Here is a 57,671-nt window from a genome sequence, read left to right as displayed (position 1 = left end):
GTTCGATACTGATATAAAGGGGGTGTAATAACAACCGACTCACAGGGCTATAAGGGCTGGCGGCCTTTGCGTCTTTGGTGTCGAGCAGGTGTAACGGGTTGAGCAGCAGATAATCTATCCCCTGCTCTGCGGCGGCAACAACTATGGCGGCTAAATCAGAAAAGTCGCCGATGCCGACACCGCGCTCGCTTGTCAGGGTGTACAGACCAAAGGACAAACCCAGCAGCTTTGGCGCCGCCACATTTGTGGACTTTGTAAAACAAGGAACCTGATAGCTGTGTGTAGGCACCCACCATAATTGGGTATCTGCAACTTGCTCGCCTATTGTCACCTGGGCATCATAAAACCCGGGTGCAAGCCAGTTTAACGGCAAGCTAAAGGCCAGTTGCACATAACTCTCATGGTCGAGGCAGTAGTCGCCGACAATCTCACCCTTGGCCAATGACCAATCCAGGTGTTTGTCGCTGTCACTTAACAGCAAATGCACACTCGCCTGGTTGTCTTGATACAAAGATTGAGGCACCCGCACCAAAAGGCGCGGCCGCTGCTCATGCACCAGGCTGGTGTTATCTACCAATTGCAGCCAAGGCGCGGCGTCCAGGCGAAAATTAAGCTGGGCCAGCGCCGCTAAATCCGCGCCGTCCACACCCATGGCCGTCAGGGCTTGGCTGCGCACCGCATCACTAAAGCGCAGCAACTCGCCTTCATAGCTATGGTATTCATAGCCAACACCCATGAGGTAACAGGCCTGCGCGAAGACATCCACGGCACTAACCTAAGTAAGTCGAAACAACGCTATTGTCAGTGCCAAAATCATTGGCAACATAGGCATCGGCCTGATGGTCGTTATCCCACTGCTCGTCGTTGATCAAATAGCGAAAGTGAAACTCGCTGTTTTTCGGTAAGCGCAGCTTGGTACGAAATAACTGATCCTTCTTCGAATATTGCATCGCCAGCGGTTGCCACTGATTAAACTCGGCGACTAAGGCCACAGCTTCGGCATCCGGATGCATATATTCAAAGGTGACTTCTGCTTCTTCTTTGGTTTTAAAAAAACGTTTTTTTAGCATAGCTGGGCTCCAAATAAGGTTGAATATTCGATCGCCACATCAATGTGCCATGGATACTGCTAAGCAAATCGGTGTGTTTTGCAAAGTTTGAATTAGGCTAGCAGCCTAATATGGACGCTTTATTACAGTGCAAGCCGAGCGCCAAAATAGTGCAATTTTGGTTGTTAACCCCGAATTTACTACGTCCTAGCAGATCCATCGCATAAACAATGCCAACTGTTAGCAAGCGCAGAACACCTTTGTTAGATAAATGTACACAAAATGTGTTTTAGCCCCGTAGATAGCATTTAAAAGCAAGGTGGGTAAAAAGCTAACTCTCTGTGCGTTAAGTGAAAATTCATTTATACTACAAATTCTCATCCTAAATCATGACCCTGTGCTAGGCTTAAAGGTGAATCAAAATGCGAGCACACCACATGGAAAGACCACTTTTGTCAAAACTTAATGCCTTGAAAGTGTTTGTATTATTTGCCGTATTAGGGACAACATTTGCAGTTCAGGCACAATCCACCATCTATCACTACTACAACCAACAAGGGATCGCGGTTTTCACCGATGCCAAGCCCAAGGTTAAAGGCTTTGAGGTTGTAGAATTAAAATGTGACCAGTGCGATCAGCAACTAGCAGCCTGGCACAGAACCCCACTGTATACAGATAAATATCATCAGCACCTAGTCGCCGCAGCGAAAGAGAACGGCATCGACCTGGCGCTGCTCAAGGCCATAGTACATGCCGAGTCTAACTTTAACCCCAAGGCCGAATCCAACAGGGGAGCCAAGGGCTTAATGCAGCTTATGCCCCTGCTGATAAAAGAGTTCAATATTAACGACCCTTTCGATCCGGCAGAAAATATTGCCGCTGGCAGCGCCTACTTTGCCCATTTGTTAAAACGTTTTAAGGGCAACGCCAAACTCGCGGCCGCAGCCTATAATGCTGGCCCCAGCAGAGTGGTGCACTATGGCGGCGTGCCGCCGTTTAAACAAACCCGCGCTTTTGTTCAGCGCATAGATATTTTGCGTAATCGCTACCGACAGTATTCTGAGGAGCAAGAGCTGCTGGCCTCGCAATTAATGGTGAAAAATGACACACTGGAGCAATCTGTTACTTCACCTTAAGTTCTCGTAAACCTATGCTAAAGATTATCCGTTGGTGCCGTAATTACCTGCGCTTATGTGTGTTTTTTATTGCCGCCTTGGTTGGCCTACAGGTGCCAGGATTTAAAGATGATTATGGACATGCGCTGCGCGCGGCAATGGTTGAAACCAACGCCGCCGTAGCGCCTTTTAAGGAAGATGCCGTACAATTTTTTGGCGGTTCCCTCTCCCAGTTGTTAGCGCATTATCAACAAAGCAACGACCCTGTGTATGCCAAAGGTGGCGATAATCTTGCCACACTGTTACAGCGTAGTAACACCTTGGAATTGGCCCTTGAAGAGTTTAGCCAACACCCCTACCTGCACCTGGTTCGCTCCCCGGTGCAAAGCATAGGAACTCAGGTCTGGCATAATTACACGCCGCAAATCCAGCTTAACCTTGAAGCCCTGGCCAGCGCGGTCATTTTTGCCCTAATAGTCAGTTGGACGATTGAGGCCTTGTTTGTGTTAATGGTGCTGGCACTTATGCGTATCGGCCGTATGCTCCGCCCTGCGCGGAGCCAATCCTAGGGTCTGTTGACCTTTGTTGTTTGTTTCTGCAGCAGTTTGTAGTGTATTTATACAAGGCGGCACATGTGTGGTGTAGTTATTCTACATAAACATGTAACAACACAGTAGAAATGCGCTACAAGCGCTGCCCTGCGGGTTCATCTAAACGCATCCTGCTCTGTGTTACTCGCTATGAACATAGGCGAGCAAGACCGAAGCAATGCTTCGCAGCTTAGCGAGGTGAGCGCATGGATGCGCGATGTAACCAAGCTTCACGGATGAATTAAACCACATAAATCAGTGATGACATTCATCAGAATGCGTTTAGATTGAACATAAAGTAAACCGCAAAGATAAACAGACCCTAGATAAAAAGGGCTTAGAGAGCGCCTAGAAAAGGAGTTCATGCCTTAAGCTAGTTTAAATGATCCACCAGCCAGGCATTTTCGGTGCGCCCAAACTCAGTTTCTTGTTGCAATTGCCGCAGCGCTAAACTCAATTCACCTTGCACCTGCTCACCAATTCGCTGCGCTTGCTTTTTCAAGATGCGGCAATTACCTATCTGAGGCAGTGCCGCCAATTTTTGGTCGAGACGCTCGGCGGCGGCGATGATCATCAAGCCCTGCTTACGTTGATATTCGGCCAGATGCGGATACCAGCGCGACCAAAGTTGCTTTACCGCTTCACTGTAGCTATCGAGCCTGGGTAAGGTGTATTCAATTTCCACCGTCGTTGTTAACTTCTCCACTTGGCACTGACGAGTCCGGCCATTAAATAAAAACTCCCAGCCAATCTGATGCTGGATATGACCATGCTCTACCTTACCATCACGCTTAACCGGGGACGCGGCATCCAAAGTATTCAGTAACTCACCAAGCACATCGGCGTAAACGGGATAATTTTGTGTACTCTGCCTGACATCAAGTTTGCCGTAGGCTGGCAGAGATAAAAACATAACTACAAGAATAAGACGCACACTACTTCCTAGGTCACGGCCACTGCATACGACCGCAACACCATTCTTTATGCTAAAAAATTAGGGAAGCTTATATCATTGTTACATAACAGAATAATGACAGTATTCAGTTAGTTGCTCTCTTTGGGCGGATATTCCTCATAACCCGGTAACAAGGCAATGTATTGCTGCCACCCTTGTTGGCGCGAAGTAAAAATATGGGCATTGGGCTGGGGCAGCTCACCATTGTCGACACTGCCGGCGGGCACCATCACCACTCCCCGCTCCTCCACAAGCAAAGGCAATGATGAACCACATACGCTGCAAAAACACTTTTCATGGCGGCTGTCGTCAACACGATAACGAGTCAATAAATGTTCGCCACGTAACCAATCAAGCTGGGCCGCATCCATAAAAACGATGGCACCATGAGCCGAGCCTGTGCTTTTTTGGCAGCGGTGACAATGGCAAAGATAAAAACCGCACACCTCACCGCTGACGCTGTAGCTGGCGCCACCACATAGGCAGCTTCCGTGTAATTCCATAAATATCTCCTGGTTAATTATTATTCACGTCCTAGCAAAGTGTAGCCCATGGTTTGCGGGTGTGAGAGGCTATGTAATAATGACGAAAAAGATAAGTAACATGTAGGGTTAGATGATTGCATCTAGAGTTACATGCAGAGCCCGTCGATAGCTCCTAGAGATAATAAACCTAAGTTTTTAGTGCCTAGGTTTTAGGTTCAATTTGCTGCTGGCGCTGAAATCATAATTAGCTTAATTCACAGTAACCTTAATTCTTGCTGCCTTTTGTTCAAAGATAAGGCTCTGATACAGGGCAAGGAATCTAGCCTGATCGAGTAAAGCCAATTGCTGAGCTATTTCTTCTCGAGCGGCAAAGCCACCGATAACTTCCTCATTCAGCACAGCTTGATGTTTATGCACATTAGCAAAGGGGGTTAACAGCGCGGTACGCACCGAGGCTCTCATCTTGTTGAAATCACCTTCATCCATGTTCTTTAGGCTCTCATGATAACCTGCCAAGAACACGGAAACTTCGCTGCAAAGCTGTTTAGAATCATAATTTGGTGACTGTACCTGGAAGGATAAAAACGGTCCTCCCCACCCTTTTATTAGTTCAGCAGAAACAAAGTAACCAAGCTGCTTTTTACTGCGCAGTTCGTTATAAAAATCTTTACGTATTATGGCGCTCAATAGGTACGCAAAGGCAGGATTATCCCGTAAATCAACGGTAAGGGCACAAACGCCATCATCATAACTGCTATTTAAACTATGACTTGTTTTTAGTTCGAGTTTTGGTGAAAGAGCTTTAAACTCCTTGGGCTCTAACGAGCTGGTATTGAAGTACCGAGCCAGGTGTTTCTGGTTAAAGTCACCAATTAGCACCGCTCTAAGTTTATAGTTTGCTGGCTGCAAATGATGCCACTGGGTGTAGTCGTCAAAAGTAACACGGCGCAAATAATCCAGCGAGCCGTTGGTAAGGGAAAACCGCGCTTTCACTACATCCTGTATGCGCCTTCTGACTCTGGACTCCAGGCTCCCTTGCAAAATACCGTCAACTGCAGCCAAGCTTGCTTCCCTGGCGCGGTTAAATTCAGGCTGTGACACTTCATTACTGTAGACTTGGTGCAAAATGGTGTTAATGATCTTTTCAAAATGCACTGAATTACCTGATACATCTATTTTGTAGCCTTGAGATGTTGCGCTGATCCTCACTTTATAGCCCGCGCTTTGGGCATGATAGAGAAAGTCGCTTAATTCAAACATGAGCGCTTTGGTCTTGATAACCCTGTTCAGGTAGGACGCCTCATCAGCTTCCAAATCTTCGCGAAATGCAAAAATACTCAAAGAAGAAATGACCTCAGCCTGATGTGAACCACTCTCAACCCATATATCTAAATCATGCCCCTGAAAGTAGCGTTTTTCAGATAACGTCGACTCGGGTCGAGCTGGGGTTTGACTGTACTCGGGATTAAGAAAGGGATTGGCCTGTGGCAGCGAATAAGCTGTTTTATTCTCAAGGTCGTTCTTTATAAGCTTTATATTTTTGAGCTTATATTGGAGTTTATAGATAGGCGATATCTTGTCTGTATTCGCCTCGGGAGATGTTTTAACAATCAAAGCATTCTCCGTGGATAAGAACCCCTTAAATTTATTGATGTCATCCGAGGTAACATACTGCGGTTTGTAGAGTTTTGACTCATCTATCCACGCATTTACGGGAAGATAGAACATCCTTTCGTTAATCAAAGACGCTCTGTCGCCCGGTTCAATATCCAATTCTTGGCGAGCACTCAGTTGTGCTTGATATTTCAATTCCAGAAAATACCGCAAAAGCTCTTCAGAGTGTTGTAGGTAAGCAATATAGGTAAATAGCTCGTTGACGATTAAATCAGTATTCTGTAAGCCTTTGTCAGTCAACTTTAAATACACATCAAGCAGACCGTAGTCAGCGTCACCCAATAAATTCACGTTAAGCGAAGTGATCAAGCCCTGATCATACAGGTGCTGATACAAAGAGCCTTGGGTTTCTGTTCCTAGATAGTTGAGGACTAACTGGTTAACTTTGTTTTTTTCATAAAAATACTTAGACGGGATTGGAAATAAAACATCTAAAGATTTCGATGTTCCTCTGGATTTCACATTAACTAAATTCAGTTTTGGGCGCTCCCAGACCAAGCCCTTATCTGATCTATTGTTTGCAAGCCCTTTTCTAATTATCGAAAGCTCCTCTAGCGCTACCCTCTCAAGCTCCGCTATTTGCTGGTTGGAATAAAGCACCACCTTTATATTGGTACCAACATAGTACGTTTGATGAAAGTTAACTAACTCTTGTTGTAGGTTGTCTGGGAATTTATCAAATATGCTTTTATTACCAACATCAAACTTAGCGGCAGTATGACCTTCTTTCATTCTTCCCTTGATGACTTCAAGGGTGCCACGCCACTCATCCATCGATTTCCCCGAAAACTCGTCATCCACAGCCTTTATTACCGTTGTCATGATGCTGTCATTGATAATCGGGTTTTCAATTGCATCGGCGAGTCTATTTACCGCCGACTCAAACTCGCTGTTATTAACTTGAAAGTGGTATCGGGTGTGATCCGTTCTTGTTGAACCGTTTGACCAACCATTGTGCTTTTTAAAGTAATGATTGAATGAACCTAGTTGAGGATATTCTTTGCTCCCTAAGAGTACGGCGTGCTCTAGCAAATGCGCAAGCCCAGCTAGATGTTCGGGATCATCACCCGAACCCGCTTGAACTATCAAAGATGCAGCCGAGACAGGCGCCACAGGATCTGAGATTAAATAGACTTCAACACCGTTAGCCAAAGTGAGTTGTTTATAACTTTCTTCGGCAAAAGCCGGCCCTGAAAGATATAGTGCGATAAGGAGGAAAACGACAAACAAACCTTTATTCGCTTTAACATTGTGTATCCCTGTCATCCTTGAAACTTCCTAAATCTCTTATTGTCACTTCGCTTGCTAAAGGCTTACCTGGCGCTATCCAGCTAACCGAGGGTAAGGCTCTAAGTTAACTAGAATTATTATATTGGGAATGGGTGCCTTACTTACTAGCCTAGCTGGTAATAATTGACATTTAACGTATTAAAATATTTGACTCTGTAATTGGTGTCACTATTACGCCATAGAAAGTTCCATTTTCCTCAAGAATTCTCAGTACACCGCCATGCGTATTGTTATTACATGAATCTGAAGATGAAAGTTCAGATAATGCGGTCTTTACTGACGACTTGTCTCTGGACTCGAACATAACACCGCAGATCATATCTGAGCATTGCATATCATTAATAAATATACCGTCAGCTTCGGTAGCGTAATTTACAATTTCTTGATTAAGATTTTCCATAACATCCACCGAACGAGCTTGGGTCATTGTGTTAGGCAAGCTAGATATAAACCAAGATAACTGCTCTCTATCCATTGAGTCGATGGGAGCCGAGTCCATGTAGAGTTTTCCATCCGCTTCAGTAATCAATTCATCAAAACTATCAAGACTAGGCTTAACTTGGTCTTTGGTTTGAATGTCGTTATCTTCTGGCTTTAGCTGGTGTTGTTCCTCGCTATTTACTTTTTGAAGCGTCGATAAACTGCCATCCTGAGTATCTTCGATTAAAAGCTCTGAGCTCCTGGCATTATCTTTATGAGTCGATTGCATATTTGAACTTAAATCCTGTTCAACAATATTCAAAGCAACCGGCGGCTGTTCATTGAACTCAAAAGCGATTAAAAACACTAATGCAACTAATAAAAGTGAAGCTAGAATAACGGCTGGTGTTTTACGGTTCATTAATACTTCCTTATATGAAATGAGAAAACATGATAATACAGCGTAACTTATCATGTATCTTTTTAAGAGCGGCTTATTCTATCTTGTCCGCTTCTTCAATAAGCATTCCTACTTTACGCCCAATGCGTCTGTGACATTTCCATCACCGTCCACACCACATGCATTCCGACACTTAAATGTTCCATTGCTTGTTGGTAGCAATAATGCCGACAGTTAATAAGATACTTTTATAATTTTCATCATTATCTACTTGATAATCAGCGTTTAACATTTCAACATATCAATTTATTGTCAATAGACATCATTGATAAAGTTAATACTTTGACGGTTTTTTATTGCGTTTAACTGTAATCCCACCAATCCAGAGTTGCTTCACTAATTTGTATGCGGCAGGCATATTATGAGTCGCTGATAATATCACTGCTTGCTAATCCCACCGCCAAGCACAACTCCACACTTTGTGACTATGACTTGCTATGTAATAATGACGGAAATCATAAGTAACATGCAGTTACGCGGTTACAGACAAGTTAGGCGAAAGGATCGACAATGGCGCATAACGACAACGACCAGCCCACAATCTACTGGCACGACTATGAGACTTGGGGGGCGAACCCGCAAAAAGACAGGCCGAGCCAGTTTGCCGGTATTCGTACCGATCTCGATCTGAATATTATCGGCGAGCCGCTGATTGAATACTGTCGTCCGGCGCCGGATTATTTGCCTCACCCAGAGGCCTGTTTAGTTACCGGCATTACCCCGCAACATGCGCTGCGCCACGGTCTAAGTGAGGCGGAATTTATCGCCAAGATCCACGAAGAATTCAGCCAGCCCAACACCTGTGTGGCCGGTTATAACAGTATTCGTTTCGATGATGAGGTCACTCGCTACACACTGTATCGTAACTTCTACGACCCCTATGCAAGAGAGTGGCAAAACGGCAATAGTCGCTGGGACATTATTGATTTGGTGCGCGCCTGCTATGCGCTGCGCCCTGAGGGTATTAACTGGCCGCGTAAGGAAGACGGCAGCGTCAGCTTTCGCCTAGAAGAACTCACCAAGGCCAACGGCATAGAGCACGCCGATGCCCACGATGCCTTAAGTGATGTTAAGGCCACCATTGCCCTGGCCAAGCTGGTTAAAGAGCGCCAGCCCAAGCTATACAACTTCTTTTTCGGCCTGCGCCATAAAAAAGCGCTGTTGCAGATGGTGGACGTATTCAATATGACGCCCCTGGTGCATACCTCGTCGCGTATTCCGGCAACGCAGGGCTGCACCACCTGGATTGCGCCCATGAGCTTTCATCCGAGCAACAAAAACGCCGTGGTCTGCTTTAACCTGACGCAAGATCCGCAGCCCTTGCTCGATTTATCCGTCGAACAGCTGCGCGAGTACCTTTATACCCGCCGTGACGAGCTGCCCGAAGGTCAGGCGCCCATCGGCTTAAAGCTGGTGCATGTAAACAAGTGCCCTATTCTCGCGCCGGCAAAAACCCTGTTGCCGGAAAAAGCCGAACGTCTGGGCATAGACAGAGAGCAATGCCTGGAGCATTTGAAGTTTTTAAAGGCGCATCCGGAGTTGCGTGACAAGGTGGCCGAAGTATTTAATGAAAGCCGTGAATTTGCCGCCACCACCAATGTGGATTATCAACTATACAGTGGCTTTATCAGCAATGGCGATAAGGCCAAGTTCGATGTGATCCGCAGCACCTCACCGCTGGAGCTGGGGAACATGGAGCTGGACTTTGAAGACCCGAAATTCGCCACCATGCTGTTTCGTTATCGCGCTCGTAACTGGCCGGAAAGCCTGACCCCAGCGGAGCTGGATTCATGGCGTAAATACTGCCAGAACAAACTAATGCACGGAGAAGACAGCCCGTCTATCAATGCTCAGGACTTTATGCTCAGCCTTGAAAATCTGGTGCATGAGAACGAGGGCAATGAGCGCAATATGGCGGTGCTCAAGGCCCTGTATCATTATGCCCAAAGCCTGTAAAAACGGCCTGGGCGTAAGAGCAAACCCAGCTTAGTCGCTAGGGTTTAGCTTTTCCAAGCGCGCCAACAGGCTGGAGGTGTCGTAACGATTACCGCCGATGGCCTGTACATCGCCATAATATTGGTCAACCAAGGCCGTCAGCGCCAGGGTCGCGCCATTATTACGCGCCTCATCCAAGGCGATGCCCAAGTCTTTGCGCATCCAGTCAACGGCAAAGCCAAACTCGTATTCACCCTGCAACATGGTCTTGTAGCGGTTTTCCATCTGCCAAGAGCCTGCCGCGCCTTTAGAAATGGTCTCCACTACTTTTTCACCGTCTAAGCCGGCTTTTTTGGCAAAGTGTAAACCTTCGGCCAGACCCTGAACTACACCGGCGATACAGATCTGATTGACCATTTTACATAGCTGGCCACTGCCGATGGGACCGAGCAATTCGCTAAAACGGCTAAACGGTGCCATCACCGGCTGCACCGCGGCAAACGCTTCAGGCTCGCCGCCACACATCACGGTCAATACACCGTTTTCGGCGCCCGCTTGACCACCGGAAACCGGTGCATCGATAAAGGCCACCTGCTTTTCTTGGGCCGCTTCACCTAGTTCACGGGCCAATAGCGCCGAAGTGGTAGTATGATCGATTAAATAGCTGCCCGGCGCCATGGTCGCAAGGGCACCATCATCACCGTAAATCACGCTACGCACATCATCGTCATTGCCCACACACACGAATACAAATTCGGCGTCGCTGGCTGCCTGTGCGGGTGTTGCCGCACTGCGTCCACCGTATTGCTCAACCCATTTTTGCGCTTTTTCGGCGCTGCGGTTATACACGCAAACATCGTATCCCGCTTGTTGTAAGTGACCCGCCATGGGATAGCCCATAACCCCTAGACCGATAAAGGTACATTTTTTTGACATATTTCTGACCTATTTGCCTGCTAGCCTCGAAAAAACGCACACAGTATATCAAAGGCAAAGGCTAAAAACGTCTGGTTTTAGCAAGGGAGCACTCAATGGATAGTATTTACCATTTCAACGCCACACTTATCGACGGCCAACCCTATTCATTCAAACAATTACAAGGACGTGTGGTGCTGATCGTCAACACCGCCAGCAGCTGTAACTTCACCCACCAGTACGGCGCACTGGAGCGCGTGTATCAAGACTATAAACATCAGGGGCTGGTTATTCTTGGCTTCCCCTGCAATCAATTTGGGCGTCATGAAATTGCCGATAACGTCACCATAAAACAATTTTGTGAAAACACCTTTAATGTGAGCTTTCCTCTGTTTAGCAAAGTGATGGTCAATGGTCCGGACGCCCACCCTCTGTTTAACTACCTTAAAGAGCATACCCGTGGTATAGCCCAAAATCGGGCAATAAAATGGAATTTCACTAAATTTCTCATAAACTCTCAAGGACAGCTGGTAAATCGTTACGCACCACGCACCAAGCCCGATACACTTAGATCGGTAATAGAGAGTCAACTCGATGAAATTAGCCCTATTCAGCTCGCAAAGGTATGAACAAACAGCATTTAATGAACTCTGCCCAACAGATGTCGATATCCAATATTTCGATGTCAGCCTTAATGCCCATACCTGCTCCCTCAGCAAAGGCTTTGATGCCGTTTGTGTATTCGTCAACGACACCCTAAGCGCTGAGGTCATAGCCAGGCTGGCCGATTATGGTGTCGGCCTAATTTTACTGCGCTGTGCCGGTTTTAATAATGTCGATTTGGCGGCGGCGAAAAAGCACAAGATTGCCGTAGCCCGGGTGCCCGCCTACAGCCCGGAGGCCGTGGCCGAGCATTCCATCGCGCTGATCTTAACCCTGTCGCGTAAAATTCATAAGGCCTATAACCGGGTGCGGGAGGAGAACTTTGACCTCAACGGCCTGCTTGGCTTTAACCTGCACAATAAAACCGTGGGTCTTATCGGCTGCGGTAAAATCGGCCAGGCCATGGTGAGGATTTTAAACGGCTTTGGCGCCAAGGTATTGGTATGCGACCCCGCCAGCCCTAAAGGTGCCTTTACCCTAGTGCAGCAAAGCGAACTGCTGGCCAACAGCGATATTATCAGCCTGCACTGCCCGCTCAACGAGCAAACCCATCATATAATCGATAAGTCCGCCCTGGCAGCAATGAAGCCCGGCGTCATGCTGATCAACACAGGACGCGGCGCCTTGCTCGATAGCAAGGCCTGTATCGGCGCCCTAAAAAGCGGAAAACTCGGTTATTTGGGTTTAGATGTGTATGAGCAGGAATCTGAATTGTTTTTTAAAGACAGATCGGAAGAAATTCTTCAAGACGATGTGTTTGCCCGCCTGCTCACCTTTAAGAATGTGTTGATCACTGGCCATCAGGGCTTTTTTACCCAGGAAGCACTGACACAGATAGTAGAAACCACTTACTTTAACCTCAGCCAATTCGCCAAGGGCGAGGCCCTGACCAATCAGGTACTCGATATGTAGGCCTTAAGCTTTTCAGCAGGCACAAAAAAAGGGATATGACAGCATATCCCTTTTTTCGTTCTAGTTGGCTTTGTAGGACTATTTCAGCGCTACATTAATAAACACGGCGGTCATCAAAATTGGGCACACCAAACGGATATACCACAACAGGGCTTTAATGCCCGGATGGTTCGACTCAGCCAGTTTATTGCCGCGGCTCCACACCCAGCCCAGGGTAAGGAAGTAGAACAAACCCATCAGTGGCAACTGGTACTGGGTAAAGACTTGGATCACCAAACCAAACAGCCAGTCAAAGTTCATAATGATGGTGCCTGACGCGATAGCTACCACTAAGGTCACCAAGGCAGTCGCGCGCTTGCGGTCCATATCATGATTTTCAACCAAAAAGGCCACCGGGATCTCGGTCGAAGAAATGGTTGAGGTTACAGACGCAATAGACATCAGCACGAAAAACGCTAAAGCTATCACTAGGCCCATGGCGCCCATGGCTTCAAACAGTTGCGGCAAGACCGCAAATATGAGCTGTCCTTCGCCGATCAGCTTACCGTTGGCAAAGACTTCAACGCCGTTATGGCTGGCCACAAAAATAGCTGGAACAATCAACAAACCGGCTAAAAATGCCACCGAGGTGTCGAGTGCGGCCACGCTTAAGGTTAATTTGCCAAGGTTAGCGCCGGGCTTAAGGTAGGAGCCGTAAATCATCATACAGCCCACACCTAGCGACAGGGAGAAAAACGCCTGTCCCATGGCGGCAATGATTAAGTCCGCATCCCAGACTTTATCAAAGTCGGGCTTAAGATAATGGGCAAAGCCTTCGGCCGCCCCATCAAGGGAGCCAATATAGAAGATCAGCCCCACCAAGAGCACCAGCAATAAGGGCATAAGGCGTCGCGACCAGGCCTCAATGCCGGACTTCACCCCTTGCAAAATAATGCTGGCGGTCAGCAGCAGCATCAAGGGTGTAAAGACCAGATTACGAGCCAGGGAGTCATTACTTAGAAATTCGGCGACCTTAGGCAGGTCCAGCATTTGCGCTATCGGTGCCAAGGCATGGGCCAGCATCCAACCGGCAACGATAGAATAGAAGCTCAGCATCACCACGGCGCCGCCAAGGCCAAGATAACCGGCTCCGGCACCTAGTTTTGGAGCCTTGGTATGCCAAGCACGTTTAAGCGCCTGCACCGGGTTGGCTTGCGCCGCATAGCCCAAATATAACTCGGTAAAGAGCGCCGGCAATGCCAGGGCAAAAATTACGATAAAGTAAACAAGTAAGAAGGCTCCGCCTCCGTGGTTTGCAGCTTGAGTTGGAAATCCCCATATATTTCCTAAACCCACTGCGGCGCCGGCAGCCGCCAGCACAAATCCTATGCGACTTTGAAAGCCGTCACGATTATTCGTCATTCTTATTGATATCTGTTATTGTTTTGCCGCTATTAAACCACACTTACCATTAACAAAGTAGTCGCCGCCAACCATATCGGACCATTCATCCCATGTTTAATGCAGCTTATCGCTTTCCCGCATTACCAAAGACCACGCCATCTGTGCCGATATCGGAAAAAGTCTTACTGAGCCTCAGTGCCGCCATTGAGCTCGATGAAGCCCATCTGCACCCAGGCGAACTCGAGGTGCTCAACAGGCGTAAACAACCCCAGGCCAAGCGCGAATACCTAAGTAGCCGCTATTTTATCAAGACCCTGGCACAGCGCCTGTTTCCTCAATACGCGCAGGCGCCACTGGCAAGTTGGCAGAGTGTTTTTAACGAACAGGAACGAGCCCTGCAGCTGTTTATCGACGGGCAGTTATTGGATATTAATGTGGTGATCAGTCACTCCCACGGCCATATTGCTGTTGCCATAACTCAGGGCCAGCAATCTTTATTGGGCGTGGATATCGAAAAGCGAGATGCAAACCGGCGCTTTGAAAAGCTGGCGGCGCATTTTTACCCTGAGGTGGAAGCCCGGGATATAGGCAATAACGTCGATACTTTTTTTCGAGTGTGGACGTTAAAAGAAGCCTATGCCAAGGCCGCTAAACAAAGTATCAGTACGCTGCTTAGCCAGCCTATACTACCCTTGCTTGAACGCTGCCCGGCACAGGTTTATTGTCAGCAATGGCGGCAATTTGATCTTAGTTTGATCACCGCCAAAACCGAGGTAGAAGTGATCAGGCTTGCTCCAGCAGCTGCTGGTGAATAGCCTGCACCACCTGATCCGATTGTCCTTGCTCTACCAAGAAGCACAGGTTGTGCTTTGAAGCGCCATGACAGATCAGGCGAATATCAAAGCCGCTCAGCACCCGCATTAGATTTAGCTCGCTTTGGCGCAGCTGAATCTCAGAGCCAATTAGGGCCACCAAGGCAAGATTGGTTTCCACGCTGACATGACAAAACTCACCTAAACGCTCCAGCGCTTCCTGATCAAGCTCGGGGCGACTGGCGTTCGGCGCATTATCCAGGGTAACAGCAACGCTGATCTCAGAAGTCGTGACCAGATCAACCGAAATTTTATATTCGCTGAGAATAGTAAACACCCGCGCCAAGAAACCACTGGCCAAGAGCATTTCCGGGCTTTTCAGCGTCAATAGCAGCTGGTTCTTGCGCTGAGTCACGGCCCGTACGCCGGCGATCAATTCACTACTGGGCACCTTCTCAATCCAGGTACCACCCCCTTGCGGGTCCTGGCTGGAGCCCACAAATACGCCAATACCGCTGCGCGCAGCCGGTAAAATAGTCGCCGGGTGTAATACCTTGGCGCCGAAGGTTGCCATTTCCGCGGCCTCGTCAAAGGTCAGATGGGCAATCGGCTTGGCCTTATTACACAAACGCGGATCTGTGCTGTATATACCTATTACATCGGTCCAAATATGAATATTACTGGCACCACAGGCCTCCGCCAACAGGGCCGCACTGTAGTCCGAGCCGCCACGGCCTAAGGTGGTGGTTTCACCGTATTCATCTGAGCCAATAAAGCCCTGAGTCACCACCACCTGCTCGCTAAGCAGTGGCACCAACTCAGCCTGAGCCCTAATTCGGGTTTGGGTGATATCCGGTTGCGCCTTACCAAACTGGCTGTCGGTTTTAAGTACCGAGCGCACGTCGAAGCGACTTGAGGCCACGCCTTTATCACGCAGCACCTGGGTAAATAAATACGAAGATAAACGCTCGCCGAAACTAAGCAACTCATCGCGCTGGACATTGGTTAGTGGCACGTTTTGCGTAGAGTGCGAGGCGCTGTGTTTAAAATCATTGAGGGTAGTATCGAAGCCATGGGCAAGATCCGCATCCAGACTCAGGCACTCAATAATATTGAGTTGGATGGCAATAACACCATCAATATGCGCTTGGCGCTCTTCATTGCTAAGCCCAGTTTGACACAAGGCCACCAGATGATTGGTAACCCCGGCGCTGGCACTAACAACCACGATGCGCACGTGTGAGTCGGCAGCAATAATATCGGCGCAACGGCTCATCGCTGCATGATCGGCTACTGAGGTGCCGCCGAATTTGGCGACGGTAAATTCCTGATTCATTTTCTCTCCGAGATGAAAAATAGCTTATTTTTCAAATACAATCAGGAGAACTTGGCAAGACTAAAAGAAAGGTATGTCCATTGCCAGAAGCCCTCCACCCAAACAGGTGACAGTTCCGAGGATTCAGCCTCAAGAACCGAAAGCCATTGTGACGAGCAATGTACTTCCTCGGCGATAGTCTCCCTCATAAACGGTCGTTGGCCTACGTCTGCCTCGCGTCTACTACCTAGCTATCGCACCTCTTCTGCTACAGATTTACGACATGAGCCGCAAACCCGAGCTAGGAATTTAACGTTTGGATGGCTGGATGTCAATCACCCTTAGGTCGAGCATGGGCACTTAATTTTTGCTTATACCAATTCTGTTAAGTATGTGATCAGAGATAGCGCTGGATAAATGATATGATCACAAGGCGGAATTTTTCTTATGTAGTTATTCTCGGCTTTGGCTCCTGCGCCGCTCTACCGCCTACATCCGTGTAGGCGTACATCGAAAAATTCCAACACAGTGAGCATGATATTTAGCCCGCTAGAATGATTAGCTATTTAAGTGAATTGGTATTCCTGGCCAGCAGCAAATCGCCAAGCTTAACAACACCGCCCCGCTCTAACTTTTCAATACAGGCAACAATGGCCGAATTTACGGGAGTGGCTACCCCGTGGCGCTGACCAAGTGCGACCACGGCGCCGTTGAGATAGGCGATTTCCGTTTTGCGTCCCGCCTGAATATCTTCCCACATGGACGAGCGCGCCTTGGGATCGATATCCAGCATGGCCGAAGCAAGGCGCCTAAATAACCAATTGGGTAAGCTCAACACTCGGGGCACTAAGGCAGGTTTAACCTTGGTAAATTGCGCCAGCTCAATGTTCATGGCCTTACATACCGCCAGCCATTCCTTCATGGCCGCCGCCAACACACGTCTTAGGGCTTTATTTTCCAGCTCCTGCTTGATTGGCATATCCGCCACCGCATTGAGGGCGTTATTGAGGTTTAACAGCAGCTTGCCGTAGATCACTGGCGTCATCTGCGCCTTTAATTCGCAGTTAAAGCCGTGCTCACGCAAAGTCTTGGGATATGCTCCATGCCTGGGGTTTTAGCAAATACAAATTCGCCCTCGGTGCCCTTATGAAAATGCGCGCCCTGTTGCAATACGTTAAACGGGGTAATGCCAAACACACAGGTGCGCTCCGCTAGCCTATCTTGAATTGCCTCAAAGCTACCTAGGCCATTTTGCATAAATACCAGCTCGGAAGACTTATGGGTTATAGCCAGCAGTTGGGGCAGTGCCTGGGGCAATTGATGGCACTTCAAAGTGACAAAAACCACATCAAACAGCTGCTCGCCAGGCTCTGTGATAAGCTCATCCGGCATCACAGTTTTATCCAGCCCCTGGTAGTCACTGATATGAATGCCGCCATTAGCAATAATGGCATCTTTAATCCGTGCCCGGCATATCAGGGATACATCAAGCTGTGCCGCGCTTAATAACGCGCCCAAATAGCACCCCGTTGAACCGGCACCAAAAACCGCAATACGCATACGTCACCTTTATTAATCTGGTCAATAAGTTACCTGATATGTTCATAGTGCTGTAAGTTTAAGTACGCGGCAATGCTAGGCACTGTTTTTATTGTACCAAGGTGTATTTATCAGCCCAAAAGCCTTCTTAAGCGCTCGGCAGAAACAAAAAGACCACCTGGGTTTAAGCCCAGATGGTCTTTAAAGAAAATGCGGATGCTGTCGCCGTTACACGAATGAACCCATGTAGAAAGCGCCGACATAACCCACAGAATAAGCTATCAAAAGATAGAAGCTATTACGCAGGTAGCTACCGAAGGTTAAATCGCGCACCTTGCTCATGGCGATAATACCCGCCGCCGAGCCTATTACTAACATGGAGCCACCAACACCGGTCGCATAGGTAAATGCCAGCCAGTTTTGCGTATCCATATGAATATCTGCTTTAAGCAGTGCCGCGGTTAAAGGTACGTTATCGACCGCTGCCGACAGTAGACCCATCAGGTAGTTGGCCTGACTTGGCGCTAACACCTCATACAGATGAGTAAACTGGGCCAGCACGCCCACTTCTTTTAGAGCGCCAACCAGTAACAATACACCCACGAAGAACAACAAGGTGTCGTACTCAATCTCACGGATATAGTCGATGATCTGCTTGTTTACGTCCTTTTTGCGCATCAAGAATTGCGCCGTTAGGAACATCAGCGATAGACCGAATAAAAACGTCAACAGGGGCGGAATTTGAAACAGCACACTCATGGTCAGGGTGCCGACGATTGTCGAAAGGAAAATAGCCGCTATGGTAATGTCGGTTTTTTCTATGGGTTTGCGCTCGCCTAGAGAAAAGGTCACCGTGCCGCGCATCTTCATAGATAACAAGGTCGCCAGCACCAGTACGCTAAAGGCTGCTGGAGCAATCAATAACAACAGATTGCCTATGGTCACCTTGTCGGCCAAGAAGATCATCAAGGTGGTTACGTCACCTGTGATCAGCGACACGCCGCCGGAGTTAACCGCAAAGATAATCAAGGTCGCGTATTTTACCAGCTTGCGGCCATCAAGTTTCAACGACATCACCACAGCCAGCGATACTAAGGTCGCGGTAATATTGTCGGAAATCGATGAGAATAAAAACGCAAAACCAGCAATAAGGAACATCAGCTTGCGCTCGCTAATCTTACTTGGCAGTACCCTTTGTACCAAATTTTGAATGAACCCTTTAGAGTTGAGATAGGCAACAAAGGTCATAGCCGCCATTAAAAACAGCCACAGGGTCGCTATTTCTAAAATGTTCTCATTAAGTTCATCTTTGATATGATCAAGGGAATGACCGTGAAGGGGCGAGATGAAGAGGATAATCCAGCACAAAGTGCCGAAAAAAAGCGTGGTTTTAGCCTTATTTACATGGATGACGTCTTCCACAACAATAAGCACAAACGCCACGGCAATGAGCGTCAAGATGAGCGCACTGACCATTTTGAGTATTATTCCTTGCGACAAGCGATTTAAAAAAGTACGGCTAAGTTTATTGGTGGTACAAATTACACCCAGATGTACAAATAACAAACTTAGCGATACCATGGGTTAATTGCAGACAATTACAGTCTGCAAGCGGCGCGAATTCTAACATTCATATGCCCAAGGAGCTATTACCAATTCGTTGTAAGTGACAATTTCTTTACATATTTTTTGTCAACCAAATACAACGCTTTTCGTAAAGATAATGTAACAGTGAAAAGCTATTTTCCCCTTTTGTACCTTTAGTTATAATCCCTGCCTATTGCCAAGCACAAAGAAACAACATAATGATAATAGCGAAACGCGTGCTCAATACGCTGACTGAGCTATGGCCGGTGCTTGAGACCCTGATGAAACGTTTCAAAATGGGCGACTTTAGCATCAAGGAAGTGCAAAGCATCATAAAGCAGCACTTTCCTCATTATTCCGGCGCTCAGATTTACAAAGAAACCAACCGCCTGCTTAGCCAAGACATTCTTGTTCCCTTAGCAAAATCATCGCAATTGGAAATCAACCGTGCGGTGAGTGATTTTGCCGCCTACTTATTGCAAGATGAAAGCTTGGGCGTGGCCGCTGAAATTCATGTTTTAGTGGACGACTTAGAGCGCTTAAGCGCTAAGCTCACCAAGGCGGTCGGTGATGATGATTACGGTGATATCAGTCGCTACACCCGGATTATGGATGAACGGGTACGTAAAATCGTCAAACTCTACCAGCACAATGAAAACGCCATTTACAATCTGGTTGAGCAAGCCAAGGCCAATGGTTCAAGCATGTCTCTGAGCAAGCGTTATAAGGCGGTGATTGAAGCCTTTGACGAATACATAGAACCCATGCTGGAAATGCTCGATATCAGCGGTGCCTTTCAAATTTGCTTCGACACCATTGAGCTGAGCCTTACCGAACACCTGTTGCACCTAAAACAAAGCGGCCGCGACGCCAATACCATTCGCATGTTGGAACAGCTGCGCACCCGCATCCTCGATATGCACCATATTGGCCGCGAAAGTCTGCGCCAAAGTGCCGACATGCTGATGCCACTGCGCGAAGAGTTAAGACAAAACACCCTAGTCACCCGCCAGGCCGCCAAGATACTGGGGCTTATTCGTAAGCGCGGTTTGGATAGCGTGATGAGCGCCCATCAGCCGTTTTTTGCCAGCGAGCCCATGCATCACCAACTCGGCAGTAATGCACAATTAGTGGCCTATATGGCCGGTTTAAGCGAATTTGAAGAGCATGACTTTGAAATGCCCGACGCCAGCGCTGCCGAGCCCTATCGCGCCCCAAATATTCCCAGCTTTAGAGATGTTCGCGCTCTGTTTATACCCGCCAAGGGCAACAGCAAAGCCCGTAAGCAGCAGCTTATTGATGTGCTCGATAGCCATTATCCTGAGCTGGAGTCCGACGAGCTGTTATACCTGTATCAAAAACTGATTAACGACCCCTCGCTGACCCTGAATCAAAGCGAACGGCTTGAAACTAAAACCATCGCCGGCAAGCGCTTTGCCTTGTATCCCTTTATCGATGCCAGTGATGCGACAACAACACAAAGTAGCGAAGAATTATGACCAACATAGACTTAACCCAGCTTACCCAGCTGCACTACATCAATAAGAAACTGGTCAGCGGCTATCATATCAGCGAGCAGGACAACCTTGCCTGGCAGGAGCTCGACCAACAACAAGAGCAATACGCCGCCCTCTTTAGTGCCCTAGGTCACACCCTGGTGCACGATGCCCGTGGTTTTTTCCATTTTGCCACAGATGAAGGCACCGCCAACATGGGTAAGATCTCCCGAGCCATTGCGCTCTTTATCTATACCCTGATTGAGCACTACGCCAACCAGGGCCAGGATCCCATGCGCGCCCTGTTCGACAAAGACGTCGACCTGGAGCTGTGTCAGGAGCTGGTGTTACACAACAAGGTGCTCTATGACCAGTTGGAGATCTTCTCCGGCACCGACTTACGCAAGGATGTGCTGATGCGCATGGTACGCCTGGGAATGGCCAAGGCCAAAGACAAGGAAAGCGTGTTTCGTTTACTCGCCCCCATTCACCGCTATCTCGATGCCCTGTTAGAAGTAAATGAAGACGCGCTTGAAAGCGCCGAGGAGCTATAAATGCAGCAATTACACGGTCTGAGTAAACTAGCCCTGTTAAATACCGCTGGCTATGCCAAATGCGTGATCCCGCTGGATAAAAGCAGCTCTATTTGCGCGCCAAACAACACGGGGAAAAGCTCGGTAATAAACGCCCTGCAGTTTCCCCTTATCAATGACTTGCGCCTGACCGAATGGGATGGCCATGATTTAGAAGAAACCCGCAAATTCTATTTTAATTCCGACCAGTCCTATATCTTGCTTGAGGCCGACCTGCCCCATGGCAAGGTGGTCATAGGTGTGGCGGGCCTTGGCAAAATAGCCGGCTTTGCCCATCAGTTCTTTTGTTATAACGGCGCGCTGAACCTCGATGACTTTACCGATAACAAGCGCATCGTCAAATACACCCGCTTGTTCAATCATCTTAAGGACAAGGGCTTTAGCCCCATCGAACTCAAGGCGCAGGAACTCAATGCCTTATTGATAGGCGGCGCAACGCCGTTCGATGGCGACATCAACCTGCGCATGATCCCGCTCAATAATGTCAGCGACGCCGCCACCTATAAAGAAATCTTCCGTCGCATGCTTAACCTGCACAAGCTCGGCGCCAGCGATGTAAAACGCTTTATGATGCGTGTGTTTGAGCGCCATATGTCCAACGCTAACGTCGACTTTTATGAGGTCTGGCAGCGGGCATTCGACAAGGTTAATCGCGCCCGTCGTGAGCTCAATGCCTTGGAAACCATGCAAGAGCCCATCGCCGCGCTGGAAAGTATGTTGGAGCACCAAAGTGCCCTTAAAGGCAAGCTAGGTGCCTATGCGCCAAAAATCGACTTGGCCCTGGCCGAGTTCGATACCTTTTATGAAGACCAGCACGCCACCTTGGCCGAGCAACTTGAAGAAATCTCTCAGGAGAAGGAAGAATTCGAGCAAAAGCAACGCCTCTACGTGCAACAATCACGGGATATCGAGCGCAAGCTCACCGAGCTTGCGGCTTGGTTTAACGATTTCGACGCCCTGCATACTGAGTTTGAGCTGACCAACAACGCCACCTTGCAAAGCGAGCTAAAAGCGCTTAAACAAGAGTATGAAGCCCTGTCCCACTCGCTTAAAAGCGCCGAGGGCCAGAGCCTGCATACCCTGGATTTTCGTATTAAAGAGACGCAAAAGCAGATCAAGAGCCTGAAACTTCAGCTGAAAAACCTGGAGTACAACCTCTTTACCCGTATGCGCGAGGACTTATCGCTCAAAGAAGTGGAAGAAATTTCGCGCATCCTCAATCCGGATCTGCTGTCTTTTGCCACCAGCAATGGCGGCGAGATCAATATTGACGATGAGGATGCGTTTGGCGCATTTTTATCCGAGCTAAGCCAGGCCGTGCGCGGCGGTGAGCTGGTGGTACCGGGCGCGACCATCTCCCTGAAGAAGCTGCCGGTAGTACAGATGCAAAGCGGCGCCGATAAGGCGCAACTAAGCGAGCAGCTGGCATCCCTTGAGCGCTCACTGAACGACCTTAAGGCCCAACGTGACGTTGCCGCCGATGTCGCCGGTAAACAGGCCGAGCGCGATGCTCTGTATGAGCAACTTATGGCCCAGGAAGCGGCGCTAAAACGCTTTGAGCAATACCAGGTGATGCAACGCTCCTGTGATGCCCAACAGGCCTTGCAGGAAAGCCTTAATGGTGAGCAGGAAGAAGTGGATGCCCATCTCAGTGAAGTGCAACAAAATGCCGCCGGCATTGCCGATCGCCGCGCCATTATTAACTCCAAAAAAGAGGCGTTGGAGCGTCAAAAAGCCCGCTTGCAGCAGGTTAAGAGCGAGCGCTTGGATCACACCCTGGACTTTATCAGCGGTAAGGTAACCCCCTACCTTATCGATATCACCTTTGATCTTGATGCCCTGGCCGACACCATTCACGGCTTTAACAAGGATTGTCAGGAGCTGCGCAACTTCGATATCAATGTGCGCAACACCTATTTGCATATCTACAACGCCGGGATCACCAAATTTGATAACGAAAGCGACGAGCTGAGCAAATACCAAAAGCTGATCAGCGCCTATCACAACCTGGACAACGAGCGCGAGGCGGTCAATCGCCAGGCTCGGGTGGCATTGACCGATGTGGCCGCCACCATTAAGGGGCTGCGCCAGGACTTAAACCGCTTAACATCGGAAATGCGCCTGTTTAATCAGGGGATCAGCGAGCACCAGATCTCAAACCTCAAAGGCTTTAAGATTGAGGTGGTGCCAAGAAAAATGCTGGTGCAAAGCATAGATACTATCCTTGCTACCTCAGATCTCTATGAGCAAGGGGATAGCCTGGATTTATTGGCGGAGCAGCATGTACACGAAAGTGAGGTGAATGAGGCCAAAGATCAATTGATTAAGCTCGCTTCCGACAAGGTGGGACTGACGCTGAGCGATCTTTTTGATATCCGCTTTGAGGTGGTTAACCGCGCTGGCGACACCGAGTATTTCGATAAAATCGACTCGGCCGGTTCAAACGGTACCCGTATTACCATCAAGCTGTTATGCGGCATGTTGTTTATTCGCCATCTGCTTTCGGATAAAGAGAAAAGCCAGTACCGAGTGCCCCTGTATATTGATGAGGCCGCCGATATCGACCCGCAAAACCAGCAGGCTATTATCGAAACCGCGTTAAGCTTTGGTTTTGTGCCCATCTTTGCCTCGGTTAAACCGCAGATCAGCTGTGACTATATAGTTCCTATTCGTACCTTGGGCGATGGCAAGCAAAACTGGGTAGATGAAAAAGACTGGATCCGCGTGGAAAACGAAGAGCTGGTTTCTTGATTTGATCACATAACAAAGGGGCGCCTGCCCCTTTGTTATTTTTAGCTCAATAGCATTCCATTACTCATCAAGCAAGGTATCAAAACCACCGTAAATCATCCGCTTACCATCAAACGGCATGGGGTTAAGCTGCTCCTGGCAACTGGGGTCCTGCATAAAGTCTGCCCAGCCCTGATCACGCACTTCTTTTGACGGCCAGTGGATCCAGGAAAACACCACGGTTTCATCGTCTTTGCATTGCACCGCCATGGGGAAAGACGTCAGTTTGCCATCGGGTACATCACTGCCCCAATTTTCCACCACACGATCGGCACCATACTTTTTAAAAAACATCGCAGCCTTTGCCGCATGTTCACGATACTCTTCGCGTTTTTCCGTAGGCACAGCACAGACAAAACCATCTACATAACTCATGTTTATTCTCCTTGGTGCAGCTCGCACCTTTACATTTTTATTAGGATTAACCTATAGCGGACAAAGCCGACTGTTTCTAGCGGCCTTTTCAAGCGACATCTCCAAGCGGACGCATAAATTTCTCCCTTCATAGTATGTATGATGCTCGGCAAAACGCCGGAAAAGTTTCCTCCCCGACCGTAAAACTGATAATTCTCTACAACAAATTCAACCCCTTGCATATACTCACTCTACGATTGTGCACTAAGCCACGAAGGAGAATTAAATGATTGCCTATACCATGATAGGAGTAAGCGATTTACCCATGGCGATAGATTTCTACAAGCCATTATTTGCGCAAATGGGCATGGAAATATGTTGGCAAGGCGATACCTGCGCCTCTTTTGGCATTGTCGATGATGAGTCGGTGCCACGCTTTTTTATCGGCTACCCATTCGATGGTGCTGCCGCCAGCGTCGGCAACGGCACCATGACGGCATTTAGGCTGCAATCACCGGAGCAGGTTGTGGCCCTGCACAAGATGGCCTTGGAAAATGGCGGCAGAGATGTTGGTAAGCCGGGTTATCGACCCCAATATGGCGAGGGCTTTTATGCCGCCTATGTGCGCGATAGCGATGGTAATAAACTCGCTTTTGTTGTCTATCCTTAGTCTTAAGCAACTTAACTAAGCGATCGGGGCTTTCCCTTCAGTGCTACAGCCACTTTTTTTCCTTACCTTTTTTATTGGCACCTTTATTGGCTTTCGTTTTGTCCTGGCTTATCTACGGGTGAAAGACGAAGTCAATAAAAGGGCCATTGCACTGACGATCAGTTTTTTAGCCATTCAACTCACCTGCGGCTGGGTGAGCAACCTGCTAAATTTTGTCGAGCCCACAACCCTTATCGCTTCGGTGATCCTCTTTGCCTTTATATTAAGAAAAGTACTGATCCTAAAGCTATGGCAAGTTATCGCCATCCCCATTGTGGTATCTATGATCTCCACCCTATTTATGGCCATTACCTTTATGCTGGCCATTCGCTTGTTTGGGCCCATCGGCGTCAATTGAAACCCAACGCCTAGGAAAATATGATCCAGATCCTCTTTGCGTAAAATTTACACACATTTACGCTAAATGCTGTCGAAATTGACACAAATCTCACCCATACTGGATTTTAGTTTCGCTCAACCTGAGAATTAAATATGGATAATAAACTCTCGACCCCCACCATAGTATTGCATTGGCTTACTGGCTTGTTGTTTATCGGCGTATTGGCATTTGGCTTGTATGTTGAGGAGCTGCCCAAGGGGGATGAAAAGCTAGAGATGCTGGCACTGCATAAATCCTTTGGCATTACCGTGCTTTGTTTTGCCTTTGCGCGCTTGCTCTGGCGCCTTAAAGAGGGTGAAATTACCCATGTTGCCGAGCTTAGCAAAGTCCAGGAGTTAACCGCTAAGAGCGTGCATATGGTGTTGCTTATAGGCACCTTGTTAATGCCCATCTCCGGATTAATGATGAGTATCGGCGGTGGCCATGGTGCGGCCTTATTTGGCTTCGAGCTCTATCCAAAGAGTGAAAAAATCGAATGGATGGGAAGCCTTGGGCACGATATTCATGGCCCGGCGGCCTGGTTGTTGCTTGTGACCCTGTTGGTGCATATCGCCGCGGCCATCAAACACCATTTTATCGATAAAGATAAAACCTTAAGTCGTATGCTGGGGCGTGGCAGCGACTAATTCAAAAAAAATGGGGAGCCTAGGCTCCCCTTTTTATACCTGCTTAAGGCTCAGCCAATTGCCTTTTGACCTCTTCGCTGTCCTTGTGCAGATAATTATCACTACTTAACCCCAGGCTTTGCGGCAAGGTGGCACTGATAAATACCGACGACCAGGTACCCACCAGGACACCAACAAACAAGGTGATGGCAAAGCCACGCAGCGGCGCCCCTGCCATCATCCAGATACTGATAATGGTGGTTAAGGTAGTTAACGAGGTGATCAGGGTTCGGCTCATGGAGGCAAAAATGGCCTCATTCACGCTTCTGGACACATTTTGCTCGGGTTTAGCGCGCACTATCTCGCGCACCTTATCGCCTATGACTATGGAGTCATTGAGGGAGTATCCGATGATCGCCAAAATAGCCGCCAGCACGGTTAAGGTAAATTCCACCTCAAACAAGGCTAACAGCGCCAGGGTGATAATCACATCATGGGCCAGCGCCAGGGTTGCCGCTACGCTTAAGCGCCATTCAAAACGGCCAAGGAGATAAAGCATCACCGCCAGGGTAGCGAATAACAAGGCCATCATTCCCTGCTCTATCAGTTCATCGCCGGCGGCGGCACCCAAGAAGCTGTTATCAAGCACGGTTGCACCGCTGTGCACCGACCAGCTCGCCAGCCAATCACCGCTGGCGCGTCCCGCTTCGGGGGTTTGAAACACAGACCATTGCCCCGGACCACGCTCGGTTAAGCGAAATGGTCCATCAATATAGTTGCCGAGCTCTTGCTGTAACGTCTCTTGGGCGACCGACTGAGGCAGAGCAAATTCACTGACATAACCGCCGGTAAAATCCTGCCCCAAGGGCACGCCCTTAAGGGTGATGATCAACAGGCTCACTACCATAAGCACAACACTCAACCACAGGCCAAATTGGCGCACGGCTTTAAAATTACTCACCATGATGGAACTCCTTGGTCGGGTGCTTAGCCGTCTCTTTCGCCCAGTTAAACAACAAATAAGAAAGGTATTTGGATACCAGTACACCACTAAATACGCTGGTGGCAATGCCCAGGGCCAGGGTGATGGCAAAGCCTTTGACCGGACCATAACCTACCCCCACCAGCACCAAGGCGCTGATAAAGGTGGTGAGATTGGCATCGATAATACTGCTCATGGCGTGTTGATAACCTCGCTGCAGTGCCTGCAAACGAGTGCGCCCCAGGCGTAGCTCCTCCTTGATGCGCTCAAAGATGATGACATTGGTATCCACCGCCATACCTATGGTTAGGACCAAGCCGGCGATCCCCGGCAGCGTTAACACCACCCCGGGCAACAGCGACATCAGCCCAAGTAAACTGACGACATTAACCATCAACGCCAGGTTCGCCACCACTCCTAAGCGGCGATACCAAAACAGCATAAAGCCCAGGGTCAACGCAAAGCCAAGCAATAAGGCATTAAGGCCATTACTGATATTTTGCTCGCCTAGGCTCGGACTCATGGTTTGTTCCTTGATGATGCGTATCGGCGCTTCCAAAGAACCGGCACGCAGCACCAGGGCAAGATCCTGCGCCCGCTGCCAGGAATCCAGACCGGTAATGCTAAAACGCGTTCCCAAGGCTTCATTGATGGTGGCAATTGAGATCACCTCCTCACGTTTATGCACATTTTCATCGACGCCTTGCACATACTCGCTGTACAAGGTGGCCATGGGCTCGCCGATATGGGCGCGCGAGAAACGATTAATTTTATCGCCGCCGTGGGATGAGAGCTGCAACTGCACCATGGGTTTGCCCCATTCATCGCGCCCGGCCTGCGCTCCGGTAATATCATTGCCGGTAAATATGGCCTTGGCATCGATGGCCACTCGGTCTCCCTCTTGGGTTAACACCCGCTTGCCACCTTGCTGCTGCAAGCCGTGAAACGACAGCTGGGCGGTAGCACCTATGATACGTTTGGCCTCGGCCGGGTCTTGGACGCCGGGCAACTCAATGCGAATGCCCTGCTCGCCCTGACGCTGCACCACAGCCTCGGTGATCCCCAGCTCTTCAATGCGCTTGCGCAAGGTGGCCAGGGCCTGAGCCATGTCCTCACGGGCGAAAAGCTGCTGTTGGGCCGCAGGGTAATGCAATCTGTTATATACAAAATCCCCCTTTTGCTCACGCGTGACAAGCAGTTGTGGATACAGCTGCTGCAGCTGATTTTGTAATTGCTCACCCTGAGCCGCCGAACGCAGTGGGGAGCGCAGCACCAGAGCATGATCCCCAGTGTCTATGCTCACGCCTCGCAATCCAAAGGTGCGCCGGAGGGTAGTGGCATCCGCTGCAATGGATTTAATACGCTGCGCCATGGCTTGATCGGTATCGACTTGCAAGACAAAAAGCACGCCGCCACCTAAGTCCAAACCCAGTTTCATCGGCGCTAAGCCAAGACTTTGCATCCAGCTCGGTGTGGTCGCTCGTGTTTGCACCTTGACATTGGCGTCCGTTAATTGTTGTCGTAATACCCCGGCCGCCGCGGCGCTGTTATTCGGTCTTTCCAGGGTCAGCAATAACCTCTGTGCCTGGGGGTCAAAGTGGCCACCTTGTACAGGGAAACCTTGACTATCGAGCAAGCGCTCGATCTGAACCAAGGCCTGCGCTCCCTTGGGATTCTCGACAGCAATCACCTTGGTATTGGGGTATAAGTTGGGTAAGGCACTCAGTGCCAATATCACAATGAGGGCAAGGGTGGTAAATACGCCCATGCCACGCTTGGCTCGCCATAACGAACCGTTTTTATTATTCATAATCTCTACCTTACGCTTGCCAAAACAAGCGTAAAAAATTGCCATCCTTGTCAGCAGACGCGGCCTAAAACCGGTCTGTGGACAAGAAATAAAACCTTTGCTGGATACTTGAACCAGCCGCTAAATGGAGTGTTAAACGGGTCGTTAGCCGAGCCGCTAACCAGGCAGAGAGTCGTACAGCAGGCGGCTGCGATAGGTGAGATTGGCGGCCTTGCAGTTATCAAGCAAGCCACTGTTAGGCAGGCACGTATGCATATACCAGGGTAAGTCGGTCCTTGGCGTCAACCTGATCTTATCTAGGCGACTGGGCTCGTCTTGTTGCGCTAGGGTATAGGCGAGCAGATACAAGGGTTGCTGCTCGGGATGTAAAAAATAGCTTGGGTGCGAGCCCATGGCCCGCTGGGGCAGTTGTACCGGATGAGAGGTGGGCGCTTTATGCTGCTTGGCGTCCATATCCATTTCAAGCGTAAAGGTGAGACAGGGTGCTGTACTTTGCACTTGCTGCGTCGCACACAGTGCAGTTGGCACCGGCGCGGAACTCTGCTGCGAAAACTGCCCAGCACCGAGCGCACTTGCAAAAACAAGCGTGATGGCAGCCACCCAGATTATCAAAAATGCACGCACAATCAGCTCACCCACAAATCATCATCTTGCCCCGTTAAGTTGTTATTTCGACATCGGGCAATCTACTCTTATATATGGGCAAAAGACGATAAATCAAACCTCTATCTAAAAAATCGCTGTTTGGGAGATGCTATGCTAGGTCAGGTATTTAACGATGCGGTCGCGCGCTTAAAGCGCATTGGTGCACTCACCCAGTGCTCTAATCAGGTGATCAGTGCCCTCAGTCATGCCAATGCCATGTTGCACGTCAATGTTGAGGTGCGCATGGACAATGGTCATATTCACTACTTCCCCGGCTATCGCTGTCAACACAATAATGTGCTCGGCCCGACCAAGGGCGGGATACGTTTTCACCCTCAGGTCAACGCCGATGAAGTACAGGCTTTGGCGCTGTGGATGACGCTAAAATGCGCGGTGGTGGGTATTCCCTTTGGCGGCGCCAAGGGCGGCGTCTGTGTCGACCCAAAAACCCTCTCCCCCTTTGAACTGGAGCGCTTATCCCGCTCCTATGTGCGTGCCATGGCTGACTTTATTGGTCCGGAGCGCGATATTCCCGCCCCGGATGTCTATACCAATGCCCTGATCATGGGTTGGATGATGGATGAATACGAGAAAATTACCCGAGTAAAAAACCCCGCGGTGATCACCGGCAAGCCTATCGCCCTCGGCGGCAGTTTAGGACGAGACGATGCCACCGGCCGCGGCGCCTATTTGTGCATCAAGGAGTTGGAAAAACGCGACCAGCTTACGCCACAAGAAACCCGCGTTGCCGTCCAGGGCTTTGGCAGCGGCGGCTACCATGTGGCGCGCCTGCTCGCCAATGACGGCTATAAGGTGGTGGCGGTCAGTGACTCGCAAGGGGCTATCTATCGTCAGGAAGGTTTGAATATCGACAGTGTTTATCGGCAAAAGCAACAGCATAAGGAGCTCAAAGCCGTGTATTGCGAAGGCTCGGTGTGTGAGGCCCTAGAGCACCAACGCCTCAGTAATGCCGAACTATTGGTCAGTGACGTCGATATCCTGATCCCCGCCGCTCTCGATGGGGTGATCACGGCTGCAAACGCCGCAGCCATTCAAGCCCGTTACATAGTGGAGATTGCCAATGGCCCGGTGACCAGCGACGCCGATGCCATTTTGAAAAATAAAGGGGTGATAGTTATTCCGGATATTCTTGCCAACGCTGGTGGTGTAACCGTCAGCTATTTTGAATGGACGCAAAATCGCTGTGGTCAGCGCTGGGAAAGAGAAAAGGTCAGCGAAGAGCTGAGCCAGGTAATGCAACGCGCCTTTAAGCGCGCCAATGATCTGGTGGAAAAACACGGCATGGACTTTCGCGACGCCGTCTATGCCGTGGCTCTAGAACGCCTCAGTGAAGGCATAGAAGCACACGGCACGCCGGATTATTTCAACGGCGGTTGAACAAACATCTTGCTGCTAAGTTCGACCAGGGCGTCGAGCTTAGCTTTATCGACCGGAGGTTTCCAGGCTATCAACTGCTCCCAAAATGCCAGCTCTTTGAGGCCACCAAAAAACACCACGGCGGCGATCTCCGGAGCAATATCCTTAAGCGCGCCCTTGCTGTGGGCTTCTTCGAACCATTCATTGATACCCTGCTCGCAATGCTTAAAGCGCTCATCGAGCATGGCGGCGCGCTTTTTCGAGCGCAATGATTCGATCAAAATAATACGGGATAAGGTCAAGTAGTCCTTATCCTGAGTCAGCCTCAGTGCAACATCGGCTAACTTTTGCAGCTGCTCTTTAATCGGCGTTTGCATGCAGAAAGGGTTGTCTTGTAGAGGGCGAATACGCTCAATCAACAAATCGACAACGCCGTCAAAAAGTTGTTCCTTGTTGCTGTAGTATTTGTACAGCGTGCGCTTTGATACCTTGGCCTTAGTGGCCACCGCTTCCATGGTCGTGCCTGCCAGCCCGCGTTGGGCAAACAAGGCAATGGCTGCGCCGATCACTGCTTGTTGTTTTGTACTACTCATGTGCCGCCCCTTATGTCAACGCTCGGCAGTATAACTAAACTGCACTAAGAAGATAGTTGGTAAACGAAAAAGTATACCTAAATTAAAAAAAAGTATACACTTTCGTTTACTTGGTGACCATTGGGTTACAATAATTACATTTAGCAAAGTGAATTCATTCTTTGGGGAATTGACGCTACGCTTTCTTTAAAGTGGCTTTTTTGCCATGCGATAACAGCCTGAAGATGCCAAGTATTCCGCCTCGGCGGCACCTAAATACCATATAACTTGCACAGGGAAACGCTTATCTTATGCGCACTAACCTAGTTAATTCTTTCGCCCGCTCCGCGTCTTTGGCGCTCACCGCCAGCTTACTCTTAAGTGCCTGTGAGCAAGGCCCGCAGCAGCAACAACAGGCCATGCCTCCAGCTCAGGTCGAAGTACTGGCCGTCACCCCTATCGACGCGCCCTTTGTGATATCATTGCCAGCCACGGTATCGGGCTCTAAAGAAGTTGAAATTCGCGCCCGCGTCAGTGGCGTGCTTGAGTCTCGAAATTTCTCGGAAGGGCAAAAGGTCAGCGCCGGGCAGTCACTCTTTACCATTGACTTAGCACCCTATCAGCTCGCCTATGAACAGGCCCATGCCGCCGTAGTCGCCGCCAAGGCACGGTTAGAGCAGGCACAAAGAGAAAGTAAGCGACTGGCAAAGCTGCGCGAAGATAAATCGGTTTCCCAGCGCGATTATGATAACGCCCGTTCCAGCGTCGATATCGCCGAGGCGGATCTCAATGCCAGCGAAGTGCAACTGCGCGAAGCCAAGCTCAACCTCGACTATGCCCAAGTGAAGGCCCCGGTTAACGGCATCATGGGTCGTGAGCAGGTGTCCGAAGGCACCTATGTGTCCGGCCCAGAAGTGCTGCTGACGCAGATCACCGCACTCGACCCGGTGCGAGTGCGTTTTGGCTTGTCCGAGCGCGAACAGCTGATGATGCGCCAGGCACAAAAGCGTGGCGAGCTGACGCTGCCCGCCGATGGCCAGTGGCAAACCCAATTGAAACTACAAGACGGCAGCCTGTATGAGCATATGGGCACGGTAAACTTTACCGATGTGCGCATTAACGCCAATACCGGCACCTCTGAATTTCAGGCCATAGTCGCCAACCCGGACTTTAGTCTTCGCCCGGGCCAGTTTGTGCAGGTCGAGTTGCTCGGCGCTGAACACAAGGGCACCTTTGCCGTTCCGCAAAAGGCCGTGCTTGATAATGGCACCGGCAAATTCGTTTACCTTGCTGCCACCAATGAGCAAGGCGCCACCATAGCCCGCCCCGCTCCCGTTGAGGTCGGCGAATGGTATCGCCAACAAAAAGGTGAGCAAATTGAAAACCTGTGGATTATCCGTAGCGGCCTGAGCGCCGGCGATAAGGTGATCGTCGAGGGCATGGCTCGTATCTTCTTCCCGGGCATGCCGGTTAGCGTCATCAACGAGCAAGGATAAGGGCATTATGTTTTCTCGATATTTTATCGATAGGCCGATCTTCGCCTTTGTGATCTCCATCGTCATCGTTCTCGCGGGTCTGGCTGCCATGCGTGCCCTGCCCGTGGCCCAATACCCGGAAATCGCCCCACCTGTGGTGCAGGTGACCGCCAGTTACCCAGGTGCCGCCGCCGAGGTGCTGGAGCAAACCGTGGCTGCTCCCATAGAAAACGCCATCACCGGCGTTGAGGGCATGATGTATATGGCATCGACGTCCACCAGTGCCGGCACCACCACCATAGAAGTGACCTTTGAAATCGGCACCGATGCCGATCAGGCCGCGGTGGACGTAAACAACCGCGTTAAGCAAGTGGAAGCGCGTTTACCCGAGGAAACCCGTCGCCAGGGCGTGGTGGTACAAAAAGGTTCATCCAGCTTTTTGCAGGTGCATGCTTTTTATTCCCCGGACGACAGTCGTTCGGCGCTGTGGACCTCTAACTATGTGACCTTGAATATACTGGATCGCATCAAGCGCATCCCAGGCACCACCAATGTGCAAATATTCGGTGCCAAGGACTATGCCATGCGCATCTGGTTGCGACCGGACTTAATGAGCCAACTTGGCGTGACGGTGAACGAAATCACCACCGCAATTCGTGAGCAAAACTCTCAATATGCCGCCGGTAACATAGGTGCCACGCCAACCCATGTGGCGCCGCAATCTTTGGTCTACAGCGTCACCGCTCGTGGCCGTATGTCGGAGCCAAAAGAATTTGAAAACATTATCTTGCGTGCCAATGCCGATGGCAGCTCGCTGCGTTTAAAAGACGTAGCCCGGGTTGAGCTCGGCGCCAAGGACTATAACTTTGAAGGCAGCTTTAACGGCAAAGAAGCCGTGCTGATGGGTATTTTCCTGCAGCCCGGTGCCAATGCCCTGGAAGTCGCCGAAGAAGTCGGCGCCGTGATGGCCGAATTTAAGCCTCAGTTCCCGGTGGGCCTTGAGCATGTGGTCTCCTACGACACCACTCGCTTTGTTGAAGTGTCCATCCGCGAGGTGTTAAAAACCCTGATAGAAGCCATGATCTTGGTGTTCCTAGTGGTCTATCTGTTCTTACAGAACTGGCGCGCCACCCTTATTCCGACGCTGGCGGTACCGGTTTCCTTGCTTGGCACCTTCGCCGGCATGTATATGTTGGGTTACTCAATCAATACCTTGACCCTGTTCGGCATGGTGCTTTCTATCGGTATCGTCGTCGATGATGCCATCGTGGTGCTGGAAAACGTCGAGCGTATTATGCACGAAGAGCATGTCAGTGCCCGCGACGCGGCGATTAGGGCCATGGGCGAGGTCTCCGGTCCCGTAGTGGCCATAGTCCTGGTGTTATGTTCGGTGTTTGTACCCATCGCCTTCCTCGGCGGTTTGACGGGTGAGCTGTTCCGCCAGTTTGCCATTACCATTTCTATCGCCGTGAGCCTCTCTGGTGTGGTCGCCTTGACCATGACGCCGGCGCTGTGCGTGCTTATTCTTAAACACGAACACAAGCAAACCGCAGGCTTCTTCGTCTGGTTTAATAAGTTCTTTAGTGCGATTACCCATAAATACGTGGGCGCCGTTGGCTTTATGGTGCGCCGTGGTCTGCTGGGTTTAGTGCTTATGGTAGCCATGGTCACTGCCACCATAGGTCTCTGGCAAAAAACGCCCAGTTCACTGGTTCCCGATGAAGATCAGGGTTTCTACATCGTAGCGGTATTCCTACCGGATGGTGCCTCGTTAGAGCGCACCTCCGCGGTGGTGGATGAGGTGATAGCCGCGGTGCAATCAAACCCGGCGAACGAAAATATTGCCTCCTTTACTGGCTTTGACTTTATCGGCGGCGGTTTTAAAAACAATGCCGCGACCATGTTCGTCACCCAAACCCATTGGGATGACCGCGAGGTAGATACCAAGGCCCTGGTCGGCGAGCTGTTTGGCAAAACCGCCCATATCAATGAGGCTCTTGTTCTGGCGTTTAACCCGCCGGCTATTTTCGGCTTAGGAAGCACGGGCGGCTTTGAGTTTTATATTCAAAATAAAGGGGCCGGAGGCCCGGAGAAACTGCAGCAGGCCATGCAACTGGTGATGAGTGAGGCGCAAAAGAGCCCCATAGTCGGCGGCGTGCAGACCCTGTGGCGCCCGGACGCACCGCAATTGAAGGTGGATATTGACCGCGAGCAGGCCCGTGCCATGGGCGTCAATATTAACGAGGCCTTTAATACCTTGGCCGGTACGCTGGGAACCTACTATGTGAATGACTTCAACAAGTTTGGGCGCGCCTGGCAGGTATTAATGTCGGCAGAGGCACAATATCGCATGCAGCCTCAGGACATTGGCCGTATTTATGTTAAAAGCAGCTCAGGTGAGATGGTGCCCATGTCGGCCTTTACCACCATGGAGTTTAGCCGCGGCCCTGATAGCCTCAGCCGCTACAACAACCTGCCGGCGGTCAAACTGCTGGGCGAGGCGGCACCGGGTTACAGCTCGGGTCAGGCCATCGCCGAAATCGAGCGTATTGCCGCCCAGGTTTTGCCTGCGGATATGAGCTATGACTGGACCGGCACCGCCTTCCAGGAAAAGCGCAGCTCGGGTACGACCGGGTTGGCGCTGGGCCTGGCGGTGATCATGGTGTTTTTGATCCTCGCGGCGCTCTATGAGCGTTGGTCTTTGCCCTTGTCCGTGATGCTGGCCCTGCCCTTTGGTACCTTTGGCGCGCTTATTTCCATTTGGATAGCGGGCCTGACCAATGATGTCTACTTCCAAATTGGTCTGGTTACCTTGCTCGGTCTGGCCGGTAAGAATGCCATTTTGATCGTCGAATATGCCTTGCTTAAGCATCAACAGGGCTGGAGTGCCGCTGCAGCAGCACTTGAGGCTGCCCGACTGCGTTTTCGCCCCATTATCATGACCTCCATGGCCTTTATCCTTGGCGTTGTGCCCTTGGTGCTGAGCTCGGGAGCTGGTGCCGGTGCCCGCCACAGTGTCGGTACCGGGGTCATGGGCGGCATGATGGCGGCCACCTTCCTGGCCGTATTCTTTGTGCCCCTGTTCTTCTACTGGCTAACTCAACGTCGCCTCGGTGAGCGCCGCTCACGCCAGGAGCTCGCGGATGAAATTGCCAGTCAGCATAAAAAGGAACATGTGGATACCAAGGAAGGCTTGGTTTAAAACAACTATAAAAGGCGGCAAAAATTGCCGCCAATCCGCCTTCAACGCGGGATATTTAGCTGACATTCAAGCTATTAATGCTAAACTAGCGGCTTGTTTTTCAGTGATTGACAGCAATGACCTTTAGATTACTTCCCGAGTGGCATCCACAGGATGCGGTAATGCTCACCTGGCCCCATCAAGACACCGACTGGGCGGCCAACCTATCTGCCGTTGAGCAGGTTTATCTTGAATTAAGCAAGCACATCAGCGCACGCCAACGCCTGCTGATCGTAGCCGACAATGCCGAACTAAAAGCGCAGATCCGCAGCAAGCTGGTTGAGCAAGGTGTCGACCTGACTCAGGTATGCTTTGTTGATGCGCCCTGTAACGACACTTGGGCAAGGGATCATGGCCCGCTGACTCTCAGCGACGGGCAAGAGCTTAAGGCCATAGATTGCCAATTCACCGCCTGGGGCGGTAAATATCAGGCCGACAAAGACAATGCCATTAATGGCCAACTGTTTGCGCAAGCGCTCAATCAAGGCGTGCGCACCCAGCAGAGCGATTTTATCCTCGAAGGCGGCGCCATTGAAATTAACGAGCACGGCGTACTGCTAAGCACCCGCGCCTGCGTACACAATAAAAACCGCAATGCCAGCATGAGCGCAGAGCAAATCGATGCGGCATTGGCCGAGTTGCTTGGCGCCAACAAGATTCTTTGGCTCGAGCATGGTTACCTGGCCGGGGATGATACCGACTCTCATATCGATACTCTGGTACGTTTTGCGCCTAACAACACCCTGGTATATGTGCGCTGCGATGACCCGCAGGATGAGCACTATGACGAGCTTGGCAAAATGGCCGAAGAGCTGGTGGCTCTGCGCGGTCTTAATGACGAGGCCTATGAGCTAATCGCACTGCCTTGGCCTAAGGCCGTGTACAACAGCGAAGGCGATCGTCTCCCTGCCACCTACGCCAACTACCTTATTATTAACGATGCTGTCTTGGTGCCGACCTACAATGACAGTCATGATCAGGTGGCGCTGGCACAAATAGCCAAGGCCTATCCGGGACGTGAAGTAATTGGCGTAGACTGCTGCGCCCTGATTGAACAATTTGGCAGCCTGCACTGTATTACCATGCAGTTGCCCCATGGTTTTTTGGAGAATAAATAATGTCCTCTTCGAATTTAGCCGTTGCACTCGTACAGCAGCAAAACACCGCAGACCGCGACTTTAACCTTAACAATTCCATCGCCGGGATCCGCGAGGCCGCCGCCAATGGCGCCAAGTTGGTAGTGCTGCAGGAGCTGCATACCGGCCTGTACTTTTGCCAAAGCGAAGACGTAAACCAGTTTGACCTGGCCGAAACCATTCCTGGTCCAAGTACGGATACCCTGGGTGCACTGGCCAAAGAACTGAATATAGTGATCGTTGCCTCCTTGTTCGAGCGCCGCGCCGCAGGTCTTTACCACAATACTGCTGTGGTACTTGAATGCGATGGCAGCATCGCAGGTAAATACCGCAAGATGCATATTCCGGACGACCCAGGCTTCTACGAGAAGTTTTACTTTACTCCGGGCGATCTTGGTTTCGAGCCCATTAAAACCTCGGTGGGCACCTTGGGCGTACTCGTGTGCTGGGATCAGTGGTTCCCTGAAGCGGCACGTCTAATGGCCACGAAAGGTGCAGAAATTCTGATTTACCCAACCGCTATCGGCTGGGATCCTAACGACGATGCCGCAGAGCAAAAGCGTCAGCAAGACGCCTGGGTCATTTCGCAACGTGCCCACGCGGTCGCCAACGGTGTGTATGTGATCAGTGCCAACCGCACAGGTTTTGAAGCGGATCCCACGGGCCACAGTGCCGGTATCCAATTCTGGGGTCACTCTTTTATCGCCGGACCTCAGGGTGAGTTTTTGGCCACCGCCAGTGATGACAAGGCCGAAGTATTAAGCGCCGACTTAGATCTGGCCCGTGGCGAGAATGTACGCCGTATCTGGCCTTATCTACGTGACCGCCGTATCGATCATTATGGCGACCTAACCAAACTTTATCGCGACTAAAACGGAGATTTCCATGCAGTTAGCGCAGTTCATCGAATTGCCTTGGGTAAAAACGCAACAAGATAAAATCAAATGGGGTCAGTTAAGCGGCAGCGCTCTGACCCTGAGTGTCGGCGAAGCGGTGAAGCAACACCCGCAATTGGTGGTGTTAGTCACCCCGGATACGCCCACGGCATTGAAACTTGAGCACGAACTTCATGCGCTACTGCCTCGCGAACAGGTCATGGTGTTTCCCGACTGGGAAACCCTACCCTATGATCACTTTTCGCCGCATCAGGATATCGTCTCCACCCGCCTAAGCACCTTGAGCCGCTTGCGCGACTCGCATCAGGGTGTGTTGATAGTGCCGGTATCGACCCTGATGCTGCGCGCATCGCCCAAACAATTTATCTATGGCAATGCCATCGTCTATCGCGTCGGTGACACCCTGAATATCGACAAGCTGCGCAAACAGCTGGACGACGCCGGCTATATACACACCCAACAGGTGATGGCGCATGGTGAATACGCGGTGCGCGGCTCTGTTGTCGACCTTTTCGCCATGGGCCAAAATGCGCCGGTGCGTTTTGATCTATTCGATGACGAAATCGACAGCATGAGTCATTTCGATGTCGATACCCAGCGCTCCAGCGAGCAAATCAAGGCCATCAACCTGCTCCCCGCCCATGAGTTTGGTACCACGGATACGGACATAGAACGTTTTCGTATCCAATACCGTGAAGCCTTTGGCGCCAGTGCCGAGCAAGACTCTGTGTATATGCAGGTCTCCAAGGGCGCATTGCCACCTGGGATAGAATATTATTTGCCGCTGTTTTTTGAGCAGTTGGACACTTTATTCGATTACCTGCCCGAGCAGGCCGTGTTTATGCATATGGGCGATATTCAGCACGGTGCCGAGCGTTTCTTAGCGGATGTCTACAGCCGTTATACCAGTCGCAAGGTTGACCCGCTGCGCCCCTTGTTGGAGCCGCAACGTCTCTATCTGCCCATTGAAGAGCTTAACAGCCGCTTTAAACAGTATCCGCGTATCGAGCTCTCCCAAGCCAGTCTGCCGCTGCGCGCCGGGCATTTTAACCTGGGCACAGAGCCCTTGCCCGAGGTGCGCATCGACCATGCCAAACAGCCCCCCTTTGGTGCATTTTTGGACTATGTCCTGGCGGAAAAACAGAACAAGGGCCGCATCGTTTTAAGTGTGGAATCCGATGGCCGCCGCGAAGCACTCTTGACCCTGCTAAAACCGAGCGGGTTAAAAATTACACCTTGTGAAAACCTCGATACGGCGCTCGCCAGCGATGCGGATATCACCCTGATCGTCGCGCCCTTTGAGCAAAGCGTGGTGCTCAATCAAAACGGCCGTGTCAGCCTGATCACAGAGCAGGAATTACTGGGTATTCGCGTCTCCCAACGACGTCGCCGTAAACACAAGCATCAGGTCAGCAGTGACGCCCTTATTCGTAACCTGGCTGAACTCAAAGAAGGCCAGCCCATAGTGCACCTCGACCATGGTGTCGGCCGCTACATCGGCCTGGAAACCCTGGACGCTGCAGGCGTGGCCACCGAGTTTGTGACCATAATGTATGCCAACGACGCCAAGCTTTACGTCCCTGTGGCCGCCTTGCATATGCTTAGTCGCTACTCTGGCGGTGAAGAAGCCAGCGCCCCGTTACATAAACTGGGTTCAGATGCCTGGGAAAAAGCCAAAAAACGCGCCGCCGAAAAGGTCCGCGATGTGGCCGCCGAATTACTTGATATTTATGCCAAGCGGCAGGCCAAGCCCGGCTACAAATTTGCTCTCGATGAAGCAGGCTATCGCCAGTTCAGTGACAACTTTGTCTTTGAAGAAACCGAAGATCAGCAAAATGCCATCACCGCCGTGCTTGAAGATATGCGCAGCAAAAACGCCATGGACCGCCTGGTGTGTGGTGATGTAGGTTTTGGTAAAACCGAAGTCGCCATGCGCGCCGCCTATGTTGCCGTGGCCGATGGTAAGCAGGTGGCGGTATTGGTACCGACCACCTTGTTGGCGCAGCAGCACTTTGAAAACTTCCGCGACCGCTTTGCCGACTTCCCGGTAACGGTAGATATCCTATCGCGCTTTAAATCCACCAAGGAGCAAAATGCGACCCTGGCCAAGATTAAAGAAGGTCAGGTGGATATAGTGATAGGTACTCATAAACTGCTGCAGGAAAACATCGACTTTGCCGATTTAGGACTGTTGGTGGTGGACGAAGAGCACCGTTTTGGCGTACGTCAGAAAGAAAAAATCAAGGCGCTGCGTGCCGATGTCGATATTCTCACCCTGACCGCTACGCCAATTCCAAGAACGCTGAACATGGCCATGAGTGGCATGCGCGATCTCTCCATTATCGCCACCCCGCCGGCAAAACGCCTGGCGGTAAAAACCTTTGTTCGTCAGCGCGATGATGAAATGATCCGTGAAGCCATTTTGCGGGAAATTAAGCGCGGGGGTCAGGTTTACTTCCTGCACAATAATGTTGAAACCATAGAGCGCACCGCCGAAGACATCCGCACTATCGTGCCAGAAGCAACGGTGGCCGTAGCCCACGGACAAATGCGTGAGCGCGAGCTGGAATCCCTGATGAGCGATTTCTATCATCAGCGCTTCAACGTGCTGGTCTGTACCACCATAATCGAAACCGGTATAGATATTCCCAGCGCCAATACCATTATTATGGACAGAGCCGATCGCCTTGGTCTGGCGCAACTGCATCAGCTAAGGGGCCGTGTTGGTCGCAGCCATCACCAGGCCTACGCCTATTTGTTAACGCCACCGCCCAAAGCCATGTCTAAAGATGCGCAAAAACGTCTCGAGGCCATCGCCTCGCTGGAAGACCTGGGCGCTGGCTTTACCCTGGCCACCCATGATTTGGAAATCCGTGGCGCCGGTGAACTGCTTGGCGATGAGCAAAGCGGGCAAATTCAAACTATCGGCTTTAGCATGTATATGGAAATGCTGGAGCAGGCCGTTGAAGCATTAAAAAATGGCCAGGAGCCCACCTTGGACAAGCTGCTTAAATCCCACACAGAAGTGGATTTAAAGCTGCCCGCCCTGCTGCCTAATGATTATATAGGCGATGTAAATCTGCGTTTAGGCCTTTATAAGCGCATCGCCAGTGCCGGTGATACGGAAACTCTGGACGAGCTTAAGGTAGAGCTTATTGACCGTTTTGGCCTGTTACCCGATGCCACACAGCACTTATTCGCCCTGCAGGAGTTGAAACAACGTGCCGGTGCAATAGGAATAACCAAGGTTGAAGCCAATCCTAAGGGCGGTTATTTTGAATTTAGCCAGCAAACCAAGGTCAGTCCGGGCTTTATTATTGGTTTAATTCAAGCGGATCCAAAACACTATAGAATGGAAGGCGCGAATCGGTTACGCTTTATGATCAGTGAAGCCAACGCCAAAGAGCGACTTAAATTAATTACGGCAATGATCACTGAATTTGAAGCCAAGGTAGGAAATTAATGATAAGAAAAATGTTAGTTATATTGGCGGCCATGCTCAGTGCCCCAAGTTACGCGGACGGTCGTTGGTTTGAAATCGAGATACTGGTTTTTGAACAAGGTCAGACTGGCAGTACGGAAACCTTGCGTAATGAAGAACTCGAGTTAGACAAGTATCAATACGATAACGACCTGCTGACCCCAGCTTATCTGCGCACTCTTAATAGTCAATGTGATAATGGCCAGATCAGCCCACCACAGCGTACTACAGACGCTTTTACAAATTCAGGGCAAACGCAAAGCGAGGGCTGTGATTACAATAACGCCGACCTGGTAAATCTGCAGCGCTTGCCCAAGATCCCCAATGCCGAGACCCAAAGCCATACCGCCAGCCCCTATGTGTTGGCGCCGGAGCAGCTGCAATTTAAAGAGCAGCGCCAAGCTCTCAGCCGTAAAGGTAAGCAACTTCTGTTGCACACAGGTTGGCGTTTCGCTGGGCAATCTAAGCGTGCAGCACCACGTTTTCGCCTTTTCGGCGGCGAGCAGGTTGCCACCTTGAGTGAGCTTCCCGAGCAGCTGACAGAAGATAGTCTATTATTATCGCCAAGCACCCATTATGAACCGCAGTGGCAACTGGACGGTTTTTTAAAGGTGCACCTGAATCATTATCTATACATCACCTCTAACCTAGTAACCCGTGCCATTGGCGACACAGATACCTCGGTCAGTGGTGAGTTTTCACAATTTCGCCGCGTGATTTCCGGCGAGATTCATTATTTCGATCACCCGCAAATTGGCATGCTGGTGCAAATTAGACGTTTTAATCACTAATGAGTGAAAAGGAAAATAACATGAAAAAATCACTACTTTTAGCCATCACTGCAGGTCTTACTTTAAGCGCTTGTTCTAAAGTAACCTTGGAAAATTATGAACAAATCAAGGTCGGCATGGACCGCGCAGAAGTAGAAGCGCTATTAGGCAGCCCATCGGCCTGTGAAGACAAAGCCCTACACACCAACTGCGTCTGGGGCTCAGAAAGTAAAAACATCCAGGTTACTCTGGTATCAGATAAAGTAACCCTTTATTCTGAAAAAGGCCTGTAATACAGGCTCGGTGGCGCTGCTACCCATTAGCTCTGCTGCACCTCACCTATAGGCTCTAAGGCCACTACGGCAGAGCGATTTACCGTGATCTTATAGCGCTGGGCATATTTTTCGCCAGCGCTAGTATGAGTGACCAATACCAGGTTAATTTGGTAGCGCCGCTCTACCGTATGTTTGCGGATCCCCTTGCCAGTATATTCATACAGTTTCCCTTCCCCTTTACGTAAATAACGCACCATGGGTGCCAGACTAATACTAGTTGTTTGATTTAAGGCATCATAGCCAGGCAGGAACTCATTCACCAAAATTTCATTTTCAAACTGCATATATAACCACTTAGCCGCCTGTTTATTTTGCTGACGACGCTTTGAAAATATAGCAGCCACATCTTTTGGTATACGCTTAGGTCGAATATATTCAAGCCAGACTTTTTGTTTACCTATCCGCGTACGTGTGGTGTTGTTGTAGAATATGTTCAGCCACTTAGCACGGCCACGAATAATACGGCGCCAAATAAAATAGGTGAGATCTTCCTTAAAAATTTCCCGCAAACCATAAATAGCACCCAATAAAGCCACCAGGCCTACCGTGACCTGAGTGAAATTGGTACGCGTATTGAGCACCAGCACCATCACAAAGGCCATAATCACTGCGGTAACCGAGCCCTTCACCATACGTTTAAGTACGGCATCGAGATTTTTTGCCTCCCTTTTCAACACCACTCCATGCTCAATTAAGCGCTGTAGTAGCAACATCTTGTTGGCAAGGCGGTTGGGATCTTCCAAAGTCGGGGAAGAATTATAGCGGGCATTTTCGCGGTGCTCGTTTTCATCTTGGCAATATTGTAGTAATTGCGAGCGCTCCAGGCCAAAGTCGGTGGTTTTTGGTGCCTTATCGAGCAGCTTTAATAGTCCTTGCTCTATATACCAACTAAGAAAATTATCGGCATTGTGATAAAAGGATAATAGCTTTCTATCTTGTGGTTTATAGCGACGTAAACGCTTTAAAAGCCGTTGAGTTTCATGCATTAATGCCAGAGAACGTATATAAAACTCATCAGCCTCACTAATACTCAGCGCCTCGGCAATATCAGCATCTACAGCCAGGCGTACCTGGTAGCAATATAAGTTCAGATTTTGCCGGTATTCTTGATCATCCCCCCGCACCTTACTCACATAACGACTACGAACCAAGGGTAAATGTATACCACTGGCGTTATAGGCCAGATGACTTTTTATATGGTTATAGTAAAAGCTCTCTTCACTCAGGGTATTGGGGTTAATGCCCATTTCGTTGGGGATACAAAAAAACAATTCGATACGGGTGTGGGATTTAGGGTGCAATGACTGCCCCAACGCCAAACGCAAGCCTTCATCAAGTTTGAGCGTAGCAATTTCGTGCAATGATTAACCCCCATATTTTATTGATAATAAAAGTATAACCTATTTTTCAGGGATAAAAAAAATGCCCATCAGCACGCTGACAGGCATTTTAATGCTAAGGCACTAAGGCCAATTAGAACTTAACGTTCACACTCGCAAAGAAGCGACGACCTAGTACATCATAAGTGTACGGGTCAGTGTTAGAATCGTTATTACCTGTGTAGTAAGGTGCTTGCTTATCAAATAGGTTGTTTACACCACCAGAAAGCGACACAGTGTCGTTGAAGATGTAAGAACCGCTGATGTCGTGGTAAACCACTGTGCCAACGCTTGGTACTAGACACTTGCTGCTTTCTTTTTGACAAGAGTAATCATCAAGACCGTCGATCATGCGTGCTTGATACTGAGCATCCCAGTTATCACCGGCAACATTTAGGGTGAAGTTGGTCTTGTACTCAGCATAGCTGCCCAGACCTGAAGTTATCAAACCAGCGTAATCAACGCTGTCTACACCTGTAGACTCAACAATGTACTCGTCAAGGATAGTGATATCCAGGCCAGTACGCCAAGCTAGATCAAGAGCGTCAAACGCATACTTGAAGTTTACGTCATAACCCTTAGTTTGCTCGGTACCAATGTTTTTCAACTGGTTGTTGAAGCTGATACGGCCGGTGTTTTGGTTAAAATTAACGCCTGCAAACTGACATAGGGCAAGATCGTTATTGATATTAGCGCCTGTTGTCGAATCAAGGCAGGTGTCTACGATATATTGTTCGTTTTCACTGGCAATGGCGTTTTCAATTTCAATGTCGAAGTAATCAACCGTCATTGAGAAACCATCTAACCATGAAGGCGCGTATACGAAACCTGCGGTTAGCGTATCAGCTTCTTCCGGAGTCAATTGATCGTTACCACCTACAGTCACTTCAGCCTGGTCTTGAGCATTTTCAACGTCAAAATCAACCTGTTCAAATGATGGACCTTGACCAGCATATAGCTCGTTTACAGTCGGGGCACGGAACGCCGTTGAACGTACCGCACGAACCATAAACTCATCATTTACACGATAAGTTAGACCTAGCTTCCAGGTCTCGTCTGAGCCAAATGTGCTGTAGTCGAATGCACGTACGGCTGCACTTAGGTCGATGCTGTCAGCAAATGCCGTATCGGCAACTAGCGGTACAGCGAATTCAACATAGGCTTCGTTTACATCGAAACGACCGCCCGTTGGGTCAACGCGAGGGTCATTGGCAAGACCTTGTGAAGTTAGTGAATCTGGTACGTACCAAGCCTTTTCTTCACGACGCTCGATACCCGCTGCAAAACCTACATAACCGGCAGGAAGTTCAAAAATCTCACCGTTTAGGCCGGCTGACATGATCAATAACTGGCTACCGCCCGAGTTGTTTTCGGTGTAAACGTCGTCAGCTAGGTTAGCAGCAGTCCAATGACCTTGGTTTAGCGGGTTGAAGGTACCTGCAGCGATTTTGTCTTGAATTGAACCCATGTTCAGCAGGTTAGTAGCGCGGTCAACCGAGTCGTTACGACCGAATACTACCGATGTATCCCAGCCCCAACCGTTGTCGAACGCACCGTTTAGGCCAATTACGGCACGTACGGTATCAACAACCTGCTCGTAACCACGAGGACCAATGTCGGTCATACGACGACCGTAAGAGATGGCTTCACCATCTGCAACACCGTGTGATAGTAGTGAGTCACCCATGTTAGCTGCATCGTATTCAAAGTCGAACCATACCGGCTGAGGTGCCATTTGCTGATCTGACCAACGCTTAGAGTAAGTGAACTCTGTTACTAGAAGAGTGTCGTCTGTAAGCTCAAAGTTACCGATACCCGTCAGGTTAAGACGACGCATTGGTGTGTAAAGATAGCTTTCTTTTGAGAAATTATAGGCATCGTTCTCTGCGGCATAATCGTGCCAGCTGCCATCTTCATTACCTTGTAGACTCGCATTGTCAGCCCAAATGTGGCCGAAAGGCGTGTAAGAAGAACCGCCACAGTAGAAGCTCTTGTTGTCGTAATCTTCTTCGATTGGACAATCAGAGAAATCACGGTCTGCCTGAGAAGCATCGCCACGGTCTGTGTACTGAAGACCGATTACCACGTTACCACGGTCAAAGCTGGTACCCATGGTGATGTCGAATGAAGTCTCGTCGGCATCGCCTTCACCTGTGATGGCGCCGCTTAGGTTCATGTCTAGGCCTTCGAAATCATCTTTAAGGATGATGTTCACAACACCGGCTACTGCGTCGGTACCGTAAACGGCAGAAGCACCGTCTTTTAGTACTTCAACCGATTTGATCATAGAAACTGGGATGGTGTTAAGGTCAACCGTTGACGCAGCACCTGTACCTGAATTGATCATACGACGACCGTTTACAAGTACTAGCGTACGCTGAGCACCTAAACCACGAAGGTCAACGCGTGCGTTACCACCTGAACCGTTGTTTACGGCCGGGTTGGTCATGGCACCGCTGGCAGCGGTCATTTTTTGTAATACGCTGTCGATGCTGGTCGCACCCATGGCTTTAATATCGTTGGCACCGATTAGGGTAACCGGAGAAGCGGTTTCCATATCGGTACGCTTGATGCGTGAGCCTGTTACTTGAATCTTTTCAATTGCTTCGGCTGAAGAATCCGCAGCAATTGCTTGAACACTTGAGAACATAGGCAATGCTGCTAAAACAGCTAGCCCTAGTTGTGTCTTTTTCATATTAAACCCTACTTGTTGAATTTTCACCCGTTTAGGGTGGTTATACAGTTCATATTTTTATGAAGTTACTGCATAACGCCGAGCAACTTAGGTTTAATTAACTGAATGAAAACTGAATGAGCGAACATGGATTAAGCACCATAAAATACTCCACCTTCTGCCTTAAACTCATGTAACCACTTGTTATAAATGTTTACACCAAAAAGCCTTTAAAAATGCGGGGTGAGGTACTAATAAAACAACAATTTTTGATACCTGAAACTATATGCGACAACTTTGTAACTCGATGTAATCAATCGTGAGTAAGTTTACTTAATCGAAAATTTACAACTTATACACAGGCCGTTATTCATACATTTAAAATAGACAGGTTAAATTAATAGCCGAGCTAATACGGCTTTGGGCTTGTCAAAAAAGAAATCAAGGGGTTTGATTATAATTCAAACCAAATACGGTGAATTTATATGCAGAAAAGATTTACTCCGGCGTGCTGTGGTATTGCCACAGCATTCAAGAAAACATGCGTTAGAAATTCACCCGGTTATCTACTAGGAACTTATTTTTTCCAACAAGGCCAGAGCGTTATATCAGCGATAAGTGTTAGGGATGCGTGACATTAATGGGATAAGTTAACCTGCGAATTTGCCCGTTACGGCTAATATCGACGCTCAGTTGCCAAATCATCTGAGCTTCTGAACAGGCACCGACCATGATATCCGCTTGCCATAAATGCTTGTCTATTTGCTTAAAAAACACCGGAATAGTACCCATGTACATGGTCACACCCCGCATCTTTGCGCCTTCAATCTGAGCATCGTTTGGCATACGTAAAGACACTGAAAAAGGCGACTCTGGGTGAACATACTCAGCACTAAGCGCAAAGTGGAATGGCTCGATATGCAAGGGATGAGAATCACAACAATGGGTGAGCTGCGTATCTTTGTCTATACTCTCTTTGTTTATACTTAGGTTGCTGTCGTTACACGCAGTCAGTGACAGCAGCGCCGTGAACAGGGAAAGCAAAACAAGAGAGTGACGGGTGTGGTACGACTGCAACATGGTTATTTATTGAACGTTAATTTGGCGCCAATATTAACCAATGGGATCCGTCCTGACTAGGCATGAGTTAAAAATTCCCCAACTTCACGTGATAATTTGATTGAAGTCATTATTTTAGCCATTTGCGCTATCTTTTTGAGGTCAAAAATTTTATTATTTCGACCGCAAATAATAAGAGTGTTGTGAGTCTGCTTTCTGAAACGCTTCGTAAAATGAGAGTTTTAGGTAGCCGGCTTTGACACCATCAGTAGGCCCTATTCGCAAGAGTAGGTATTTCATTTCTAATCGCATAATAATGCAGCGGAAACCTGACAATGAGCCAAACAGTAGCATCACAAACTGAGTACAACTATAAAGTTGTTCGCCAATTCGCTATTATGACAGTGATTTGGGGCATCGTTGGCATGAGTGTTGGTGTATTAATTGCTGCCCAGCTTGCCTGGCCAGCATTGAACTTCGATACCCCATGGCTAACATACTCTCGACTGCGTCCGTTACACACGAACGCTGTTATCTTCGCATTCGGCACCAGCGCCTTGTTCGCAACGTCTTACTACGTTGTGCAGCGCACCTGCCAAACGCGCCTTTTCTCCGATAAACTTGCAGCTTTCACCTTCTGGGGCTGGCAACTGGTTATCGTATTAGCCGCCATTACCCTGCCTTTGGGTATTACCAGCTCGAAAGAATATGCCGAGCTTGAGTGGCCAATCGATATCCTAATCGCCGTCGTTTGGGTTTCTTATGCTGTTGTTTTCTTTGGTACCTTGGTTAAGCGTAAAGTATCGCATATCTATGTTGCCAACTGGTTCTATGCCGGCTTCATTCTTACGGTTGCGGTATTGCACATTGTTAACAGCATGGCAGTGCCTGTTTCACTGACTAAGTCATACTCTATCTATGCTGGTGCCGTTGATGCCATGGTACAGTGGTGGTATGGCCACAATGCGGTAGGTTTCCTACTGACTGCTGGTTTCCTTGGTATGATGTACTACTTCGTACCTAAGCAAGCGGGTCGCCCTGTTTACTCTTACCGTCTATCGGTTGTTCACTTCTGGGCACTTATCTCTCTATACATCTGGGCTGGTCCGCACCACCTACACTACACAGCTCTACCTGACTGGACTCAGTCACTAGGTATGGTAATGTCGGTCATTCTATTCGTACCTTCTTGGGGTGGTATGATCAACGGTATCATGACGTTATCTGGCGCGTGGCACAAACTACGTACCGACCCGGTACTGCGTTTCCTAGTTGTATCTCTTTCTTTCTACGGTATGTCGACGTTCGAAGGCCCAATGATGGCTATCAAGTCAGTTAACGCGCTTTCGCACTACACTGACTGGACCGTAGGTCACGTACACTCGGGTGCCCTAGGTTGGGTTGCTATGATTTCAATCGGTGCGACTTACCACCTGATCCCTGCACTATTCGGCCACAGCCGCATGTACAGCGTGAAACTGGTTAACACCCACTTCTGGCTACACACTGTAGGTGTTGTACTGTACATAGTTGCTATGTGGATCTCTGGTGTAATGCAAGGTCTTATGTGGCGCGCAGTTAACGAAGACGGTACGCTTATGTACAGCTTCGTACAATCACTAGAAGCTTCATTCCCATTCTACGTCATGCGTTTCCTAGGCGGTGTATTCATCGTAGCGGGTATGCTGGTAATGGCCTACAACAGCTATCGCACTATTGCAGCTAAGAAAGGCTCAATTGCAGACGATGCGCAAGCACAAGTAGCTTAAGGGGTAGGATGATGAGCAATAAAAACTCTAGCAACAAACATGAAATTGTTGAAAAGAACGTTGGCCTAATGGCCATCCTTACGGTATTTGCTATCAGCTTTGGTGCCCTAGTGGAAATCACTCCCTTGATGTTCCAAAAAGACACCACTGAGCCGGTAGACGGTCTACGCCCGCTAAGGCGCTAGAACTTGAAGGCCGCGACATCTATGTACGTGAAGGTTGTTATAACTGTCACTCACAGATGATCCGTCCTTTCCGTGACGAAGTTGAACGCTATGGCCACTACTCGGTAGCCGGTGAAAGCGTTTGGGATCACCCATTCCAGTGGGGTTCTAAGCGTACCGGTCCAGATCTGGCTCGTGTTGGCGGACGTTACTCTGACGATTGGCAATATGCGCACTTAATGGACCCACGCTCAGTGGTTCCTGAGTCGAATATGCCAGCCTTCCCTTGGTTAGATGAAAATCGAGTAGACACAGAGTACACCCTGAAAAAACTACAAATCTTCCGTGATAGCTTTGGTATTGATAAAAATACTGACCGCTATAATGGCTTAGGCTACGGTACAGATGAAGAGTTACAAACTCAGGTTGACGAGATTAATGCTATGAACGACGGCCAAGGTGCGACTGAGATGCAAGCGCTTATCGCTTACTTACAGCAACTTGGTACACACTTGAAGTAATTATTATGGATTACGGCACGTTCAGAGGCATTTTAACTCTGGTAATAATGGTACTTTTTATCGTGATTGTGTTGTGGGCCTTCAGCAAGCGCAGCAAAAAGCGCTTCGATGATGCCGCCAACGCGGTGTTTGAAGACGAAAAGAAACACCAAAGCACAATCACTAATGAGGAAAAGGAGTCTGAGAAATGACTAGCTTTTGGAGTATTTGGGTCATCGTTCTAACCTTGGCCTGTCTAGTTCTGCTCTTCGGCCTACTGGTTTGGAACTTAAAGAACTTCGTAGGTGTTAAAGAAGGCGAGAGCTGTGGCCATGAATTTGATGGCATTGAAGAAATTAACAACCCGCTACCTAAGTGGTGGACCTACATGTTCTTCGCGACCTTCGCGTGGGCTGTGTACTACCTTGCTGCCTACCCTGGCCTAGGTAACTTTGAAGGCTTCTTAAAGTGGAAGAGCTCTAACCAGGGCGTAACATCACTAGAAGAGTCTAAGAAAGCGGTTGAAGACATGCACGCTGATGGCTACCGCATCCAGTTGGATGGTGAGTACCGTGCGGCAGACGAAAAATTCGGACCTATGTTCAAATCTTTCGCCCAGCGTGACGTATTGGATCTAGCATCAGATGAGCAAGCACTAGAAATCGGTCAACGCCTTTATCTACAAAACTGTGCTCAGTGTCACGGCTCTGACGCCCGTGGTGGTGACGGCTTCCCTAACCTAACCGACAAAGATTGGTTATACGGTGGTACGCCAGACAAGATCAAAGAAACAATACTACACGGCCGTATCGCTGCTATGCCTAGCTGGGAAGCAGCCCTTGGTGGCGAGCAAGGCGTAAAAGAAATGACTGCCTTTGTACTAAGCCTTTCTGGTCGTACGGTTAACCAACGTGATGCGGAAGCAGGTAAAGCTAAGTTTGCCATGTGTGCAGCCTGTCACGGTGCAGATGGTAAAGGCTCGGTGGCTCACAACCTACCTTTCGGTGCGCCTAACCTAACCGACAACACCTGGTTATACGGCAGCGGTTCAGCTCGTTCGGTAGAAGAATCTATCGCTAACGGTCGTGCCGGTGTGATGCCAGCATGGAAAGATATCCTAGGCGAAGACAAGGTTCACCTGTTAACCGCCTACGTATACAGCCTGTCGCAAGACAAGTAAGCATACGAATTTAATCGAAATCAAAAAAGCCTCCTATTTGGAGGCTTTTTTTTAGGTTTTTATCCGCCAATGCCGTAAAATAGCCGCAACTTAATGGCAACTAACTTGGTATTATGAACACTACTCCCTGGTATAAGCAGTTTTGGCCTTGGTTTTTACTTTTCTTCCCTCTTACAACCATTATTGCCTGTATTGGCCTTATCACCATGGCGGTGGGCAATGGCCCTGATATGGTGGTCGATGACTATTATAAAAAAGGCAAAGCCATCAACCTCGAGTTAACCAAGTTCGACAAGGCTAAGGCCTTGTATTTGCACGGTGATTTACAATTCACGGATGAGCGTATCAGCTTTGCCTTTACCAAGGGCGATGACTCAAAAGTCGCAGCGCTCAACATAGGTTTATACCACCGCACTCTAAGCGATAAAGACGTGAGCTTTCGCCTGACCCAAAATGCCCATGGCCAGTTCACCACCCTACTCGACAAGCCTATCGAACAAGGCGCCTATACGGTATTTATCACTCCATTTGATGACAGCTGGAAGTTGAAAGAAAACATTCAACTGCCACAAGCGGACACGATTAAAGTGAGCCCCGAGTATAAATAAATGCCCGAGTATAATTAAATGAGTGTGCAGTCCTGCTTTCATTGCCTTGAGCCCATTCCCAAGGGTTTTAATGAATCGGTTGTGGTTAACAATAAACCTGAACCCATGTGTTGTATCGGCTGTAAGGCAGTGGCCGAGACCATTATCGCTCAGGGTATGAGCGACTATTACAAATTCCGCACCGAATCAGCCGGCAAGGTGCAGCAGTTGGTGCCAGAGCAACTGGCGCTGATCCAAAGTTATGACAACGAGTCTATCCAGCAGGAATTTATTTCCCATCAGGGTAATGACAAAGAGGTGCTGCTCAGCGTTGAAGGTATAAGCTGCGCCGCCTGTGCCTGGCTGATTGAAAAGCAGCTATTGGCTCACTCCGGGGTGAAACGGGTTGATGTAAACACCTCCACCCACCGCGCTATGATCGTATGGGACGACACCCAGGCCAAACTCAGTACCTTGATCACCAGCCTGGCAGAAATCGGTTATAAATCTTACCCCTTCCAGGCCGATAACGAAGCGGCACAAAAGCAGGTGCAGGCAAAGAGCTTTGTCCGCCGTCTCGGTGTAGCCGGCTTGATGACCATGCAGGTGATGATGTTTGCCTTTGCCATGTACTTTGGCATGTTCTCCGGCATGGAAGATAACTTTGAACAGTATTTCCGCTGGATCAGCCTGACGCTGGCCACGCCGGTGATCTTCTACTCGGCACTGCCGTTCTTAAGTAACGCCATTACCGGCTTAAAAGCCAAACAATTAAATATGGATGTGCCCGTCTCCCTGGCCATTTTTGGCGCCTATTTTGCCAGTGGTTATGCCACCTTCACTGGCACCGGCGAGGTGTATTTTGAGTCCATCTGTATGTTTACCTTCTTGCTGCTTCTGGGCAAATATTTAGAGTTTCGTGCTCGCCTTAAAGCCAGCGAGTTCACTGCAAACCTGCAGCAACTACTGCCGCTCACTGCCCGCGTGGTCGATGGCGACAACGAGGAGCAGTTAATTAGCGCCAAGCTGTTAAAGCTAGGTGATACCGTGCGAGTCAAAGCCGGTGAAACCATAGCCGCCGACGGCCAGGTTATCAGCGGGCGCTCCAGCGTCGATGAGTCCATGATGACGGGCGAACATCACCCTGTTAACAAGACATTGGGCGATCAGGTCCATGCCGGCACGGTGAACCATGACGGGGTATTATCCCTGAAAGTGAACAAGGTTGGTCAAAATACCCTGGTCAATCAGATTATACGCCTGCAACACAGTGCCCTGAGTCAGCGCCCGAAAATCGCCCAAATCACCGACAAGGTGGCGCAGTGGTTTGTCGCCTGTCTGTTGATCTTTGCCTCCATTACTGCACTGTCCTGGTATCAAATCGACCCGGAACACGCATTTTGGGTAACCATAGCGGTATTGGTTGCAACCTGCCCCTGTGCCTTAAGTTTGGCAATTCCAACAGCCCTAACCTGCGCCGTGGCCAACCTCACCAAGCGTGGGGTTTTAATAAAGCAGGCACATGTGCTGGAAACCGCCACCAAGTTAACCAAGGTGGGTTTTGATAAAACCGGTACCCTCACCTATGGCCGCTTCGCCATCGCCAAAATGGACATTCTCGATAGCGGCTACAACGAACAGGAATTAAAATCTTTAGCCGCCAGTTTAGAGCGTTATTCCGAGCACCCGATCGCCAAAGCCTTTAGTGAGATCACCCCCATTCACCCGCAGCCCGAGCAGGTTGAGGTGCATACCGGCTTTGGTGTTGCTGGCATCTGGCAAGCGCATAAGGTGCATATTGGTAAGGCCAACTGGTTTACCCATGAACTGGAACTCAATGCTCAAGCTGTGCTTTTTATCGACCAAAAACCTGTAGCCGCCTTTTATCTGCAAGATCAGGTGCGCGACCATGCCGAGGCATTGCAAGCGGAGCTGAAAGAGCAAAATATCAGCCGTGTGATGCTTACCGGCGACCCGTCAACCGCCGGCAAACAGCTGGCGGAGCAACTTGAACTTGATGCCTACCATGGCGCCTTGCTGCCCGAAGACAAGCTGGCGTTAATGCAAAAATGGCATGGCGAAGGTCAGGTATGCGCCATGATAGGTGATGGTGTCAATGACAGCCCAGTATTTAATGCCGCTCACCTGTCTATCGCCATGGACAGCGGTGCCGATATTTCTAAAAATACCGCCGATGTGGTGCTGCTCAACAGCGATTTACGCTCGGTGGCGCAACTTATCCGCGTGGCCAAACAAACGCGCCGTATTATCAGGCAGAACTTAACCCTGTCTTTGTGTTATAACGGGGCTATTCTACCCCTTGCCGCCTTGGGCTGGGTTGCCCCCTGGATGGCGGTGATCGGCATGTCGGCAAGCTCGATTATTGTTATCACCAATTCACTACGGTTGCTGCGCTTATGAGTATCATCTACGTCCTAATCCCCATTGCCATTTTGTTTGTGCTTATCGCCATTGGTATCTTTTTCTGGGCGGTAAGAAGCGAGCAGTTTTCCGATTTGGAAAAGCAAGGTCACAGTATTCTCTTTGAAGACGACAAAGAGGAACACGACAAGAGCAATGAACGAGATTAGCTTTGCCGCCGCCCTGTTAATGGGCTTGGCCGGCAGTGGCCATTGCGTCGCCATGTGTGGTGGTATCGCTGGCACGTTTCAGCTCGCCAGCCGCGATCTGCCGCCGCTCGGCGCCACGCTTGCCTATAATGTCGGGCGCTTAAGCAGCTATGCTTTAGCCGGTGCTCTAGTCGGCGGCTTTAGCGCCGCATTTGCCAGTCAAAACAACCATATCAGCCTGGGCCTAAGCCTGCTAAGTGCTGTCTTTATGATCCTCGTTGGCCTCTACGTTATGCGCCTGTTTAATCCTTTGGGCGGCATAGAAAAGCTGGGCAACTGGGCAATTTGGCGCCATATCGTCAAACTGAATCGTCATCTGATGCCGGTTAACAGCTACCCAAAAGCCCTGTTATACGGCGCCCTGTGGGGCTGGTTACCCTGCGGCTTGGTCTACAGCGCCCTAACCTGGGCTATTTTTAGCCAAAGCGCCGCCGATGGCGCCTTATTTATGGCCTTGTTTGCACTTGGCACCTTGCCGGCACTGCTCGCCTTGGGCTTGGGTGCCAACGCCATTAAGGGTATACTTAACCAAACGTGGGTGCGCCTGGTCTTGGGTAATCTATTACTTTGGTATGGGCTCTATAGCTTGGTTATTGCAAGTGCCTCGCTAGTCACGTAGATTTAACTTCATCTCTTGCTTACCTTGGAATGTAAAATGGACGTAAAAACACAACTTTCTGGTAAATTCGCTGGTAAATCGAATTGCACCATTAGCTGTACCAACTGCTCTATCTCTCAGTTGTGCCTTCCTTTTAGCTTAAATGGCGAAGAAATGGACCGCCTTGATGAAATCATCGAGCGCAAAAAGCCACTGCACAAGGGCGATTACCTGTTCGAGTCTGGCACTAAGCTAAAATCCATTTTCGCGGTACGCAGCGGCTCATTTAAGTCTTTTACCCTTTCAGAGCAGGGTGAAGAGCAGATCACCGGCTTCCACCTGGCAGGAGATTTAGTGGGATTCGATGGTATTCATACCGCTACTCACCAAAGTTTTGCCCAGGCTATGGAAACCTCCATGGTTTGTGAAATTCCTTTCGAAACCTTGGATGATTTGGCCGGACGCCTGCCCAAGTTACGCCAACAGATCATGCGCCTGATGAGCAACGAGATTAACTATGATCAGGAAATGCTGCTGTTATTGAATAAAAAGACCGCCGAGCAACGTCTGGCGTCCTTCTTACATACGCTTTCTCGTCGCTTTAGCGAGCGCGGCTTCTCGGCTCGTGAATTCCGCCTCACCATGACCCGGGGCGAAATCGGCAATTACCTGGGTTTAACCGTTGAAACCATCAGCCGTTTATTAAGTCGTTTTCAGAAAAGTGGCTTTATTAGCGTCGACGGTAAATTTATTACCATCAATGATCATCAGCAACTCGCTCAGGCTGCAGCCATTTCTACGCCAAGCAGTTGATCTGACTCAAACTAAATCCATTCGCGCCTTTTAATATCAGGGATTTCTATTACACTCATAGTTGTATTGAAATACTCTTAAAATTAGGTATTAAGGAGGCGCATTATGGATAAAATTAAACGTATACTTGCAGTTGTTGACCCATCCGTCGAGGCACAGCAGAGCTTATCTCGAGCCGCGGAAATAGCGCGTAACACAGGCGCAAACATTACCGCCTTCTTATCCATCTACGATTTCTCTTATGAAATGACCACCATGCTCAGCGGCGATGAGCGCGAAGCCATGCGCAGAGCAGTAATAGCCGATAAAGAGCAATGGCTGCAATCTTTGGCGGCGCAGCATCAGGATATCAGCTTCGATACCAAGGTGGTCTGGCATAACCGTCCTTTTGAAGCCATTATTCGTGAGGTGTTAGAGCATGAGTACGACTTGGTGATCAAGGGCACACATCAACATCATGCCCTAAAATCTGTGATCTTTACCCCCACCGACTGGCACCTTATTCGCAAGTGCCCTACACCATTATTATTGGTGAAAGACCACAAATGGTTGGTTGGTGGCGCTATTCTAGCGGCAGTGAATGCGTCAAGCGATGATGAACAACATCAGGCACTCAGCGAGCGCATCATCAAAGATGCCCAGTTTATCAGCAAGATTGCCAAGGGTGACTTGCACCTAGTTAACGCCTACCCGGCTACACCGGTCAATATCGCCATCGAAATTCCCGAGTTTAATCCGTCGCAATACAATGAAACGGTAAAAGAGCACCACCTCAGTTCTACCCGTGAGCTGGGTAAGCAATTCGGTATCCCTGAAAATCATCAACATGTGGAAGAAGGCCTGCCGGAAGACGTACTGCCGCGCCTGGCGGAAAAGCTCGACAGCGAATTAGTGGTCATTGGCACAGTGGGTCGTACCGGACTCAGCGCTGCCTTGGTGGGTAATACCGCCGAGCATGTTATCGACAGCCTGGATTGTGACGTGCTGGCGCTTAAACCAGATGGCTATCGCAGTCCACTGGAAGATTAACCCAAAACCAATTTTCAACACCTTCAGGCAGCATCCGCTGCCTTTTTCTTGATGCCTCGAGTGCGTCAGCCTATAATACGCGCCTTTGATTTTTAGCCTTAGAGGGTGCCCAGGTGTCGCATTCAGCACAAGCCAAAGCGCAATACAATTTCAACAAACTGCAAAAGCGCTTACGCCGCCATACCGGTCAGGCCATTGCCGACTTTAATATGATTGAAGAAGGCGATCGCATCATGGTGTGCTTGTCTGGTGGTAAAGACAGCTACACCCTTTTGGATATACTGCAAAACCTGCAACGCTCGGCACCGGTCAACTTCGAGCTGTTCGCCGTAAACCTGGACCAAAAACAGCCTGGCTTCCCCGAGCATATTTTGCCTCAGTACCTCAATGAGCTGGGTATTGAATACAAGATAGTCGAGGAAGACACCTACGCCATCGTTAAGGACAAGATCCCCGAAGGTAAAACCACCTGCTCGCTATGCTCACGTCTGCGCCGCGGCATCTTATACCGCACCGCCAAAGA

Annotated in this window: 50 protein-coding genes, 1 pseudogene and 1 riboswitch (2 of these 52 cut by a window edge); of the genes and pseudogenes, 31 read left to right on the top strand and 20 right to left on the bottom strand. The window is 49.5% G+C overall.

What is annotated here, in order from left to right; translation table 11 throughout:
- Window positions 1-766: the start of a 4-alpha-glucanotransferase gene (malQ, locus tag C2M24_RS05485; RefSeq protein ID WP_105213584.1), read on the bottom strand. It extends 1,268 nt beyond the left edge of the window; only the first 766 of its 2,034 coding nucleotides appear in the window; it begins with the start codon at window positions 764-766; the stop codon falls past the left edge of the window.
- Between the two features lie 4 nt (window positions 767-770).
- Complete coding sequence (locus C2M24_RS05480; protein ID WP_105199862.1) at window positions 771-1,070, bottom strand: isoamylase early set domain-containing protein; 300 nt, start codon at window positions 1,068-1,070, stop codon at window positions 771-773.
- A 416-nt stretch (window positions 1,071-1,486) separates the two neighbouring features.
- Here C2M24_RS05480 and C2M24_RS05475 point away from each other — a divergent pair, with 416 nt between their 5' ends.
- Together C2M24_RS05475 and C2M24_RS05470 are read left to right on the top strand one after the other, a co-directional pair.
- On the top strand, window positions 1,487-2,185 hold the full coding sequence (locus C2M24_RS05475; protein ID WP_158681463.1) for a lytic transglycosylase domain-containing protein: 699 nt from the start codon (window positions 1,487-1,489) through the stop codon (window positions 2,183-2,185).
- Between the two features lie 14 nt (window positions 2,186-2,199).
- Complete coding sequence (locus tag C2M24_RS05470; protein WP_105213582.1) at window positions 2,200-2,733, top strand: DUF2937 family protein; 534 nt, start codon at window positions 2,200-2,202, stop codon at window positions 2,731-2,733.
- Window positions 2,734-3,127: 394 nt separating this feature from the next.
- Here the strand turns inward: C2M24_RS05470 and C2M24_RS05465 are convergent, their stop codons facing one another.
- From C2M24_RS05465 to C2M24_RS05450, 4 genes are all read right to left on the bottom strand, one after another.
- On the bottom strand, window positions 3,128-3,688 hold the full coding sequence (locus tag C2M24_RS05465) for a DUF922 domain-containing protein (RefSeq protein WP_158677926.1): 561 nt from the start codon (window positions 3,686-3,688) through the stop codon (window positions 3,128-3,130).
- Window positions 3,689-3,798: 110 nt separating this feature from the next.
- Window positions 3,799-4,212: a GFA family protein gene (locus C2M24_RS05460; protein ID WP_105199858.1), complete on the bottom strand. Its 414-nt coding sequence runs from the start codon at window positions 4,210-4,212 to the stop codon at window positions 3,799-3,801.
- 231 nt (window positions 4,213-4,443) lie between these two features.
- On the bottom strand, window positions 4,444-7,134 hold the full coding sequence (locus C2M24_RS05455) for an insulinase family protein (RefSeq protein ID WP_105213581.1): 2,691 nt from the start codon (window positions 7,132-7,134) through the stop codon (window positions 4,444-4,446).
- Between the two features lie 154 nt (window positions 7,135-7,288).
- Window positions 7,289-7,999, bottom strand: a complete 711-nt coding sequence (locus C2M24_RS05450; protein WP_105213580.1) for a hypothetical protein — start codon at window positions 7,997-7,999, stop codon at window positions 7,289-7,291.
- A 549-nt stretch (window positions 8,000-8,548) separates the two neighbouring features.
- Here C2M24_RS05450 and sbcB point away from each other — a divergent pair.
- Window positions 8,549-9,994, top strand: coding sequence for an exodeoxyribonuclease I (gene sbcB, locus C2M24_RS05445; protein WP_105213579.1), 1,446 nt, complete (start codon window positions 8,549-8,551; stop codon window positions 9,992-9,994).
- Between the two features lie 30 nt (window positions 9,995-10,024).
- Here the strand turns inward: sbcB and C2M24_RS05440 are convergent, their stop codons facing one another.
- Window positions 10,025-10,909: an NAD(P)-dependent oxidoreductase gene (locus tag C2M24_RS05440; protein ID WP_105199855.1), complete on the bottom strand. Its 885-nt coding sequence runs from the start codon at window positions 10,907-10,909 to the stop codon at window positions 10,025-10,027.
- A 95-nt stretch (window positions 10,910-11,004) separates the two neighbouring features.
- Here C2M24_RS05440 and C2M24_RS05435 point away from each other — a divergent pair, with 95 nt between their 5' ends.
- Window positions 11,005-11,517 (top strand): glutathione peroxidase, encoded by a 513-nt coding sequence (locus C2M24_RS05435; protein ID WP_105213578.1) that lies wholly within the window; start codon window positions 11,005-11,007, stop codon window positions 11,515-11,517.
- Window positions 11,483-12,463, top strand: a complete 981-nt coding sequence (locus C2M24_RS05430) for a 2-hydroxyacid dehydrogenase (RefSeq protein WP_105213577.1) — start codon at window positions 11,483-11,485, stop codon at window positions 12,461-12,463. Before C2M24_RS05435 ends, C2M24_RS05430 begins: the two co-directional genes overlap by 35 nt.
- 78 nt (window positions 12,464-12,541) lie before the next feature.
- On the opposite strand, the gene C2M24_RS05425 is transcribed toward C2M24_RS05430, so the two are convergent.
- A complete protein-coding gene (locus tag C2M24_RS05425; RefSeq protein WP_105213576.1) occupies window positions 12,542-13,864 on the bottom strand; it encodes a sodium-dependent transporter in 1,323 nt (440 codons plus the stop codon).
- Window positions 13,865-13,956: 92 nt separating this feature from the next.
- Between C2M24_RS05425 and C2M24_RS05420 the strand changes: the two genes are divergently transcribed.
- On the top strand, window positions 13,957-14,661 hold the full coding sequence (locus tag C2M24_RS05420) for a 4'-phosphopantetheinyl transferase family protein (protein WP_105213575.1): 705 nt from the start codon (window positions 13,957-13,959) through the stop codon (window positions 14,659-14,661).
- Here the strand turns inward: C2M24_RS05420 and lysC are convergent.
- The 4 genes from lysC to nhaD all read right to left on the bottom strand — a co-directional run bounded on the left by lysC (window position 14,630) and on the right by nhaD (window position 18,988).
- Window positions 14,630-15,994 (bottom strand): lysine-sensitive aspartokinase 3, encoded by a 1,365-nt coding sequence (lysC, locus tag C2M24_RS05415; RefSeq protein ID WP_105213574.1) that lies wholly within the window; start codon window positions 15,992-15,994, stop codon window positions 14,630-14,632. The two genes, C2M24_RS05420 and lysC, sit on opposite strands and share 32 nt — an antisense overlap.
- 79 nt (window positions 15,995-16,073) lie before the next feature.
- Window positions 16,074-16,246, bottom strand: a riboswitch (Lysine riboswitch).
- Window positions 16,247-16,535: 289 nt separating this feature from the next.
- Complete coding sequence (locus C2M24_RS16080) at window positions 16,536-17,057, bottom strand: ketopantoate reductase C-terminal domain-containing protein (RefSeq protein WP_233999501.1); 522 nt, start codon at window positions 17,055-17,057, stop codon at window positions 16,536-16,538.
- A complete protein-coding gene (locus C2M24_RS16075) occupies window positions 17,027-17,533 on the bottom strand; it encodes a 2-dehydropantoate 2-reductase N-terminal domain-containing protein (protein ID WP_199775692.1) in 507 nt (168 codons plus the stop codon). The genes C2M24_RS16080 and C2M24_RS16075 overlap by 31 nt, the downstream gene beginning before the upstream one ends.
- A 207-nt stretch (window positions 17,534-17,740) precedes the next feature.
- A complete protein-coding gene (gene nhaD / locus C2M24_RS05405; RefSeq protein WP_105199849.1) occupies window positions 17,741-18,988 on the bottom strand; it encodes a sodium:proton antiporter NhaD in 1,248 nt (415 codons plus the stop codon).
- Between the two features lie 329 nt (window positions 18,989-19,317).
- On the opposite strand from nhaD, the gene C2M24_RS05400 reads away from it, so the two are divergent.
- The 3 genes from C2M24_RS05400 to C2M24_RS05390 are packed head-to-tail and all read left to right on the top strand — an operon-like array spanning window position 19,318 to window position 23,939.
- Window positions 19,318-20,598, top strand: a complete 1,281-nt coding sequence (locus C2M24_RS05400; protein WP_105213573.1) for a hypothetical protein — start codon at window positions 19,318-19,320, stop codon at window positions 20,596-20,598.
- Complete coding sequence (locus tag C2M24_RS05395; RefSeq protein ID WP_105199847.1) at window positions 20,595-21,149, top strand: condensin complex protein MksE; 555 nt, start codon at window positions 20,595-20,597, stop codon at window positions 21,147-21,149. The genes C2M24_RS05400 and C2M24_RS05395 overlap by 4 nt, the downstream gene beginning before the upstream one ends.
- Complete coding sequence (locus tag C2M24_RS05390) at window positions 21,150-23,939, top strand: ATPase (protein ID WP_105213572.1); 2,790 nt, start codon at window positions 21,150-21,152, stop codon at window positions 23,937-23,939.
- A 60-nt stretch (window positions 23,940-23,999) separates the two neighbouring features.
- Here the strand turns inward: C2M24_RS05390 and C2M24_RS05385 are convergent, their stop codons facing one another.
- Window positions 24,000-24,353: a DUF1428 domain-containing protein gene (locus tag C2M24_RS05385; RefSeq protein ID WP_105213571.1), complete on the bottom strand. Its 354-nt coding sequence runs from the start codon at window positions 24,351-24,353 to the stop codon at window positions 24,000-24,002.
- Between the two features lie 265 nt (window positions 24,354-24,618).
- Here C2M24_RS05385 and C2M24_RS05380 point away from each other — a divergent pair, with 265 nt between their 5' ends.
- The 3 genes from C2M24_RS05380 to C2M24_RS05370 all read left to right on the top strand — a co-directional run bounded on the left by C2M24_RS05380 (window position 24,619) and on the right by C2M24_RS05370 (window position 26,067).
- Window positions 24,619-25,002 carry a VOC family protein gene (locus C2M24_RS05380; protein WP_105213570.1) on the top strand — a complete coding sequence of 128 codons (384 nt, stop codon included), beginning with the start codon at window positions 24,619-24,621 and terminating at the stop codon, window positions 25,000-25,002.
- Window positions 25,003-25,042: 40 nt separating this feature from the next.
- Entirely contained in the window at window positions 25,043-25,399 is a 357-nt protein-coding gene (locus tag C2M24_RS05375; RefSeq protein ID WP_105213569.1) for a hypothetical protein, read from the top strand.
- Window positions 25,400-25,533: 134 nt separating this feature from the next.
- Window positions 25,534-26,067, top strand: coding sequence for a cytochrome b (locus C2M24_RS05370; protein ID WP_105213568.1), 534 nt, complete (start codon window positions 25,534-25,536; stop codon window positions 26,065-26,067).
- A 43-nt stretch (window positions 26,068-26,110) separates the two neighbouring features.
- Here the strand turns inward: C2M24_RS05370 and secF are convergent, their stop codons facing one another.
- From secF to C2M24_RS05355, 3 genes are all read right to left on the bottom strand, one after another.
- Window positions 26,111-27,010: a protein translocase subunit SecF gene (secF, locus tag C2M24_RS05365; protein ID WP_105213567.1), complete on the bottom strand. Its 900-nt coding sequence runs from the start codon at window positions 27,008-27,010 to the stop codon at window positions 26,111-26,113.
- A complete protein-coding gene (gene secD / locus C2M24_RS05360) occupies window positions 27,000-28,838 on the bottom strand; it encodes a protein translocase subunit SecD (protein WP_105213617.1) in 1,839 nt (612 codons plus the stop codon). The genes secF and secD overlap by 11 nt, the downstream gene beginning before the upstream one ends.
- Before the next feature lie 156 nt (window positions 28,839-28,994).
- Window positions 28,995-29,438: a hypothetical protein gene (locus C2M24_RS05355; protein ID WP_158683696.1), complete on the bottom strand. Its 444-nt coding sequence runs from the start codon at window positions 29,436-29,438 to the stop codon at window positions 28,995-28,997.
- A 156-nt stretch (window positions 29,439-29,594) separates the two neighbouring features.
- On the opposite strand from C2M24_RS05355, the gene C2M24_RS05350 reads away from it, so the two are divergent.
- Window positions 29,595-30,881 (top strand): Glu/Leu/Phe/Val family dehydrogenase, encoded by a 1,287-nt coding sequence (locus C2M24_RS05350; protein WP_105213565.1) that lies wholly within the window; start codon window positions 29,595-29,597, stop codon window positions 30,879-30,881.
- Here C2M24_RS05350 and C2M24_RS05345 read toward each other — a convergent pair.
- Window positions 30,863-31,453 (bottom strand): TetR/AcrR family transcriptional regulator, encoded by a 591-nt coding sequence (locus tag C2M24_RS05345; RefSeq protein ID WP_105213564.1) that lies wholly within the window; start codon window positions 31,451-31,453, stop codon window positions 30,863-30,865. The two genes, C2M24_RS05350 and C2M24_RS05345, sit on opposite strands and share 19 nt — an antisense overlap.
- Window positions 31,454-31,743: 290 nt before the next feature.
- Between C2M24_RS05345 and C2M24_RS05340 the strand changes: the two genes are divergently transcribed.
- The 7 genes from C2M24_RS05340 (at window position 31,744) to bamE (ending at window position 42,724) form a co-directional block, all read left to right on the top strand.
- Window positions 31,744-32,928 carry an efflux RND transporter periplasmic adaptor subunit gene (locus C2M24_RS05340; protein WP_105213563.1) on the top strand — a complete coding sequence of 395 codons (1,185 nt, stop codon included), beginning with the start codon at window positions 31,744-31,746 and terminating at the stop codon, window positions 32,926-32,928.
- Between the two features lie 7 nt (window positions 32,929-32,935).
- The gene (locus tag C2M24_RS05335; protein ID WP_105213562.1) at window positions 32,936-36,109 is read left to right on the top strand and encodes an efflux RND transporter permease subunit; all 3,174 of its coding nucleotides are present in this window, start codon (window positions 32,936-32,938) and stop codon (window positions 36,107-36,109) included.
- Window positions 36,110-36,225: 116 nt separating this feature from the next.
- Window positions 36,226-37,266, top strand: a complete 1,041-nt coding sequence (locus C2M24_RS05330) for an agmatine deiminase family protein (RefSeq protein ID WP_105199835.1) — start codon at window positions 36,226-36,228, stop codon at window positions 37,264-37,266.
- Window positions 37,263-38,156, top strand: coding sequence for a carbon-nitrogen hydrolase (locus C2M24_RS05325; protein WP_105213561.1), 894 nt, complete (start codon window positions 37,263-37,265; stop codon window positions 38,154-38,156). The genes C2M24_RS05330 and C2M24_RS05325 overlap by 4 nt, the downstream gene beginning before the upstream one ends.
- A gap of 13 nt (window positions 38,157-38,169) precedes the next feature.
- A complete protein-coding gene (mfd, locus tag C2M24_RS05320) occupies window positions 38,170-41,643 on the top strand; it encodes a transcription-repair coupling factor (RefSeq protein WP_105213560.1) in 3,474 nt (1,157 codons plus the stop codon).
- An 11-nt stretch (window positions 41,644-41,654) separates the two neighbouring features.
- The gene (locus C2M24_RS05315; protein WP_158683695.1) at window positions 41,655-42,452 is read left to right on the top strand and encodes a CsiV family protein; all 798 of its coding nucleotides are present in this window, start codon (window positions 41,655-41,657) and stop codon (window positions 42,450-42,452) included.
- A 20-nt stretch (window positions 42,453-42,472) separates the two neighbouring features.
- The gene (bamE, locus tag C2M24_RS05310) at window positions 42,473-42,724 is read left to right on the top strand and encodes an outer membrane protein assembly factor BamE domain-containing protein (protein ID WP_105199921.1); all 252 of its coding nucleotides are present in this window, start codon (window positions 42,473-42,475) and stop codon (window positions 42,722-42,724) included.
- Window positions 42,725-42,750: 26 nt separating this feature from the next.
- Here the strand turns inward: bamE and C2M24_RS05305 are convergent, their stop codons facing one another.
- The 3 genes from C2M24_RS05305 to C2M24_RS05295 form a co-directional block, all read right to left on the bottom strand.
- Window positions 42,751-44,127 carry a hypothetical protein gene (locus tag C2M24_RS05305; RefSeq protein ID WP_442792502.1) on the bottom strand — a complete coding sequence of 459 codons (1,377 nt, stop codon included), beginning with the start codon at window positions 44,125-44,127 and terminating at the stop codon, window positions 42,751-42,753.
- A 112-nt stretch (window positions 44,128-44,239) separates the two neighbouring features.
- Complete coding sequence (locus C2M24_RS05300; protein WP_105213558.1) at window positions 44,240-46,840, bottom strand: TonB-dependent receptor; 2,601 nt, start codon at window positions 46,838-46,840, stop codon at window positions 44,240-44,242.
- Window positions 46,841-47,440: 600 nt separating this feature from the next.
- The gene (locus C2M24_RS05295; protein ID WP_105213557.1) at window positions 47,441-47,899 is read right to left on the bottom strand and encodes a hypothetical protein; all 459 of its coding nucleotides are present in this window, start codon (window positions 47,897-47,899) and stop codon (window positions 47,441-47,443) included.
- Between the two features lie 314 nt (window positions 47,900-48,213).
- Between C2M24_RS05295 and ccoN the strand changes: the two genes are divergently transcribed.
- The 11 genes and pseudogenes from ccoN to ttcA all read left to right on the top strand — a co-directional run.
- The gene (ccoN, locus tag C2M24_RS05290; RefSeq protein ID WP_105213556.1) at window positions 48,214-49,647 is read left to right on the top strand and encodes a cytochrome-c oxidase, cbb3-type subunit I; all 1,434 of its coding nucleotides are present in this window, start codon (window positions 48,214-48,216) and stop codon (window positions 49,645-49,647) included.
- 11 nt (window positions 49,648-49,658) lie between these two features.
- A pseudogene (ccoO, locus tag C2M24_RS05285) lies at window positions 49,659-50,332 on the top strand (cytochrome-c oxidase, cbb3-type subunit II).
- 5 nt (window positions 50,333-50,337) lie between these two features.
- Window positions 50,338-50,523: a cbb3-type cytochrome oxidase subunit 3 gene (locus tag C2M24_RS05280; RefSeq protein ID WP_105189573.1), complete on the top strand. Its 186-nt coding sequence runs from the start codon at window positions 50,338-50,340 to the stop codon at window positions 50,521-50,523.
- Window positions 50,520-51,491, top strand: a complete 972-nt coding sequence (ccoP, locus tag C2M24_RS05275; RefSeq protein WP_105213555.1) for a cytochrome-c oxidase, cbb3-type subunit III — start codon at window positions 50,520-50,522, stop codon at window positions 51,489-51,491. The genes C2M24_RS05280 and ccoP overlap by 4 nt, the downstream gene beginning before the upstream one ends.
- A 113-nt stretch (window positions 51,492-51,604) precedes the next feature.
- Complete coding sequence (locus C2M24_RS05270) at window positions 51,605-52,099, top strand: FixH family protein (RefSeq protein ID WP_105213554.1); 495 nt, start codon at window positions 51,605-51,607, stop codon at window positions 52,097-52,099.
- Window positions 52,100-52,117: 18 nt separating this feature from the next.
- Window positions 52,118-54,499, top strand: coding sequence for a heavy metal translocating P-type ATPase (locus tag C2M24_RS05265; protein ID WP_105213553.1), 2,382 nt, complete (start codon window positions 52,118-52,120; stop codon window positions 54,497-54,499).
- Complete coding sequence (ccoS, locus tag C2M24_RS05260) at window positions 54,496-54,669, top strand: cbb3-type cytochrome oxidase assembly protein CcoS (protein WP_105189569.1); 174 nt, start codon at window positions 54,496-54,498, stop codon at window positions 54,667-54,669. Before C2M24_RS05265 ends, ccoS begins: the two co-directional genes overlap by 4 nt.
- The gene (locus C2M24_RS05255) at window positions 54,656-55,327 is read left to right on the top strand and encodes a sulfite exporter TauE/SafE family protein (RefSeq protein ID WP_105213552.1); all 672 of its coding nucleotides are present in this window, start codon (window positions 54,656-54,658) and stop codon (window positions 55,325-55,327) included. Before ccoS ends, C2M24_RS05255 begins: the two co-directional genes overlap by 14 nt.
- A gap of 36 nt (window positions 55,328-55,363) precedes the next feature.
- The gene (locus C2M24_RS05250; RefSeq protein WP_105199824.1) at window positions 55,364-56,119 is read left to right on the top strand and encodes an FNR family transcription factor; all 756 of its coding nucleotides are present in this window, start codon (window positions 55,364-55,366) and stop codon (window positions 56,117-56,119) included.
- A gap of 105 nt (window positions 56,120-56,224) precedes the next feature.
- Window positions 56,225-57,148, top strand: coding sequence for a universal stress protein UspE (gene uspE / locus C2M24_RS05245; protein WP_105199823.1), 924 nt, complete (start codon window positions 56,225-56,227; stop codon window positions 57,146-57,148).
- Window positions 57,149-57,261: 113 nt separating this feature from the next.
- Window positions 57,262-57,671, top strand: partial view of a tRNA 2-thiocytidine(32) synthetase TtcA gene (ttcA, locus tag C2M24_RS05240; protein ID WP_105213551.1) — the 5' end (the start) only. Its footprint extends 508 nt past the window's final position; only the first 410 of its 918 coding nucleotides appear in the window; it begins with the start codon at window positions 57,262-57,264; its stop codon lies beyond the right edge, outside the window.

This window comes from Pseudoalteromonas sp. T1lg22 (assembly GCF_002964645.1).
In the GTDB taxonomy this organism is placed as follows: Bacteria; Pseudomonadota; Gammaproteobacteria; order Enterobacterales; family Alteromonadaceae; genus Pseudoalteromonas.
The sequence above is the reverse complement of the archived record's forward strand: the minus strand, read 5'-3'. Positions and strand labels throughout refer to the sequence as shown.

Bases quoted from the DNA above. Each gene is read 5' to 3' on its own strand.
- C2M24_RS05480 (WP_105199862.1), bottom strand. From the start codon at position 1,070: ATGCTAAAAAAACGTTTTTTTAAAACCAAAGAAGAAGCAGAAGTCACC.
- C2M24_RS05475 (WP_158681463.1), top strand. From the start codon at position 1,487: ATGGAAAGACCACTTTTGTCAAAACTTAATGCCTTGAAAGTGTTTGTA.
- C2M24_RS05470 (WP_105213582.1), top strand. From the start codon at position 2,200: ATGCTAAAGATTATCCGTTGGTGCCGTAATTACCTGCGCTTATGTGTG.
- C2M24_RS05460 (WP_105199858.1), bottom strand. From the start codon at position 4,212: ATGGAATTACACGGAAGCTGCCTATGTGGTGGCGCCAGCTACAGCGTC.
- C2M24_RS05455 (WP_105213581.1), bottom strand. From the start codon at position 7,134: ATGACAGGGATACACAATGTTAAAGCGAATAAAGGTTTGTTTGTCGTT.
- C2M24_RS05450 (WP_105213580.1), bottom strand. From the start codon at position 7,999: ATGAACCGTAAAACACCAGCCGTTATTCTAGCTTCACTTTTATTAGTT.
- sbcB (WP_105213579.1), top strand. From the start codon at position 8,549: ATGGCGCATAACGACAACGACCAGCCCACAATCTACTGGCACGACTAT.
- C2M24_RS05440 (WP_105199855.1), bottom strand. From the start codon at position 10,909: ATGTCAAAAAAATGTACCTTTATCGGTCTAGGGGTTATGGGCTATCCC.
- C2M24_RS05435 (WP_105213578.1), top strand. From the start codon at position 11,005: ATGGATAGTATTTACCATTTCAACGCCACACTTATCGACGGCCAACCC.
- C2M24_RS05430 (WP_105213577.1), top strand. From the start codon at position 11,483: ATGAAATTAGCCCTATTCAGCTCGCAAAGGTATGAACAAACAGCATTT.
- C2M24_RS05425 (WP_105213576.1), bottom strand. From the start codon at position 13,864: ATGACGAATAATCGTGACGGCTTTCAAAGTCGCATAGGATTTGTGCTG.
- C2M24_RS05420 (WP_105213575.1), top strand. From the start codon at position 13,957: ATGTTTAATGCAGCTTATCGCTTTCCCGCATTACCAAAGACCACGCCA.
- lysC (WP_105213574.1), bottom strand. From the start codon at position 15,994: ATGAATCAGGAATTTACCGTCGCCAAATTCGGCGGCACCTCAGTAGCC.
- C2M24_RS16075 (WP_199775692.1), bottom strand. From the start codon at position 17,533: ATGCGTATTGCGGTTTTTGGTGCCGGTTCAACGGGGTGCTATTTGGGC.
- nhaD (WP_105199849.1), bottom strand. From the start codon at position 18,988: ATGGTCAGTGCGCTCATCTTGACGCTCATTGCCGTGGCGTTTGTGCTT.
- C2M24_RS05400 (WP_105213573.1), top strand. From the start codon at position 19,318: ATGATAATAGCGAAACGCGTGCTCAATACGCTGACTGAGCTATGGCCG.
- C2M24_RS05395 (WP_105199847.1), top strand. From the start codon at position 20,595: ATGACCAACATAGACTTAACCCAGCTTACCCAGCTGCACTACATCAAT.
- C2M24_RS05390 (WP_105213572.1), top strand. From the start codon at position 21,150: ATGCAGCAATTACACGGTCTGAGTAAACTAGCCCTGTTAAATACCGCT.
- C2M24_RS05385 (WP_105213571.1), bottom strand. From the start codon at position 24,353: ATGAGTTATGTAGATGGTTTTGTCTGTGCTGTGCCTACGGAAAAACGC.
- C2M24_RS05380 (WP_105213570.1), top strand. From the start codon at position 24,619: ATGATTGCCTATACCATGATAGGAGTAAGCGATTTACCCATGGCGATA.
- C2M24_RS05370 (WP_105213568.1), top strand. From the start codon at position 25,534: ATGGATAATAAACTCTCGACCCCCACCATAGTATTGCATTGGCTTACT.
- secF (WP_105213567.1), bottom strand. From the start codon at position 27,010: ATGGTGAGTAATTTTAAAGCCGTGCGCCAATTTGGCCTGTGGTTGAGT.
- secD (WP_105213617.1), bottom strand. From the start codon at position 28,838: ATGAATAATAAAAACGGTTCGTTATGGCGAGCCAAGCGTGGCATGGGC.
- C2M24_RS05350 (WP_105213565.1), top strand. From the start codon at position 29,595: ATGCTAGGTCAGGTATTTAACGATGCGGTCGCGCGCTTAAAGCGCATT.
- C2M24_RS05345 (WP_105213564.1), bottom strand. From the start codon at position 31,453: ATGAGTAGTACAAAACAACAAGCAGTGATCGGCGCAGCCATTGCCTTG.
- C2M24_RS05340 (WP_105213563.1), top strand. From the start codon at position 31,744: ATGCGCACTAACCTAGTTAATTCTTTCGCCCGCTCCGCGTCTTTGGCG.
- C2M24_RS05335 (WP_105213562.1), top strand. From the start codon at position 32,936: ATGTTTTCTCGATATTTTATCGATAGGCCGATCTTCGCCTTTGTGATC.
- C2M24_RS05330 (WP_105199835.1), top strand. From the start codon at position 36,226: ATGACCTTTAGATTACTTCCCGAGTGGCATCCACAGGATGCGGTAATG.
- mfd (WP_105213560.1), top strand. From the start codon at position 38,170: ATGCAGTTAGCGCAGTTCATCGAATTGCCTTGGGTAAAAACGCAACAA.
- C2M24_RS05315 (WP_158683695.1), top strand. From the start codon at position 41,655: ATGTTAGTTATATTGGCGGCCATGCTCAGTGCCCCAAGTTACGCGGAC.
- bamE (WP_105199921.1), top strand. From the start codon at position 42,473: ATGAAAAAATCACTACTTTTAGCCATCACTGCAGGTCTTACTTTAAGC.
- C2M24_RS05300 (WP_105213558.1), bottom strand. From the start codon at position 46,840: ATGAAAAAGACACAACTAGGGCTAGCTGTTTTAGCAGCATTGCCTATG.
- C2M24_RS05295 (WP_105213557.1), bottom strand. From the start codon at position 47,899: ATGTTGCAGTCGTACCACACCCGTCACTCTCTTGTTTTGCTTTCCCTG.
- ccoN (WP_105213556.1), top strand. From the start codon at position 48,214: ATGAGCCAAACAGTAGCATCACAAACTGAGTACAACTATAAAGTTGTT.
- C2M24_RS05280 (WP_105189573.1), top strand. From the start codon at position 50,338: ATGGATTACGGCACGTTCAGAGGCATTTTAACTCTGGTAATAATGGTA.
- ccoP (WP_105213555.1), top strand. From the start codon at position 50,520: ATGACTAGCTTTTGGAGTATTTGGGTCATCGTTCTAACCTTGGCCTGT.
- C2M24_RS05270 (WP_105213554.1), top strand. From the start codon at position 51,605: ATGAACACTACTCCCTGGTATAAGCAGTTTTGGCCTTGGTTTTTACTT.
- C2M24_RS05265 (WP_105213553.1), top strand. From the start codon at position 52,118: ATGAGTGTGCAGTCCTGCTTTCATTGCCTTGAGCCCATTCCCAAGGGT.
- ccoS (WP_105189569.1), top strand. From the start codon at position 54,496: ATGAGTATCATCTACGTCCTAATCCCCATTGCCATTTTGTTTGTGCTT.
- C2M24_RS05255 (WP_105213552.1), top strand. From the start codon at position 54,656: ATGAACGAGATTAGCTTTGCCGCCGCCCTGTTAATGGGCTTGGCCGGC.
- C2M24_RS05250 (WP_105199824.1), top strand. From the start codon at position 55,364: ATGGACGTAAAAACACAACTTTCTGGTAAATTCGCTGGTAAATCGAAT.
- uspE (WP_105199823.1), top strand. From the start codon at position 56,225: ATGGATAAAATTAAACGTATACTTGCAGTTGTTGACCCATCCGTCGAG.